At 71.8% G+C, this 55,390-nt stretch carries 54 protein-coding genes, 1 tRNA gene and 1 pseudogene (1 of these 56 cut by a window edge); 31 read left to right on the forward strand and 25 right to left on the reverse strand.

Features of this window, described 5'->3' with window-relative positions:
* A partial coding sequence (locus tag AB0F04_RS32860; RefSeq protein WP_362048415.1) for a homocysteine S-methyltransferase family protein occupies window positions 1-714 on the reverse strand: 714 nt, incomplete at its 3' end.
* A gap of 304 nt (window positions 715-1,018) precedes the next feature.
* On the opposite strand from AB0F04_RS32860, the gene AB0F04_RS32865 reads away from it, so the two are divergent.
* The 6 genes from AB0F04_RS32865 (at window position 1,019) to AB0F04_RS32890 (ending at window position 8,037) form a co-directional block, all read left to right on the forward strand.
* Window positions 1,019-1,792 (forward strand): IclR family transcriptional regulator, encoded by a 774-nt coding sequence (locus AB0F04_RS32865; protein WP_362048418.1) that lies wholly within the window; start codon window positions 1,019-1,021, stop codon window positions 1,790-1,792.
* 263 nt (window positions 1,793-2,055) lie between these two features.
* Window positions 2,056-2,850 (forward strand): MIP/aquaporin family protein, encoded by a 795-nt coding sequence (locus tag AB0F04_RS32870; RefSeq protein ID WP_362048421.1) that lies wholly within the window; start codon window positions 2,056-2,058, stop codon window positions 2,848-2,850.
* Between the two features lie 83 nt (window positions 2,851-2,933).
* Window positions 2,934-4,472, forward strand: a complete 1,539-nt coding sequence (gene glpK, locus AB0F04_RS32875; RefSeq protein WP_362048424.1) for a glycerol kinase GlpK — start codon at window positions 2,934-2,936, stop codon at window positions 4,470-4,472.
* Window positions 4,473-4,480: 8 nt separating this feature from the next.
* Window positions 4,481-6,097 carry a glycerol-3-phosphate dehydrogenase/oxidase gene (locus AB0F04_RS32880; protein WP_362048427.1) on the forward strand — a complete coding sequence of 539 codons (1,617 nt, stop codon included), beginning with the start codon at window positions 4,481-4,483 and terminating at the stop codon, window positions 6,095-6,097.
* A 126-nt stretch (window positions 6,098-6,223) separates the two neighbouring features.
* The gene (locus AB0F04_RS32885) at window positions 6,224-6,895 is read left to right on the forward strand and encodes a FadR/GntR family transcriptional regulator (RefSeq protein ID WP_362048430.1); all 672 of its coding nucleotides are present in this window, start codon (window positions 6,224-6,226) and stop codon (window positions 6,893-6,895) included.
* Window positions 6,896-7,053: 158 nt separating this feature from the next.
* The gene (locus tag AB0F04_RS32890; protein ID WP_053673933.1) at window positions 7,054-8,037 is read left to right on the forward strand and encodes a PAC2 family protein; all 984 of its coding nucleotides are present in this window, start codon (window positions 7,054-7,056) and stop codon (window positions 8,035-8,037) included.
* Between the two features lie 92 nt (window positions 8,038-8,129).
* On the opposite strand, the gene mshC is transcribed toward AB0F04_RS32890, so the two are convergent.
* The 4 genes from mshC to AB0F04_RS32910 form a co-directional block, all read right to left on the reverse strand.
* Entirely contained in the window at window positions 8,130-9,359 is a 1,230-nt protein-coding gene (mshC, locus tag AB0F04_RS32895; protein ID WP_362048433.1) for a cysteine--1-D-myo-inosityl 2-amino-2-deoxy-alpha-D-glucopyranoside ligase, read from the reverse strand.
* A 94-nt stretch (window positions 9,360-9,453) separates the two neighbouring features.
* The gene (locus AB0F04_RS32900; protein WP_362048436.1) at window positions 9,454-10,284 is read right to left on the reverse strand and encodes an SCO1664 family protein; all 831 of its coding nucleotides are present in this window, start codon (window positions 10,282-10,284) and stop codon (window positions 9,454-9,456) included.
* The gene (locus AB0F04_RS32905; RefSeq protein WP_248507471.1) at window positions 10,248-10,835 is read right to left on the reverse strand and encodes a DUF3090 domain-containing protein; all 588 of its coding nucleotides are present in this window, start codon (window positions 10,833-10,835) and stop codon (window positions 10,248-10,250) included. Before AB0F04_RS32905 ends, AB0F04_RS32900 begins: the two co-directional genes overlap by 37 nt.
* Before the next feature lie 78 nt (window positions 10,836-10,913).
* A complete protein-coding gene (locus AB0F04_RS32910) occupies window positions 10,914-11,600 on the reverse strand; it encodes a histidine phosphatase family protein (RefSeq protein WP_362048439.1) in 687 nt (228 codons plus the stop codon).
* 61 nt (window positions 11,601-11,661) lie between these two features.
* Between AB0F04_RS32910 and AB0F04_RS32915 the strand changes: the two genes are divergently transcribed.
* Complete coding sequence (locus AB0F04_RS32915; protein WP_362048442.1) at window positions 11,662-12,657, forward strand: magnesium and cobalt transport protein CorA; 996 nt, start codon at window positions 11,662-11,664, stop codon at window positions 12,655-12,657.
* Between the two features lie 11 nt (window positions 12,658-12,668).
* On the opposite strand, the gene AB0F04_RS32920 is transcribed toward AB0F04_RS32915, so the two are convergent.
* A complete protein-coding gene (locus tag AB0F04_RS32920; RefSeq protein ID WP_362048445.1) occupies window positions 12,669-13,457 on the reverse strand; it encodes a ferritin-like domain-containing protein in 789 nt (262 codons plus the stop codon).
* A gap of 266 nt (window positions 13,458-13,723) precedes the next feature.
* Entirely contained in the window at window positions 13,724-14,779 is a 1,056-nt protein-coding gene (locus AB0F04_RS32925; RefSeq protein WP_362048448.1) for an LLM class F420-dependent oxidoreductase, read from the reverse strand.
* 208 nt (window positions 14,780-14,987) lie between these two features.
* Between AB0F04_RS32925 and AB0F04_RS32930 the strand changes: the two are divergent.
* The 3 genes and pseudogenes from AB0F04_RS32930 to AB0F04_RS32940 form a co-directional block, all read left to right on the forward strand.
* Window positions 14,988-16,085, forward strand: a pseudogene (locus AB0F04_RS32930) (pectate lyase); the annotation flags it as partial.
* 112 nt (window positions 16,086-16,197) lie between these two features.
* Window positions 16,198-17,184, forward strand: a complete 987-nt coding sequence (locus tag AB0F04_RS32935) for an aldo/keto reductase (RefSeq protein ID WP_362048451.1) — start codon at window positions 16,198-16,200, stop codon at window positions 17,182-17,184.
* Window positions 17,181-19,760, forward strand: coding sequence for an ATP-binding domain-containing protein (locus AB0F04_RS32940; protein WP_362048454.1), 2,580 nt, complete (start codon window positions 17,181-17,183; stop codon window positions 19,758-19,760). The genes AB0F04_RS32935 and AB0F04_RS32940 overlap by 4 nt, the downstream gene beginning before the upstream one ends.
* A gap of 63 nt (window positions 19,761-19,823) precedes the next feature.
* Here AB0F04_RS32940 and AB0F04_RS32945 read toward each other — a convergent pair whose 3' ends face one another.
* Window positions 19,824-20,519 (reverse strand): hypothetical protein, encoded by a 696-nt coding sequence (locus AB0F04_RS32945; protein ID WP_362048457.1) that lies wholly within the window; start codon window positions 20,517-20,519, stop codon window positions 19,824-19,826.
* A gap of 47 nt (window positions 20,520-20,566) precedes the next feature.
* Between AB0F04_RS32945 and AB0F04_RS32950 the strand changes: the two genes are divergently transcribed.
* Window positions 20,567-20,755: a DUF5703 family protein gene (locus tag AB0F04_RS32950; protein ID WP_003989151.1), complete on the forward strand. Its 189-nt coding sequence runs from the start codon at window positions 20,567-20,569 to the stop codon at window positions 20,753-20,755.
* Window positions 20,756-20,833: 78 nt separating this feature from the next.
* Here the strand turns inward: AB0F04_RS32950 and AB0F04_RS32955 are convergent, their stop codons facing one another.
* From AB0F04_RS32955 to AB0F04_RS32965, 3 genes are all read right to left on the reverse strand, one after another.
* Window positions 20,834-21,694 (reverse strand): chaplin, encoded by an 861-nt coding sequence (locus AB0F04_RS32955; RefSeq protein ID WP_362048460.1) that lies wholly within the window; start codon window positions 21,692-21,694, stop codon window positions 20,834-20,836.
* A 131-nt stretch (window positions 21,695-21,825) separates the two neighbouring features.
* Window positions 21,826-22,059, reverse strand: a complete 234-nt coding sequence (gene chpH, locus AB0F04_RS32960) for a chaplin ChpH (protein WP_030608446.1) — start codon at window positions 22,057-22,059, stop codon at window positions 21,826-21,828.
* Window positions 22,060-22,208: 149 nt separating this feature from the next.
* Window positions 22,209-23,534, reverse strand: a complete 1,326-nt coding sequence (locus AB0F04_RS32965) for a M20/M25/M40 family metallo-hydrolase (RefSeq protein WP_362048463.1) — start codon at window positions 23,532-23,534, stop codon at window positions 22,209-22,211.
* A gap of 196 nt (window positions 23,535-23,730) precedes the next feature.
* Here AB0F04_RS32965 and AB0F04_RS32970 point away from each other — a divergent pair.
* Window positions 23,731-23,815 (forward strand) — tRNA-Leu (locus AB0F04_RS32970).
* Window positions 23,816-23,879: 64 nt separating this feature from the next.
* The gene (locus AB0F04_RS32975; RefSeq protein WP_362048466.1) at window positions 23,880-24,254 is read left to right on the forward strand and encodes a YchJ family metal-binding protein; all 375 of its coding nucleotides are present in this window, start codon (window positions 23,880-23,882) and stop codon (window positions 24,252-24,254) included.
* 6 nt (window positions 24,255-24,260) lie between these two features.
* On the opposite strand, the gene AB0F04_RS32980 is transcribed toward AB0F04_RS32975, so the two are convergent.
* Complete coding sequence (locus tag AB0F04_RS32980; protein WP_362048469.1) at window positions 24,261-24,962, reverse strand: FadR/GntR family transcriptional regulator; 702 nt, start codon at window positions 24,960-24,962, stop codon at window positions 24,261-24,263.
* Between the two features lie 138 nt (window positions 24,963-25,100).
* On the opposite strand from AB0F04_RS32980, the gene AB0F04_RS32985 reads away from it, so the two are divergent.
* Genes AB0F04_RS32985 through AB0F04_RS33000 form a run of 4 tightly spaced genes read left to right on the forward strand, consistent with a single transcriptional unit; the run spans window position 25,101 to window position 28,894 of the window.
* Window positions 25,101-25,619 carry a gluconokinase gene (locus tag AB0F04_RS32985; protein WP_362048472.1) on the forward strand — a complete coding sequence of 173 codons (519 nt, stop codon included), beginning with the start codon at window positions 25,101-25,103 and terminating at the stop codon, window positions 25,617-25,619.
* 53 nt (window positions 25,620-25,672) lie between these two features.
* Window positions 25,673-27,070, forward strand: coding sequence for a gluconate:H+ symporter (locus AB0F04_RS32990; protein ID WP_362048475.1), 1,398 nt, complete (start codon window positions 25,673-25,675; stop codon window positions 27,068-27,070).
* A gap of 10 nt (window positions 27,071-27,080) precedes the next feature.
* Complete coding sequence (locus AB0F04_RS32995; protein ID WP_362048478.1) at window positions 27,081-27,845, forward strand: SDR family oxidoreductase; 765 nt, start codon at window positions 27,081-27,083, stop codon at window positions 27,843-27,845.
* 17 nt (window positions 27,846-27,862) lie between these two features.
* Window positions 27,863-28,894: an L-idonate 5-dehydrogenase gene (locus tag AB0F04_RS33000; RefSeq protein WP_362048481.1), complete on the forward strand. Its 1,032-nt coding sequence runs from the start codon at window positions 27,863-27,865 to the stop codon at window positions 28,892-28,894.
* A 213-nt stretch (window positions 28,895-29,107) separates the two neighbouring features.
* On the opposite strand, the gene AB0F04_RS33005 is transcribed toward AB0F04_RS33000, so the two are convergent.
* The 4 genes from AB0F04_RS33005 to AB0F04_RS33020 form a co-directional block, all read right to left on the reverse strand.
* Window positions 29,108-29,731 carry a cytochrome b/b6 domain-containing protein gene (locus AB0F04_RS33005; RefSeq protein WP_362048484.1) on the reverse strand — a complete coding sequence of 208 codons (624 nt, stop codon included), beginning with the start codon at window positions 29,729-29,731 and terminating at the stop codon, window positions 29,108-29,110.
* Window positions 29,715-30,440 carry a molybdopterin-dependent oxidoreductase gene (locus tag AB0F04_RS33010; protein ID WP_362048729.1) on the reverse strand — a complete coding sequence of 242 codons (726 nt, stop codon included), beginning with the start codon at window positions 30,438-30,440 and terminating at the stop codon, window positions 29,715-29,717. Before AB0F04_RS33010 ends, AB0F04_RS33005 begins: the two co-directional genes overlap by 17 nt.
* A 111-nt stretch (window positions 30,441-30,551) precedes the next feature.
* Window positions 30,552-32,087, reverse strand: a complete 1,536-nt coding sequence (locus AB0F04_RS33015; protein ID WP_362048487.1) for an APC family permease — start codon at window positions 32,085-32,087, stop codon at window positions 30,552-30,554.
* 35 nt (window positions 32,088-32,122) lie between these two features.
* Complete coding sequence (locus tag AB0F04_RS33020; protein ID WP_362048490.1) at window positions 32,123-33,073, reverse strand: hypothetical protein; 951 nt, start codon at window positions 33,071-33,073, stop codon at window positions 32,123-32,125.
* A gap of 366 nt (window positions 33,074-33,439) precedes the next feature.
* Between AB0F04_RS33020 and AB0F04_RS33025 the strand changes: the two genes are divergently transcribed.
* The 4 genes from AB0F04_RS33025 (at window position 33,440) to AB0F04_RS33040 (ending at window position 35,733) form a co-directional block, all read left to right on the forward strand.
* Complete coding sequence (locus AB0F04_RS33025; protein WP_362048492.1) at window positions 33,440-34,345, forward strand: DMT family transporter; 906 nt, start codon at window positions 33,440-33,442, stop codon at window positions 34,343-34,345.
* A 110-nt stretch (window positions 34,346-34,455) separates the two neighbouring features.
* Entirely contained in the window at window positions 34,456-34,974 is a 519-nt protein-coding gene (locus AB0F04_RS33030) for an NUDIX domain-containing protein (RefSeq protein ID WP_362048495.1), read from the forward strand.
* Window positions 34,975-35,008: 34 nt separating this feature from the next.
* A complete protein-coding gene (locus AB0F04_RS33035) occupies window positions 35,009-35,401 on the forward strand; it encodes a DUF202 domain-containing protein (RefSeq protein WP_362048498.1) in 393 nt (130 codons plus the stop codon).
* Window positions 35,389-35,733, forward strand: coding sequence for a DUF202 domain-containing protein (locus AB0F04_RS33040; protein ID WP_362048501.1), 345 nt, complete (start codon window positions 35,389-35,391; stop codon window positions 35,731-35,733). The genes AB0F04_RS33035 and AB0F04_RS33040 overlap by 13 nt, the downstream gene beginning before the upstream one ends.
* Before the next feature lie 31 nt (window positions 35,734-35,764).
* Here AB0F04_RS33040 and AB0F04_RS33045 read toward each other — a convergent pair whose 3' ends face one another.
* A complete protein-coding gene (locus AB0F04_RS33045; RefSeq protein ID WP_362048504.1) occupies window positions 35,765-36,250 on the reverse strand; it encodes a hypothetical protein in 486 nt (161 codons plus the stop codon).
* A gap of 39 nt (window positions 36,251-36,289) precedes the next feature.
* Entirely contained in the window at window positions 36,290-37,243 is a 954-nt protein-coding gene (locus AB0F04_RS33050; RefSeq protein ID WP_362048507.1) for an NADP-dependent oxidoreductase, read from the reverse strand.
* 199 nt (window positions 37,244-37,442) lie between these two features.
* On the opposite strand from AB0F04_RS33050, the gene AB0F04_RS33055 reads away from it, so the two are divergent.
* The 5 genes from AB0F04_RS33055 to AB0F04_RS33075 all read left to right on the forward strand — a co-directional run bounded on the left by AB0F04_RS33055 (window position 37,443) and on the right by AB0F04_RS33075 (window position 43,055).
* Window positions 37,443-38,477, forward strand: coding sequence for a phosphotransferase family protein (locus AB0F04_RS33055; RefSeq protein WP_362048510.1), 1,035 nt, complete (start codon window positions 37,443-37,445; stop codon window positions 38,475-38,477).
* Window positions 38,478-38,482: 5 nt separating this feature from the next.
* The gene (locus AB0F04_RS33060; RefSeq protein WP_362048513.1) at window positions 38,483-39,697 is read left to right on the forward strand and encodes an acyl-CoA dehydrogenase; all 1,215 of its coding nucleotides are present in this window, start codon (window positions 38,483-38,485) and stop codon (window positions 39,695-39,697) included.
* Between the two features lie 277 nt (window positions 39,698-39,974).
* The gene (locus tag AB0F04_RS33065) at window positions 39,975-41,582 is read left to right on the forward strand and encodes a PP2C family protein-serine/threonine phosphatase (protein ID WP_362048516.1); all 1,608 of its coding nucleotides are present in this window, start codon (window positions 39,975-39,977) and stop codon (window positions 41,580-41,582) included.
* On the forward strand, window positions 41,579-42,682 hold the full coding sequence (locus AB0F04_RS33070; protein WP_362048519.1) for a cobalamin-dependent protein: 1,104 nt from the start codon (window positions 41,579-41,581) through the stop codon (window positions 42,680-42,682). The genes AB0F04_RS33065 and AB0F04_RS33070 overlap by 4 nt, the downstream gene beginning before the upstream one ends.
* Before the next feature lie 22 nt (window positions 42,683-42,704).
* Window positions 42,705-43,055 carry an STAS domain-containing protein gene (locus AB0F04_RS33075; RefSeq protein ID WP_362048522.1) on the forward strand — a complete coding sequence of 117 codons (351 nt, stop codon included), beginning with the start codon at window positions 42,705-42,707 and terminating at the stop codon, window positions 43,053-43,055.
* A gap of 15 nt (window positions 43,056-43,070) precedes the next feature.
* Here AB0F04_RS33075 and AB0F04_RS33080 read toward each other — a convergent pair whose 3' ends face one another.
* The 3 genes from AB0F04_RS33080 to AB0F04_RS33090 are packed head-to-tail and all read right to left on the reverse strand — an operon-like array spanning window position 43,071 to window position 46,127.
* Window positions 43,071-43,664, reverse strand: a complete 594-nt coding sequence (locus tag AB0F04_RS33080; protein WP_053673962.1) for a TetR/AcrR family transcriptional regulator — start codon at window positions 43,662-43,664, stop codon at window positions 43,071-43,073.
* A 28-nt stretch (window positions 43,665-43,692) separates the two neighbouring features.
* Window positions 43,693-45,357, reverse strand: a complete 1,665-nt coding sequence (locus AB0F04_RS33085) for an AMP-binding protein (protein WP_362048525.1) — start codon at window positions 45,355-45,357, stop codon at window positions 43,693-43,695.
* Window positions 45,354-46,127 (reverse strand): SDR family oxidoreductase, encoded by a 774-nt coding sequence (locus AB0F04_RS33090; protein WP_362048528.1) that lies wholly within the window; start codon window positions 46,125-46,127, stop codon window positions 45,354-45,356. Before AB0F04_RS33090 ends, AB0F04_RS33085 begins: the two co-directional genes overlap by 4 nt.
* Before the next feature lie 211 nt (window positions 46,128-46,338).
* Here AB0F04_RS33090 and AB0F04_RS33095 point away from each other — a divergent pair, with 211 nt between their 5' ends.
* Together AB0F04_RS33095 and AB0F04_RS33100 are read left to right on the forward strand one after the other, a co-directional pair.
* Entirely contained in the window at window positions 46,339-47,586 is a 1,248-nt protein-coding gene (locus AB0F04_RS33095) for a DUF1343 domain-containing protein (RefSeq protein WP_362048531.1), read from the forward strand.
* 91 nt (window positions 47,587-47,677) lie between these two features.
* Window positions 47,678-48,994 carry a serine-threonine protein kinase gene (locus AB0F04_RS33100; protein ID WP_362048534.1) on the forward strand — a complete coding sequence of 439 codons (1,317 nt, stop codon included), beginning with the start codon at window positions 47,678-47,680 and terminating at the stop codon, window positions 48,992-48,994.
* 20 nt (window positions 48,995-49,014) lie between these two features.
* On the opposite strand, the gene AB0F04_RS33105 is transcribed toward AB0F04_RS33100, so the two are convergent.
* The gene (locus AB0F04_RS33105; RefSeq protein WP_362048537.1) at window positions 49,015-51,813 is read right to left on the reverse strand and encodes a penicillin acylase family protein; all 2,799 of its coding nucleotides are present in this window, start codon (window positions 51,811-51,813) and stop codon (window positions 49,015-49,017) included.
* A gap of 261 nt (window positions 51,814-52,074) precedes the next feature.
* Here AB0F04_RS33105 and AB0F04_RS33110 point away from each other — a divergent pair, with 261 nt between their 5' ends.
* Both AB0F04_RS33110 and AB0F04_RS33115 read left to right on the forward strand, forming a co-directional pair.
* A complete protein-coding gene (locus tag AB0F04_RS33110; RefSeq protein WP_362048540.1) occupies window positions 52,075-52,677 on the forward strand; it encodes a hypothetical protein in 603 nt (200 codons plus the stop codon).
* Window positions 52,678-52,753: 76 nt separating this feature from the next.
* Window positions 52,754-53,470, forward strand: coding sequence for a 3-keto-5-aminohexanoate cleavage protein (locus AB0F04_RS33115; protein WP_362048733.1), 717 nt, complete (start codon window positions 52,754-52,756; stop codon window positions 53,468-53,470).
* A 33-nt stretch (window positions 53,471-53,503) separates the two neighbouring features.
* Here AB0F04_RS33115 and soxR read toward each other — a convergent pair whose 3' ends face one another.
* On the reverse strand, window positions 53,504-53,977 hold the full coding sequence (gene soxR, locus AB0F04_RS33120) for a redox-sensitive transcriptional activator SoxR (protein ID WP_362048543.1): 474 nt from the start codon (window positions 53,975-53,977) through the stop codon (window positions 53,504-53,506).
* A 109-nt stretch (window positions 53,978-54,086) separates the two neighbouring features.
* Between soxR and AB0F04_RS33125 the strand changes: the two genes are divergently transcribed.
* On the forward strand, window positions 54,087-54,548 hold the full coding sequence (locus AB0F04_RS33125; RefSeq protein ID WP_362048546.1) for a MaoC family dehydratase: 462 nt from the start codon (window positions 54,087-54,089) through the stop codon (window positions 54,546-54,548).
* A gap of 37 nt (window positions 54,549-54,585) precedes the next feature.
* Here the strand turns inward: AB0F04_RS33125 and AB0F04_RS33130 are convergent, their stop codons facing one another.
* Together AB0F04_RS33130 and AB0F04_RS33135 are read right to left on the reverse strand one after the other, a co-directional pair.
* Window positions 54,586-55,221, reverse strand: coding sequence for a TetR/AcrR family transcriptional regulator (locus tag AB0F04_RS33130; protein WP_362048549.1), 636 nt, complete (start codon window positions 55,219-55,221; stop codon window positions 54,586-54,588).
* A gap of 70 nt (window positions 55,222-55,291) precedes the next feature.
* Window positions 55,292-55,390 carry the end of a YiaA/YiaB family inner membrane protein gene (locus tag AB0F04_RS33135; RefSeq protein ID WP_362048551.1) on the reverse strand. It continues 153 nt past the right edge of the window, so 99 of the gene's 252 nt are visible here — the last part of the coding sequence; the start codon falls outside the window, past its right edge — the gene reads right to left on this strand; it ends in the stop codon at window positions 55,292-55,294.

The raw sequence follows: 55,390 nt of genomic DNA on the forward strand, positions 1-55,390 counted from the left end.
GCAGTTCAGGCCGATCATGTCGATGCCGAGGGGCTCCAGCGCGGTCAGGGCCGCGCCGATCTCGGAGCCGAGCAGCATGGTGCCGGTCGTCTCGACGGTCACCGAGACGATCAGCGGTACGGAGTGGCCGGTGGCCTCCATGGCCCGGCGGGCGGCGATGACGGAGGCCTTGGTCTGGAGCAGGTCCTGCGTGGTCTCCACGAGCAGCGCGTCGGCGCCGCCGGCGAGCAGGCCCTCGGCGTTCTGCTGGTAGGCGTCCCGGATGGCGCCGAAGGTGGTGTGGCCGAGGGTGGGCAGCTTGGTGCCGGGTCCCATCGAGCCGAGCACCCAGCGCTGCTGCCCGGTGCTGCGGGTGAACTCGTCGGCCACCTCGCGGGCGATCCGGGCACCTGCCTCGGACAGCTCGGTGACGCGCTCGGGGATGTCGTACTCGCCGAGGGCGGTGAGGTTGGCGCCGAAGGTGTTGGTCTCCACGCAGTCCACACCGGCGTCGAAGTACTCGGCGTGGACCGAACGGACGATGTCCGGCCGCGTCAGGTTGAGGATCTCGTTGCAGCCCTCGAGGTTCTCGAAGTCCTCGAGCGTGGGGTCCTGCGCCTGGAGCATGGTGCCCATGGCTCCGTCGGCCACGACCACTCGGGTGGCCAGGGCTTCTCGGAGCGCGGACACGCGGGCCCGGCTGTCGGTGGAAGGGGTCGGCGGCAACGCGGCCATGAAAGGGGCTCCCTCGGATGCGACGGCTGTCGGCTTTGCGGCTTCCCGGACAGCCAGGGGGCATCCGGGGAAGGGCGCACCGCGCCAGCGTAACCGGGAGTGGGCTTGGATGGGCAGCGCGTCCACGGGGCGGACTCCGGTGGCATCGAAAGGCCCACTTGGGTGACATGTCGGTCGACCGGGCGCAACAAATGGCGGCCAGCCATTAGCGAGAGGTCGACATCGACCGGTAGTGTTCGACATTGCCGAACGAGGGCTGTGGTGACGCTCGTCGGCGGTCGAAGGGGACGGAGGCAGTACGGCGATGGCACGGAACATCCAGTCGCTCGAACGGGCGGCCGCGATGCTGCGGCTGCTCGCGGGCGGCGAGCGGCGGCTCGGCCTGTCGGACATCGCCTCGTCGCTGGGCCTGGCCAAAGGCACCGCCCACGGCATCCTGCGCACCCTCCAGCAGGAGGGCTTCGTGGAGCAGGACGACGCCTCCGGGCGCTACCAGCTGGGCGCGGAGCTTTTGCGCCTGGGCACCACCTACCTCGATGTGCACGAGCTGCGGGCGCGCGCCCTGGTGTGGGCCGACGACCTGGCCCGCTCCAGTGGCGAGAGCGTCTACCTGGGCGTCCTGCACCAGCAGGGCGTGCTGATCGTGCACCACGTCTTCCGGCCCGACGACAGCCGGCAGGTCCTGGAGATCGGGGCCATGCAACCGCTGCACTCCACGGCCCTGGGCAAGGTGCTGTCCGCCTACGACCCGGTGGCGCACAGCGAGGCGCTGGAGGCCGACCGCAAGGCGTTCACCGACCGTACGGTGTGCGAGCCGGAGGGCTTCGAGCACATCCTCGACGTCACGCGTGCGCGTGGGTACGCGGCGGACGTGGAGGAGACCTGGGAGGGCGTGGCCTCCATCGCTGCTCCCATCCACGACCGGCGGCGCATGCCGGTCGGCTCGGTGGGCATCACGGGCGCCGTGGAACGGCTGTGCCGGCCCGACGACGAGGGAACGCTGCGGCCCGAGCTCATCGCGGCGGTACGGGACTGCGCCCGCGCGGTCTCGCGAGACCTGGGCGCCGGGCGGTTCTGAGGGCACACGAGCGAAACCGGGGCGCCGCGGGGCGTTCCGGTCCTCGGCATGTCCGCGCTCACCTGCGGCAAAGATCACCTGGGCGGCGGCGATCAGTAACGATCAGATTTTCGAGTCCACAGCCCTTGACGTGCTCGTAACGCCGAAGCAAGACTCCCGTCCATCGGTCGACATTGTCGAACAGCTACCGGCAATACGCGCTAGAGTGTGACAACGCCAGGCCGGTATCGAACTTCCCTGGACGTAGGACAAAGGAGTCGCGGGTGTCCAGCTCCGACATCTTCATCGGCGAGACCATCGGTACCGCCATACTCATCCTCCTCGGCGGCGGCGTCTGTGCCGCCGTCACGCTGAAGGCCTCCAAGGCACGCAACGCCGGCTGGCTCGCCATCACCTTCGGGTGGGGCTTCGCGGTGCTCACGGCCGTCTACACCTCGGCGCCGCTGTCCGGCGCCCATCTGAACCCGGCCGTGACGCTGGCCATCGCCATCAAGGACGGCGACTGGAAGAACGTCCCGGTCTACTGGGCCGGCCAGCTCCTCGGTGCCATGATCGGTGCCGCTCTGGTCTGGATCGCTTACTACGGTCAGTTCCACGCCCACCTCACCGACCGCGAGATAGTCGGCGGCCCGGGTGCGCAGGACACCACGGCCAAGGCCGTCGAGGCCCAGGAGAAGGGCGCCGGCCCCGTGCTGGGCGTCTTCTCCACCGGTCCCGAGGTCCGGATCGCCTGGCAGAACGTCGCCACGGAGGTCATCGGCACCGTCGTGCTGGTGCTCGCCGTGCTCACCCAGGGCCTGAACGACAAGGGCAACGGCCTGGGCAACCTGGGCGCCCTGATCACCGCGCTCGTCGTGGTCTCGATCGGCCTGTCTCTCGGCGGCCCGACGGGGTATGCGATCAACCCGGCCCGTGACCTCGGTCCGCGCATCGTGCACGCCCTGCTGCCACTGCCCAACAAGGGCGGCTCCGACTGGGGCTACGCCTGGGTCCCCGTGGTGGCTCCGCTGATCGGCGGCGCCATCGCGGCGGGCATCTACAACGTCGCATTCGCCTAGGAGCGATTCCCCGCCCTGACGGGAAACTTCCAGCACGCGCCGTACGTAAAGCCCCATAAACCCGGAATGACCAGGAGCACACAGTGACCGACGCGCACACCGCCGGCCCGTTCATCGCCGCCATCGACCAGGGCACGACCTCCAGCCGCTGCATCGTCTTCGACCGCGACGGCCGGATCGTCTCCGTCGACCAGAAGGAGCACGAGCAGATCTTCCCGAAGCCGGGCTGGGTGGAGCACAACGCCACCGAGATCTGGACCAACGTCCAGGAGGTCGTCGCCGGGGCCATCGAGAAGGCCGGCATCACCCGCGACGACATCAAGGCCATCGGCATCACCAACCAGCGCGAGACGACCGTGCTGTGGGACAAGAACACCGGTGAGCCCGTCCACAACGCCATCGTCTGGCAGGACACCCGCACCGACGCCCTCTGCCGCGAGCTCGGCCGCAACGTCGGCCAGGACCGCTTCCGCCGCGAGACGGGCCTGCCGCTCGCCTCCTACTTCGCCGGCCCCAAGGCCCGCTGGCTGCTCGACAACGTCGACGGCCTGAAGGAGCGCGCCGAGGCGGGCGACATCCTCTTCGGCACCATGGACACCTGGGTCATCTGGAACCTGACCGGTGGTACCGACGGCGGCAAGCACGTCACGGACGTCACCAACGCCTCGCGCACGATGCTCATGAACCTGCACACCATGCAGTGGGACGAGAAGATCTGCGAGTCCATCGGCGTCCCGCAGCAGATCCTGCCCGAGATCCGCTCCTCCGCCGAGGTCTACGGCGAGATCACCGGCGGCAAGCTGGGCGACCTGCTCGGCGGCATCCCGGTCGCCTCCGCGCTCGGCGACCAGCAGGCGGCCCTGTTCGGCCAGACGTGTTTCGCCGAGGGCGAGACGAAGTCGACCTACGGCACCGGCACCTTCATGGTGATGAACACCGGTGACAAGATCATCAACTCGTACAGCGGCCTGCTGACCACGGTCGGCTACAAGATCGGCGACCAGAAGACGGTCTACGCCCTGGAGGGCTCGATCGCCGTCACCGGTTCGCTGGTGCAGTGGATGCGCGACCAGATGGGCCTGATCTCCACCGCCGCCGAGATCGAGACCCTCGCCCTGTCGGTCGAGGACAACGGCGGCGCCTACTTCGTGCCGGCCTTCTCCGGCCTGTTCGCCCCGTACTGGCGCTCCGACGCCCGCGGTGTGATCGCCGGCCTCACCCGGTACGTCACCAAGGCGCACCTCGCGCGCGCCGTCCTGGAGGCCACCGCCTGGCAGACGCGGGAGATCGCCGACGCCATGACGAAGGACTCCGGCGTGGAGCTGACCGCCCTCAAGGTCGACGGCGGCATGACCTCCAACAACCTGCTGATGCAGACCCTCGCCGACTTCGTGGACGCCCCCGTGGTGCGCCCGATGGTCGCCGAGACCACCTGCCTCGGTGCCGCCTACGCCGCCGGTCTCGCCGTCGGCTTCTGGAACAGCACCGACGACCTGCGCGCCAACTGGCGCCGGGCCGCCGAGTGGACCCCCCGCATGGACGCGGAGACCCGCGCCCGTGAGTACAAGAACTGGCTCAAGGCCGTCGAGCGGACCATGGGCTGGCTCGAGGACGAGGAGTAAGAAACAGCATGACCACCAAGTCCACCCTGCAGTCCGTGCCTGCCCTGGGGACGCACCCGGCCTCCGGCTCGAACCCGAGCCGAGCCGAGACCAGGGAGCAGCTCTCCAAGGCGTCGTACGACCTTCTTGTGATCGGCGGCGGCATTCTGGGCATCTCCACCGCCTGGCACGCCGCGCAGTCCGGCCTCAGGGTGGCTCTGGTGGACGCCGGCGACTTCGCCGGCGCCACGTCCTCCGCCTCCTCCAAGCTGCTCCACGGCGGTCTGCGCTACCTGCAGACCGGCGCGGTGAAGCTGGTCGCGGAGAACCACTTCGAGCGCCGTGCGGTCTCCCGTCAGGTGGCCCCCCACCTGGCGAACCCGCTCACGTTCTACCTCCCCGTGTACAAGGGCGGGCCGCACGGCGCGGCGAAGCTCGGCGCGGGCGTCTTCGCCTACTCCGCGCTCTCCGCGTTCGGTGACGGCGTCGGCCACCTCCTGTCCCCCGCCAAGGCGGCGCAGGACGTGCCGGAGCTGCGCACCGAGAACCTCAAGGCCGTGGCCGTCTACGGCGACGACCAGATGAACGACGCCCGCATGGCGCTGATGACGGTCCGCGGGGCCGTCGAGGCGGGCGCGGTCGTCCTCAACCACGCCGAGGTGACGGGCCTGCGCTTCACGCAGGGCCGGGTCACCGGCGCCGAGCTGAAGGACCGCCTGTCCGGCGACGAGTTCGGCGTCGACGCCCGGCTGGTGCTGAACGCGACCGGCCCGTGGGTCGACCACCTGCGCAGGATGGAGAACCCGAACGCGGCGCCGTCCATCCGCCTGTCGAAGGGCGCGCACCTGGTCCTCAAGCGCACCTCCCCCTGGAAGGCGGCGCTCGCGACCCCGATCGACAAGTACCGCATCACCTTCGCCCTCCCCTGGGAGGACATGCTGCTGCTCGGCACCACCGACGAGGTGTTCGAGGGCGACCCGGCGGACGTCTCGGTCACCGAGCGGGACATATCCCAGATCCTCGACGAGGCCGCCTTCTCGGTCCGCGACCAGCAGCTGAGCCGCGACCTCATCACGTACTCCTTCGCCGGCCTGCGCGTGCTGCCGGGCGGCCCCGGCGACACCGCCAAGGCCAAGCGCGAGACGGTCGTGACCGAGGGCCGGGGCGGCATGCTGTCCGTGGCGGGTGGCAAGTGGACCACCTTCCGCCACATCGGCCGGACGATCATGAAGAAGCTGGAGGCGCTGCCGGGCCACCCGCTGGGCGACGACTTCGAGCCGATCAGCGCGCTGCCGAAGAAGCTGCCGCTGCCCGGCATCGCCAACCCGCGCGCGGTCGCCCACCGGCTGCTCACCGACCGCCCGGCGCCGGGCCCGCGCATGGCGGCGGACACGGCCAGGCACCTGGCCACGCACTACGGCTCGCTGGCCTTCGACATCGCCCGCCTGGCCAACGAGAGCCCCGAGCTCGCCGAGCGCGTCCACCCGGACGCCCCGGAGATCTGGGCGCAGGTCGTCTGGGCCCGGGACCACGAGTGGGCCGAGACGCAGGACGACGTGCTGCGCCGCCGCACGACGCTGACGATCCGCGGCCTCGCCACGGACGACGTCCGCGCCAAGGTGCAGGACCTGCTCGACAAGAAGTAGGTACGGGCACGGGGGACCCCATCCCGGCAGGGGCGGCTCCACGCCGACGGAGCCGCCCCTGCCGCGTTTCCGTGGCCGCATAATGACCTGATACGTCGGAGGTCTTAAACGCACAGGGAGGCCGCCATGGCAGTCACCGACGAGGCGATCGAGAAGATCAAGGGGATGATCGTCTCGGGCGCGCTGCGCCCGGGCGACCGTCTGCCCAAGGAGAGCGAACTCGCCGCCGAGCTGGGCTTGTCGCGCAACTCCCTGCGGGAGGCCGTGCGCGCCCTGTCGCTGATCCGGATCCTCGACGTGCGGCAGGGCGACGGCACCTACGTCACCAGTCTCGACCCTCAACTGCTGCTGGAGGCGATGAGCTTCGTCGTCGACTTCCACCGCGACGACACGGTCCTGGAGTTCCTGGCCGTACGCCGCATCCTGGAACCGGCGGCGACCGCCATGGCGGCGCTGCGGATCAGCGAGCAGCAGCTGGACGCGCTCGGCGCCCAACTGGACAAGCTCGGCGACACCCCGTCCGTGGAGGATCTCGTCGCCTGCGACCTGGAGTTCCACCGGGGCATCGTGCAGAGCTCGGGCAACTCCGTGCTGTGCTCGCTGCTCGACGGTCTGTCGGGCCCCACGACCCGGGCCCGGATCTGGCGCGGCCTCACCCAGGAGGACGCCGTCGCCGGCACCCTGCGCGAGCACCGCGCGATCCTGGCCGCCCTGCGCGACCGGGACCCCGAGGCGGCGCGCTCGTGGGCGACCGTCCACGTCGCGAGCGTGGAGCAGTGGCTGCGCTCCACCCTGTGACCAGGGCCCCGCGGACTGCCCGGAGGCGTCCGGGGTGTTCAGGAGCGGATCACGGGGCAGTGATGGGGTCACTCCCCCTGTAAGGGGGCTGCGGGCGCCCCCGCGGCACGCCGTAAGGTTGGGTGGTCAAGCGAGGGCACGTCGGAAGGAGGCGCTGGGTGATCGAGCTCGAGGGGGTTCCCGAGCTGGTCGACCCGGTCATGGTGGCCGCGTTCGAGGGCTGGAACGATGCCGGCGACGCCGCCTCCACCGCGGTCGCGCATCTGAACCGGGAATGGAAGGGCGAGGTCTTCGCGGCGCTGGACGCCGAGGACTACTACGACTTCCAGGTCAACCGCCCCACGGTGTTCATGGAAGCGGGCGTCCGCAAGATCACCTGGCCCACGACCAGGCTGTCGGTGGTCCGGGTCGGCGGCGAGAAGCCGCGCGACCTCGTCCTCGTCCGGGGCATCGAACCGTCCATGCGGTGGCGTTCGTTCTGCAACGAACTGCTGGGCTTCGCGCACGAACTGGGGGTGGAACTGGTGGTCGTCCTGGGCGCCCTGCTCGGCGACACCCCGCACACCCGTCCGGTTCCGATCAGCGGCACGACGTCCGACCCGGACCTGGCCCGGCGCATGGACCTGGAGGAGACCAAGTACGAGGGCCCCACGGGCATCGTCGGCGTCCTCCAGGAGGCGTGCACGCACGCGGGTGTCCCGGCCGTCTCGCTGTGGGCCGCGGTGCCGCACTACGTGTCGCAGCCGCCGAATCCGAAGGCCACCCTGGCCCTGCTGAACCGTCTCGAGGACCTGATCGACGTGCGCATCCCGCTGGGCGAGCTGCCCGAGGACGCGCGCGCCTGGCAGGTCGGCGTGGACCAGCTGGCCGCCGAGGACAGCGAGGTCGCCGAGTACGTCCAGTCGCTGGAGGAGGCCCGGGACACCGCCGAGCTGCCGGAGGCGTCCGGGGAGGCCATCGCCCGGGAGTTCGAGCGCTACCTGCGGCGCCACGACGGCGGCGGGCCGTCCGCGCCCGGCGGTCACGCCACGGCGGACGGCAGCGACAGCACGTCGTACCTGCGGGACAACCCCAGCGGCCGCACCCGCCCGCCGAAGCCGCCGAAGCCGGGCAAGGACGACGACGAGTCGTCGGAGGACTGAGGCGAAGCACCGCACGGTGCCGCACCGCACGTCACAGGGGCGTCTCCCGGCCGGGAGACGCCCCTGTTGTTTCTGTTCCGTGGGCTGCAGCGCTACAGCGCTACGCCCAGCAGCGCGTCCACCGCCCGGGAGACCACCCCGGGCGCGCCGATGTCCGTGCCGCCGTCGCGCTCCTGGAGGGCGACCCAGCGGTCGACCGCGGCGAGCGCGGCCGGGGCGTCCAGGTCGTTCGCGAGGGCCTCGCGGATCTCGTCGACGAGCGCCTCCGCCGGCGGCCCGTCGGGCCGGGAGACGGCGGCCCGCCAGCGGCCGAGCCGTGCGACGGCGTCCTGGAGGACCTGGTCGGTGTACTCCCAGTCGGCGCGGTAGTGGTGCGCGAGCAGGGTGAGCCGGATGGCGGCCGGGTCGACGCCGTCGTGCCGGAGCCTGGAGACGAACACCAGGTTGCCCTTGGACTTGGACATCTTCTCGCCGTCCAGGGCGACCATGCCGGCGTGCACGTACGCCTTGGCCATGGGGAACTCGCCGGTGAGGGCCTGGGCGTGCGAGGCGCCCATCTCGTGGTGCGGGAAGGCCAGGTCGGAGCCGCCGCCCTGGATGTCGAAGCCCATGCCGAGGTGGTCGAGGGCGATGGCCACGCACTCGATGTGCCAGCCGGGGCGTCCGCGCCCGAGGGATCCGCCGTCCCAGCTGGGCTCGCCCTCGCGGGCCGCCATCCACAGCATCGGGTCGAGCGGGTTCTTCTTGCCGGGGCGGTCCGGGTCGCCGCCGCGCTCGGCGGACAGCAGCCGCATCGCCGCGGCGTCGAGGTTCGAGACCTTGCCGAAGTGCGGGTCGGACTCGACGGAGAAGTAGACGTCCCCGTCCAGGTCGTAGGCCGCGCCGGCGTCCCGGAGCCGTTCGACGAGCGGGACGATGCCGGGTATGGCCTCGACCGCGCCTATGTACTGGCGCGGCGGGAGCATCCGCAGGGCCGTCATGTCCTCGCGGAAGAGGGCCGTCTCCTTCTCGGCGAGCGCGGCCCAGTCGACGCCGTCACGCTGCGCCCGTTCCAGGAGCGGATCGTCGACGTCGGTGACGTTCTGGACGTAGTGAACCTGCCGCTTGGTGTCGAGCCACACGCGCTGCACGAGGTCGAACGCGTTGTAGGTCGCCGCGTGTCCCAGGTGTGTGGCGTCGTAGGGGGTGATGCCACAGACGTAGATACGGGCGACGGGACCGGGGTCGAGGGTGACGAGGCCGCCGGTCGCGGTGTCGTGGATCCTCAGGTCGCGGCCCTGACCAGGCAGGGCGGGGACCTCGGAAGCGGGCCAGGCATGCATGCCTTGAGCCTAACCGGACTGAAGTTCCAGATACGAATGGGAGCGGGCCACACGACCGAGAAGGCGCTCTTGCGGTGGCCCTGCGACTGTGCTGCTACACGGGTGGCCAGGGGATCGCCGGCCACTCACCGTTCGGCTCCGGGTGGGTCCCCGAGGCGAGCAGGGCAGCGACGCGTGCGCGGGTGGCCGTTATCTCGGCGCCGGTGATCAGCGGTTCGAGCCGCGCGGCGAGCGTCCCGCCCTGCGCCAGGTCCTTCCTGAGCCCTTCGAGGACGCCGATGGCCTCCTGGGTGAGGGGCTCCCCCGCCCAGCCCCACAGCAGGGTCCGCAGTTTGTTCTCGGCGTTGAAGGTGACGCCGTGGTCGATGCCGTAGAGCCGCCCCTCACCGGTGGGCAGCAGGTGCCCGCCCTTGCGGTCCGCGTTGTTGATGACCGCGTCGAGGACCGCGAGCCGCCGCAGCCGCTCGTCGTCGGCGTGCACGAGCAGCGCGGTGCGTCCCTCACCGACCTCGGCGAAGCCGATCGCCTTCCAGCCCGGTTCCGGTTCCTCCCCGTCGAGCAGGGCGAGCAGTTCCGCCTCGGGGCTCACCTCGACCCACAGCTGGCACATGCCCTCGCCATAGGGGCCGTCGCGCAGCACGGTGGGCGGCACGAGGCTCCAGCCGGTCGCCTCGGAGACCTCGTACGCGGCGACCTCGCGCTGGGCCAGCGTCCCGTCGGGGAAGTCCCACAGGGGCCGCTCCCCCGCGACCGGCTTGTAGACGCAGGCCGCGTCCTCGCCGTCGTAGGACACCGTGCAGTACAGGGCCGCGTTGGAGGCCTCGCGGATGCGTCCGCGTACGGTCAGTTCGCCGCGGGCGAGGAGCTCGGCGGCGTTCGCGGGAGGCGTCACGCTCCGCGGCGGTATCCGTTCTGGCGCGGACATACGTGTCCTTCCGGGTCGAGCGGGAGGCTGCACAGCGGGCACGGCGGCCGTCCGGCGTTGACGACGTCGAGGGCGCGCTTGGCGAAGGCCCTGGCCTGTGTGCCGGTGAGCCGGACGCGCAGCATCGGCGGCCCGTTCTCCTCGTCCTGGAGCAGCCGCTCCTCGGCCTCGGCGAGGTCCTCCTCGGATTCCGCGTCCAGCTCCACGAGCGCCTGCGCCTCGACGATCATGAGCTGCTCGTCGCCGTCCCAGGCGAGCGCCATGGTGCCGACCCGGAACTCCTCCTCGATGGGGGTGTCCAGCGGGGCGGTGTCGGTGTCCGAGGGGGCGACGGCGGGGACGTGGGCGCTGCCGCCACTACGGCGTACGACCTCGTCGAGCAGTTCGTCCATGCGCTCGGCGAGGGCGGCGACCTGGGTCTTCTCCAGGGCCACGCTGGTCACCCGGGAGCCGGCGGAGGCCTGGAGGAAGAACGAACGGCGCCCGGGCAGTCCGACCGTACCGGCCACGAAGCGCTCCGGATGGTCGTAGAGGAACACCTGACGGGACACGTCCTGTCTCCATTGGGATCGTGGGGACCGTGTGACCACGGCACTGCTGCGACCGCTTCACCCTACTGCGGTGAACGATCACGGTGCGCCCGCACCACCCCCGACTTCGGCCTCGCCGCCCGGCGCTTCCTCGCGCGGCACGAGGGACGTGAAGTCACCGGTGTCGCCGAGCCGGACGAGAAAGGGCCGCAGCCGGGTGTAGCGGATCGCTGTGATGGAACACGGTTCGACGGAAATCCGCTGGAAGAGGTCCAGGTGAAGCCCGAGGGCGTCCGCCACGAGCGACTTGATGATGTCGCCGTGCGAGCACATCAGGTAGACGGCGTCGGCGCCGTGGTCGCGCTCCACGCGCGCGTTCCACTCGCGTACGGCCTCGGCGGCGCGGGTCTGCATGGACCGCATCGACTCCCCGCCGGGGAAGGCCGCCGCGGAGGGGTGCGCCTGCACGACCTCCATCAGCGGCTCGTCCTTGAGTTCGGCGAGCTTGCGCCCCGACCAGTCGCCGTAGTGGCACTCGCCGATGCGTTCGTCGGTGTGCGGGCTCAGTTGCGGCCGGGCGTCGAGGAGGGGCTGGATGGTCTCCTGGCAGCGCTGGAGCGGACTGGTGACGATTTCGGCGAGGGGCAGTTCGGCCAGCCGCCCGGGGAGCGCGGCGGCCTGTGCGGCGCCGCGCTCGTCGAGGGCGACGCCGGGCGTCCAGCCGGCGAGGAGTCCCTCGGTGTTGGCGGTGGAGCGTCCGTGCCTGACCAGGATCAGCGTGGGCATGCGGTCCAGCGTAGGCGCACGCGCGCGTGCGGTGTCGTTCGAGTGACGGGAGAGTTCCTTCGTGATCGTCGACTGTGCCATCTACCGCGAAGGACAGCGGGCGGAAGGGCCCGAGGACCTTTCCGACGCCCTGGGTGAGGCCCGCACGGCGGGCGGGTTCGTGTGGATCGGGCTGCACGAGCCGACGGAGGACGAGTTCGACCATGTGACCCGGGAGTTCGGGCTGCACCCGCTGGCCGTCGAGGACGCCCTCAAGGCCCATCAGCGGCCCAAGCTTGAGGTGTACGACGACTCACTCTTCGTCGTGCTCAAGCCCGTGGCGTACGAGCCGCAGAGCGACACCGTGTCCTCCGGCGAGATCATGATCTTCCTGGGCGACTCGTTCGTGGTGACCGTCCGGCACGGCGAGGGCTCCCCGCTCAAGGCCGTGCGTCACCGGCTGGAGCAGGAGCCGGAGCTGCTGGGCAAGGGCCCCACGGCCGTGCTGTACGCGGTCGCCGACGCCACCGTCGACCACTACCTGGACGTGGCCACCGAGTTGCAGACCGACCTGGAGGGGCTGGAGGCGGAGGTCTTCTCGCCGGACGGCGGTGGCTCCCGGAACACCGCGTCGCGGATCTACGACTTCAAGCGGCAGGTCCTGGAGTTCCGCCGGGCGACCGGGCCGCTGGCCCCGCCGATGAGCCGGCTGGCGGGCACGGCGACGTCCGGGGTGGCCGTGCCGTTCGTCGACGACCGGGCCCGGCCGTTCTTCCGCGACGTCAGCGACCACCTCACGCGCGTGAACGAGTCCGTGGAGAACCTGGACCGGCTGGTGTCGGACATCCTCTCGGCGCACCTGGCGCAGATGAGCGTCCGGCAGAACGACGACATGCGCAAGATCTCCGCGTGGGCTGCCATGGCCGCGATCCCCACGATGTTCGCGGGGATCTACGGCATGAACTTCGAGCACATGCCCGAACTGCGGTACGTCTGGTCCTATCCGGCGCTGATGGCCCTGATGGCCGTCCTGGAGGTCATGGTCTTCCGGCTGTTCAAGCGCCGGGGCTGGCTGTAAGCCGGACCGGCTCAGGCGAATTCGGGCTCCGGGGTCGCGGGGCCGCCCAGGGCGTTGCGGCGCTCGGGCGGCGTCAGTGACACCATCCGGCGCCAGCCGCCCACGCGTTCGTAGGCGTACATCGCGTGGATGCCCGCCGCGAGCACGGCCGACTTGGCCTTGGACCAGCCGAGGATGCGGCCCATGTGCGCCATCACGGCGAGGCTGACGTCGCGGTAGATCCGGATCTCGGCGAGCGCGCACTCGCGCAGGGTGCGCTGGATGACCCGGCCGTGGCCCGCGTAGGCGAAGCGCAGCAGTTCCTCGTGGCAGTAGGCGAGGTGGTTGTCCTCGTCGTGGGAGATCTGCTTGACCGCGCGGCCGATGTCCGGGTGGTCGGCGAAGTGCTTGCGGAGCAGGTCCATCTGCTCGGAGGCGCGCTGCTCGGTGACCCTGCTGTGCGAGAGGTAGGTGACGATGTCCCGGACCGTGAGCCGCTCGTCTCGCCTCAACTGCTCGTGCGCGAGGCCGATGCCGTTCTTCTCCAGGAGCATGGTGTAGTCGGTCTCGGGCGGGACCGGGACGGAGTCGAGGCCGCGCTTCTTCAACAGGGCGTTGAAGATCCGGCCGTGCTTGTCCTCGTCGGCGCCGTGCCGGCTGATCTTGGGGGCGAGTTCCCGCTCGGCCTCGGGCACGAGCGCGGCGATACGGGCGTTCTCCCAGCCGCCCTGGGACTCGCCGCTCGCGGCGATGGAGCAGAACAGGGCGAAGGACTCGTCGTTGTCGAGGATCTCCTGGAACAGACTCTTGGCCGAAAGCATCGTGGGCACCTCTCCCGCGCGCGTGGGCGTACTGCGGCATTCCGCAGGGTTCCGCGAACAACGAGTCAAGTGCGGGGTGGAGGACGCTGCAACAGGTGTGAGGGACAACTCCGCCGAATGGAGGACGCGCGGGGCCGGACGGCCGGGCCGGAGAAGAGGCGGCGGTGCCGTAACCGCGGGCGGCCCCGGCGCGTTGTTCCGCGTGACGGCCGTGGCGGGGAAGACCCCCGAGCCCCCACCACGGCCGCTGAAACCTCCCGTCGGGTTCAGGCGAGTCCGGCGCGCTCCAGGGCCTCCGTGCCGGCCCTGAGGGACGCGAGCCGCTCGTCGAGCGTGAAGCCCGCCGGCGCGAGGGACAGGGTGGTGACGCCGGCGGCGGCGTAGGCCTTCATCCGGTCCGCGATCCGGTCGACGGAGCCGAGCAGGGTCGTCTTGTCGATCAGGTCGTGCGGCACGGCGGCCGCGGCGCCCTGCTTGTCGCCGGAGAGGTACTTGCTCTGGATCTCGGCGGCCTCCTGCTCATAGCCCATGCGCCGGGCGAGCTGGTTGTAGAAGTTCTGCTTGGGGCTGCCCATGCCGCCGACGTACAGCGCGGTGTAGGGGCGGAAGGTGTCGGCGAGCGCGGCCACGTCCTTGTCGTCCCCGACGGCGAGCGGCAGGGTCGGGCAGACGTCGAACCCGTCGAGGGTCTTGCCGGCCTTCTCGCGCCCGGCGCGCAGGTGCGTGATCGTGGTGTCCTCGAGGTGCTCGGCGGACGGGAAGATCAGCAGGGCGCCGTCGGCGATCTCGCCGGTCTGCTCGAGGTTCTTCGGGCCGATCGCGGCGATGTACAGCGGGATGTGCTCGCGCTGCGGGTGCACGGTCAGCTTGATCGGCTTGCCGGGGCCGCCGGGCAGGGGCAGCGTCCAGTGCTGTCCCTCGTAGGACAGCCGTTCGCGGGTCATGGCCTTGCGGACGATCTCGACGTACTCGCGGGTGCGCGCGAGCGGCTTGTCGAACTTGACGCCGTACCAGCCCTCGGAGACCTGCGGGCCCGAGACGCCGAGACCGAGGCGGAAACGGCCGCCGGAGAGGGAGTCGAGGGTGGCGGCGGTCATGGCCGTCATCGCGGGCTGACGGGCCGGGATCTGGAAGATGGCGGAGCCCACGTCGATGCGTTCGGTCTGCGCGGCGACCCAGCTCAGTACGGTGGCGGCGTCGGAGCCGTAGGCCTCGGCGGCCCAGCAGACGGCGTACCCGAGCCGGTCGGCCTCCTGGGCGACGGCCAGGTTGTCCGCGTCCATTCCGGCACCCCAGTAGCCGAGGTTGATACCGAGCTGCATGCCACTTCCCCTTACCGATCAGTAACGTGCCTGTGCGGGCACCTTAGCGCGCGGGCCGTGGGAGGTACACGGCCACCACCGGCCCCTTGTCCACGTGAGTGAACAGGAATCATGGTCGCGACCATTGACGCGCCCCGGGCAAGTCCCTACCTTCACCGCAGAAAGCGCTTTCCCCACCCATCTTCCGACGACGGACGGAGAGGCAAGGATGAAGCGAGCACTCCCCTCGAGACTCCCGGCGGTGCTGGCCACACTGGCCCTGGCGGCGACGGGCACGCTCGCACCGGCGGCCGAGGTCTCGGCCGCGACCGGCAGCGCCACCGGCTACGCGACCCAGAACGGCGGGACCACCGGCGGCGCCGGAGGCCGGACGGTGCGGGCGACCACGGGAACGGCGATCCACCAGGCGCTGTGCGGCCGGGCGAGCACGAGCACCCCCCTCACCATCGAGGTCACCGGGACCATCAACCATGCCAACACCAAGAAGGTGTCGGGAGGCAGCTGCGACACCGCGGACGGCGTGATCGAGCTCAAGAAGGTCAGCAACGTGACCCTCGTCGGAGTCGGCAGCGGCGCCGTCTTCGACCAAGTGGGCATCCACGTCCGCGAATCGACGAACATCGTCGTCCAGAACGTGACCGTCCGGAACGTCAGGAAGTCGGGCTCCCCCACGTCCAACGGCGGAGACGCCATCGGCATCGAGCGCAACGTCCGCAACGTCTGGATCGACCACACGACCCTGGAGGCGTCGGGCGGCGAGGCGCAGGGCTTCGACGGCCTGCTCGACCTCAAGGACAACACCCAGTACGTGACCCTGTCCTACAGCGTCCTGCGCAACTCCGGCCGGGGCGGCCTCGTCGGGAACAGCGAGAGCGACCGCTCCAACGGCTTCATCACGTACCACCACAACCGGTACGAGAACATCGACTCGCGTGCCCCGCTGCTGCGCGGCGGCATCGCCCACCTCTACAACAACCACTACGTGCGTCTCAACGAGTCCGGCATCAACTCCCGGGCCGGCGCCCGCGCCAAGGTGGACAGCAACTACTTCGAGGACTCCAAGGACGTCCTCGGCACCTTCTACACCGACGAGGCCGGCTACTGGCAGGTCGGCGGCAACGTCTTCGACAACGTGACCTGGTCCCGCCCCGGCAGCGAGAACCATCCGGCCGGTCCCGACCCGAAGTCCACCACCACGGTCGCGATCCCGTATTCCTACCGTCTCGACGCGGCGGGCTGCGTGCCGGCCGTCGTGAGCCGGACGGCGGGCGCGAACAAGGGGCTTCAGGTGTCGGACGGGTCGTGCTGACCGAGGACGACGGGCTGCGGCCGGCCCCGGCGCGGCCGACCGGCCGCCCGGGGAAATCCGCCCCCCGCGACCACCCACACGTAGGTTCTGGCCAGTAATCTCGGCGTTCATGGAGCAGAGGCATCTCGGCCGCACCGGCCTTCGTGTGTCCCGCATCGGGCTCGGCACCCTGACCTGGGGGCGGGACACCGACGAGCACGACGCCGCGGACCTGATGAAGACGTTCTGGGAAGCGGGCGGGACCCTCGTCGACACCGCGGACGTGTACGGGGACGGTGAGGCCGAGTACCTGCTCGGCAGGCTCATGGAAGGGCTGGTGCCTCGCCGGGACCTGGTCATCTCCACCAAGGCCGGCAGCGTGCCGGACCCGGAGCGTCGCTTCGACGGCTCCCGCGGTCATCTGCTCTCCGCGCTGGACGCCTCGCTCGCCCGGCTCGGCACGGACCACGTCGACCTGTGGCACGTGCACGCCTTCGACCCGGACACCCCGCTGGAAGAGACCCTCCAGGCCCTCGACCTGGCGGTCTCCAGCGGGCGTGCCCGGTATGCCGCCGTCTCCAACTTCTGCGGCTGGCAGCTGGCCAAGGCCGCGACCTGGCAGCTGGCGGCGCCCGGCACCCGGACCCGCTTGGCCGGTACGCAACTGGAGTACTCCCTCCTCCAGCGCGGTGTGGAGCGGGAGGTGCTGCCGGCCGCGCTGGACCTGGGCATCGGCCTGCTGCCCTCCTCGCCGCTCGGGCGCGGCGTGCTGACGGGCAAGTACCGGGGCGACACGGTGCCGCCGGACTCGCGTGGCGCCTCGGAACACCTCGCGCCCTTCGTCGCGCCGTACCTCGACGACACGGCGAGCCGCATCGTGGACGCCGTCGCGACCGCGGCCGACGGGCTGGCGGTGACGCCGCTCCAGGTGGCCCTGGCGTGGGTGCGCGACCGGCCCGGCGTGGCCGCCCCGATCGTCGGCGCGCGCAACGCGCAGCAGCTCACGGCGGCATTGTCAGTGGAGACCCTTAGTCTTCCTGACGAGATCTGCCGGGCGCTCGACGATGTGTCGGTTCCCGTGCACCGCTATCCCGATCACGACTGGAGCACGCTGTGAGCACGGAGCCCGAGACCACGGAGAACGCCGAGCCGGGGACGCCGGGCGCCGAGGTCACACCGGCCGAGGGGGCCGGCGGTGGTGAGGCGGCCGATGCCGGTCCTGCGCCCCGCACCGCGGGCGGTGACGCGGGCTCCGGGGAAACGCCCGGGGCGAAGAGCGGCGACGCGGGCATTGAAAGCGGTGACGGGGACGCGGGGCGGGGGCCCGAGGCCGACAGCGGCGCGGCGGGCGCCGGGGCCGACACCGGGGGCGGTGACGGGGACGCGGGGCAGGGGACCGAGGCCGAGAGCGGCGCGGCGGGCGCCGAGGCCGACAGCGGCGCGGCGGGCGCCGGGGCCGACACCGGGGGCGGTGACGGGGACGCGGGGCAGGGGACCGAGGCCGAGAGCGGGGACGCGGGCGCCGGGGGCGACACCGAGGGTGCGGGGCAGGCGTCCGAGGCGGACAGCGGTGACGCGGGCGGTGCCGGGCAGATGTCCGAGGCGGAGGCCGAGCTTCGGGCGCAGCAGGTCGAGCGGGAGCGTATCGAGCAGCGCAAGGCAGAGAAGAAGGCGCCGATCGAGAGCGGCACCAAGCTGAGCGGCACGGCCGCCGATCTGCTCGCGGCCGTACGGGCCGTCGAGAGCGGCGAGAAGCCGGTGGCCACGGTGTTCGAGGAACCCCCGCCCGCCCCGCGGCGCCAGGCACCCGAGCCGGAACGGCGGCCGCAGCCGGTGGCTCCCGAGCCCGTCGCCGCCCCGGCCGCTCCGGCGCCGGAGGCGGTTCAGGCCGTCCGGCGGGTGCTCGGCGAAGGCGGTGCGCCGGAGGTGCTCGCCCCGCAGGTCGCCGCGGTTCTCGGTGAGGACGCCCCCGGACACCTGCGCGCCGACCCCTGGCAGCTGCTGCGGATCGCCGGCGTGCGTCCCGAGCAGGCCGACGGTTTCGCGCGGGCCCTGCTCGGCGCCGAGTGCGGCCCGGACGACGAGCGGCGCGGCCGGGCCCTGACCGGCTGGCTCCTGGAGCAGGCGGCCCTGGCCGGGCACACCGCCCTGGAGATGCCCGCGCTCCTCGCGGCCCTGGCGCAGCGGGGTGTGCCGGACCCCGACGGCGCCGTGCAGGGCGCGATCGCGGAGGGCGAGGCCCTGGTCTTCCAGGACGCCCTGGAGGAGGAGGCCGGTACTCCCCCCCGGGCCGCCGAGGACGGCACGGAGGAGGACGAGGAGCGTCCGGTCCGTGTCCTGGTCGGGCTGGAGCGGTACGCGCTGGCGGAGGAGAGCCTGGCCGACGGCCTGGCCCGGCTGGTCAACTCGGCTCCGAAGCAGGACGGTTCGGCCGCGGACTGGGAGCGGGCCGCCGCCGCGGCCCAGGGCTCCACCGCGGAGCTGATCCGCGCGGTGGCCGGTCAGGGCCTGGTGCTGCACACCGGCGGAGAGGCGTCCCTGGCCGAGCCCGCGGCCCTGCTGAACGCCGCCCGGTCGCTCGGGCTGCGGGCCTGGGCGGCCACGCACGGACCGATCGGCCGCGACCGTTTCGCGGCTCTGCTGCGGAGCGCCGACGGGTCGGCGGGCGAAGCGGCCGACGCCGCCCGGCATCCGGGTGCGGCCGCCGGGGACGCGCCCGGCGCTGCCCCGAGCACCGGTCTCCCCGTCGCCACCGTCGCCGGACTGCTCGCCGGCCTCGAAGGGCCCGGCCGGGACGCGGACGGGGCCCTCGATCTCGATCTGCTCGTCGTGCTCGACGCGCCTCAGCTGGATGTCGAGACGGCGGCTCTGCTGACCGAGTCGATGCCGGACGGGGCACGGCTGGTCCTGGCGGGAGACCCGGCGGTGCTGTGGTCCGTGGGCCCGGGCCGGGTGTTCGCGGACCTGCTCGCGGCGCGGATCTGCCCCCAGGTGGCCTCGCGACGGCCGGACCCGGGGCCGCTGGGCGAGCTGGTCTCCGGTGTCGGCATCGGCGAGCTGAACAAGGTCGAGGCTCCCGGCAAGGAGCTCGTGATCGTGCCGGTGCGCGATGCGGGCGAGGCCGTGCACCGGGCGGTCCAGCTCGTCGTGGACTCGGTGCCGCGGGCGATCGGTGTGCCGGCGGAGGAGACCCAGGTGATCACCCCCGGGCACGGCGGGGCCGTCGGGACGCGGGTGCTCAACGCCGCGCTGAAGGAGCGGCTCAATCCGGGCCCGGGCCGCTTCGGCGGGTTCGACCCGGGTGACCGGATCGTCCACTCCCCCGTGCCGGGGCGTGCGCTGCCGGGACGGGTGGTGACGGCGGACGCCGAGGGGCTGCATCTGTCGTGCGGGGGCGAGACCGTCGTCGTCCCGAAGGAGCGGGTGGAGCAGTCGGTGCGGCACGGGTGGGCGCTGACCGCGCACCAGGCCGTGGGGAGCCGGTGGCCCGCGGTGGTCGTCGTGCTTCCCGGCGATGCGGCCCAGGCACTGAGCCGGCCATGGGTGTACACGGCGTTCAGCCGGGCCGACCGGCATCTGTCCGTGGTGCACGGGGTGGAGCAGGCACTGCCCCGTGCCGTGGCCGAGGTTCCGGCGAAGCCGCGCACGACCCGGCTTCCGGTGCTGCTCGCGCCACAGGTCAGCGGCGCGTGACGGGGGTGGTGGTCAGGGGCCCGCGCCCCCGGCCACCACCCCCGTGGTCGTCGGCGTGTGCGCTCAGCGGCGGTCCGCGTCCAGCGGCTCCAGGTCCTCGTCCAGGTCGCCGTCGAGCTCGTCCTCCAGGGCGTCGCCGTCCTCGTCATCGTCGTCGATCTCGTCGTCGAAGACGGCGCTGACGTCGAAGCGGCAGACCACCTGCTGCGGGTCGACCTGCTCGAAGGGCGCCTCCAGCCACTCGCCGGGATCGGCCGGTTCGTCCGCCGCCGTCACCCAGAGCGTGGAGTCGCCCTCCTCCAGCCCGAACTCCTTGTGCCGGGAGGCGATTTCGTCGGGCTCGAACTCGCCGAACAGCAGCCCGAGCGCGCCGTGCACCGTCCCCGAGGCCGGAGAGCCGTCATCGCCCTCCGCGGCCTCGATCCGCTCTGCCTGCGCCAGCAGACGCTGCGGTTCGGAGACGGCGTAGTCACGACGGATCAGTACGCTCAGCGCGTTGGGTTCCTCGGGGCCCGTGTACGGGGGCAGTGCGTCCTCCGCACCGGGGATCTCGAAGGGCGTGACCTCGTCGTAGCGGTCGTAGAGCAGTTCGTCGTACACCTCTGCGGCCGCGGCCAGCTGGTTGAACGCCTCGAACACGGCCGGGTCGTCCTCCCCCGACCTGCGTTCGACCGCGGCCAGGTGACGGTCGAGCGCGGTCTTGACCGCCTCGGCGGCGGCGCGTACCTCGGCAGCGGTGGGCTGCGCAGCATCAGACATAGTGCAGACGCTATCCGTACCGGGGCCCAGCCCGCACAATAGATGCGATGCCGGAATACGAATTTGTCGACGTGTACGTACCGCGCGGGGTCTCCCGCAAGGAGACGGCACGTCTGCTGACCGACCACGCGGAGTACGGACACTGGGAGTTGTACCGTCTGAGCCTGCTGCGCGACGGCAGCCGCAAGGTGCGGTTGCGCCGGCGGATCATCCGCCAGGTGCGGGCCACGTGGTGAGCGAGGACGGGGCACGGGAAGAAGGCACATCACGGAAGGGGCCCCGCGGCTGCGGGGCCCCTTCCGTTCGCGGGGGTGTCAGGCCGAGGCCCGCGCCTTGCGGTAGAGGACCGCGCCCGCGAGCAGCGCGCCGGCGCCGGCCGGCAGGACCAGGCCGAGCGGCAGGTCACTGCCGGTGCTGGCGAGCTGGGACGCGCCGTGGGGCTGGATGACGAACCGGCCGCTCGGCTTGTCGCCGTGCGAGGAGCCGCCCGGGGTCTCGCCGCTCGTGGAAGGCGGGGTGCCCGGAGTGCCGGGGTGACCGGGTTCGCCCGGGTTGCCGGGGTTCCCAGGAGTGCCGGGTTCGCCCGGGTTGCCAGGGTTACCGGGCTCACCCGGGTTGCCGGGGTTCCCAGGGTTGCCGGGCTCTCCCGGGTTACCGGGATTACCCGGGTTACCGGGATTACCGGGGTGACCCGGATTGCCGGGGTCGCCCGGCTGACCAGGGGTTTCGTGGCCGCCGCCACCGTTGGAGCAGTCGTTGCCCGTGCTGGGGTTGGCGACGCCGATGACGTCGACACTGTTGCCGCAGACGTTCACCGGCACGTGGACCGGCGCCTGGATGTGGTTGCCCGAACCCACACCGGGCGAGTCGGTGGCGTGCCCGCTCGCGTGGGAGCCGCTGTGGCCGGCGTGGCCGCCCGACGACTTTCCACCACCCTTGTTGGCACACTTGTTGCCCACCGACGGGTTGAGCACACCGACGACGTTGACGGTGTTCCCGCACACGTTGACCGGCGCGTACACCGGCGCCTGCACGGAGTTCCCGGAGAGCACGCCGGGCGAGCCCGACGCCGAACCCTGGGCGCCCGAGTCGGCGTGCGCGGAGCCGCCCGCGGCGGCGATCACGCCGGTCGCGGCCGCCACGGTCATCAGACCCTTGCGGGTGACCTGTCGCATTTACTGAATACCTGCCTTCGACCCTGTCTCGAATTCTTCTCGAATTCCCCGAAAGAAGCGTTCGGTCCCGGAGCGCATGGCATGCGCTCCGGGACCGATGGCTTGGGGCTCCCCTCAGCGAGGGGAAAGCATCACTTGTTGATGCAGGTGTTGCCGAAGGCGGGGTTCAGCAGCCCGATCACGGAGACCGTGTTGCCGCAGACGTTCACCGGGACGTGAACGGGCACCTGGACAACGTTGCCGGACAGGACGCCCGGGGAGTGCACGGCGGCACCCTGAGCACCCGAGTCGGCGACGGCCAGGCCCGCGCCCGCGAGAACCAGCCCACCGGTGGCAGCCGCAGCAGCGACGACCTTCTTGATCATTATTCCTCCTAGTTGGCAAAGCGACCCATCTTGCGATCGCATTACCTGTAACGAGGAGGGAGTAATCAGGCTACGAGCTTATCGTCGCATTCACTCTTCCCAGTCGAGTCCGTACGCGCGAGCGAATATCGGCGTTTCACAGGAGTGGTTCAGGACAGGTCGATGAAGCGGTCGAGCACCCGGACGCCGAACTGCAGGCCCTCCACCGGCACCCGCTCGTCCACGCCGTGGAACATGCCGGCGAAGTCCAGCTCCGGCGGCAGCTTCAGCGGCACGAAGCCGAAGCCCCGGATGCCCAGGTCGTCGAAGGACTTGGCGTCCGTCCCGCCCGAGAGCATGTAGGGGATCGCCTTGGCGGTCGGGTCCTCGGCCAGCAGCGCGGACTGCATCGCCCCCACGAGCGCCCCGTCGAAGGTGGTCTCCACGGCCTTGTCGGCGTGCACGTCCTCGCGGCGCACGTTCGGGCCGAGGATGCGGTCGAGGTCGGCGAGGAACTCCTCCTCGTGGCCGGGGAGGAACCGCCCGTCGACGTGGGCGGTCGCCTCGCCCGGGATGACGTTGACCTTGTAACCGGCGCCGAGCTGCGTCGGGTTGGCCGTGTTGCTCAGGGTCGCGCCGATGAACTTGGCGATGCCGCCGAGCCTGGCGAGCGTCGACTCCATGTCCTCCGGGTCGAGTTCGGTGCCGAGCGCGTCACCGAGCTCGTCGAGGAAGGCCCGGGTGGTCTTGGTGACCCGCACCGGGAACTTGTGCCGCCCGAGCCGCGCGACGGCCTCCGACAGCTCGGTAATCGCGTTGTCCCGGTGGATCATCGATCCGTGTCCGGCGGTGCCGGCCACGGTGAGCTTCATCCAGTGCATGCCCTTCTCGGCCGTCTGGATCATGTAGAGCCGCCGCTGCTCGCTGACGGTGAACGAGAATCCGCCCACCTCGCTGATCGCCTCGGTGACGCCCTCGAACAGCTCCGGGTGCTTGCGCACGAGGTGCTTGGCGCCGTAGGTGCCGCCCGCCTCCTCGTCGGCGAGGAACGCGAGGACGATGTCGCGCGGGGGCTTGCGCCCGCTGCGCAGCCGGTCACGGACGACCGCCAGGGTCATCGCGTCCATGTCCTTCATGTCGACGGCCCCGCGGCCCCACACGCAGCCGTCGGCGACCTCGCCGGAGAAGGGGTGGTGGGTCCAGTCGTCGGCGTTGGCCGGTACGACGTCGGTGTGACCGTGGATGAGGAGCGCGGGCCGGGAGGGGTCCTCGCCCTCGATCCGGGCCACCGTGGAGGCCCGGCCCGGGTGGGACTCGAAGATCTGCGGTTCGAGTCCCACCTCGGCGAGCTTCTCGGCGACGTACTCCGCCGCCTTCCGCTCGCCCGGACCCGAGTGGTCGCCGTAGTTGCTGGTGTCGATCTGGATCAGCTCGCGGCAGAGGTCCACGACCTCGTCCTCGCGGGTGACGCTCCTGGCCGTGTCCGTCTCGCTCACGTGCTTCCTCCCGGTGTCACTGCTGGTGGGTCCCCCTCATCCTCTCTCTCCCCGGCCCGCGCCCCAAGAGCGCTCCCGGCCCGTCACACCCCGTTCACGCCTCACCGGGGCGCGGACGGGGGGTGATCGGCCACCCCGGAAAGCCTGGTAATGTTTACGTCGTCGCCGCGGGGAGAACCCACGCGACAGACACCTTGTCCGGGTGGCGGAATGGCAGACGCGCTAGCTTGAGGTGCTAGTGCCCTTTATCGGGCGTGGGGGTTCAAGTCCCCCCTCGGACACTTGAGGCTGAGGGCCGTGACCGCGAGGTCACGGCCCTCAGGCGTTTGCGTGACAGAGGTGACCATGACCAAGCGTTCCTGCCCCTGCGGGCTCCCCGAGGCCTACGAGTCCTGCTGCGGCCGGTTCCACTCCGGGGCCGCCACCGCGCCGACCGCCGAGGCGTTGATGCGGTCGCGGTACTGCGCCTTCGTCAAGGGGGACGCGGCGTACCTGCTGCGGACCTGGCATCCGCGGACGCGGCCGGGCCGGCTGGAGCCGGATCCGGGGATGCGGTGGACCGGGCTGGAGATCCTGGGCGCGAGCGGCGGCTCGGCCTTCCACACCACCGGGACCGTGGAGTTCCGGGCGTCGTACCGGGGCGGGTCGCTGCACGAGCGGAGCCGGTTCGAGCGGGTCGACGGGGCCTGGGTGTACGTGGACGGGGAGTTCCCCGCGTAGCGAGTGCTACGGCGCCAGGATGTCGAGTTCCTGGAGGGCGCCGACCGTGATCTCGCGGGTCAGTTCTTCCGCGCGGGCGGCGTCGCCGGCGCGGACCGCCTCGGCGACCTGGACGTGCAGGGTGACGGCGGCCGGGTCGGGGTCCTCGAACATCACGTCGTGCTGCGTGCGGCCGGTCAGGACCTCGGCGACGACGTCGCCGAGGCGGGCGAACATCTCGTTGCCGGAGGCCTCGAGGACGACGCGGTGGAAGGCGACGTCGTGCAGGAGGTAGCCCTCGAGCTTGTGGCCGCGCGAGTGGGCGACCATGCCGAGGGCGCATTCGGTGAGTTCGGCGCACTGCTCGGCCGTGGCGTGCCGGGCGGCGAGGCCGGCCGCGACCGGTTCGATCGCCGAGCGCAGCACCGTGAGTGACCGCAACTGCCCGGGGCGGTCCGCGCCGGCCAGGCGCCAGCGGATGACCTGCGGGTCGTAGACGTTCCACTCGGACTTCGGGCGGACCGTGACGCCGACGCGGCGGCGGGACTCCACCAGGTACATGGACTCCAGGACCCGGACCGCCTCGCGCATCACGGAGCGCGACACGTCGAAACGCTGGGCGAGCTCGTCGGTGCGCAGGACACTGCCCGGCGGGTACTCACCCGCTGTGATCTCGGGGCCGAGGGTGTCCAGTACACGGCCGTGCAGCCCCCGGCCCGGTGTGGTCATGCACTCAGCGTACGGGGTAGATCACGGAGACAAAAAGTCAGACTTATTAGTGACGAGCTCTTGAATTCGTCGTACCTAATGGGTTTCAGTGGCGTCGACATCACGTGTCGACCTCGGACAGCAGACAGTGAGGCAGCGATGAAGACCCCCCACGTCGTCGTGGTCATGGGTGTAGCGGGCACCGGCAAGACCACCATCGGTCCCCTGCTCGCGGCCCGGATCGGCGTTCCCTACGCCGAGGGCGACGACTTCCACCCGCAGGCCAACATCGCCAAGATGTCGGCCGGTACCCCGCTCACCGACGAGGACCGCCTGCCGTGGCTCGACGCCATCGGCGCGTGGGCGCACGGGCGGGCGGGGCTCGGCGGGGTGGTCAGCTGCTCGGCGCTGAAGCGGTCGTACCGCGACCGGCTGCGGGCCGCCGCACCCGGCGTGGTCTTCGTGCACCTCGCGGGTGACCGCGCGCTGATCGAGGACCGGATGTCGCACCGGCAGGGGCACTTCATGCCCACGGCGCTGCTCGACTCCCAGTTCGCCACGCTCCAGCCCCTGGAGGCGGACGAGGCGGGGGTCGAGGTGAACGTCTCGGGCAGTCCGGAGGAGATCACCCAGCGGGCGGCGCTCGCCCTGGAGGACCTCCCCGAACCTGTCCGGTAGCCCCTGCCGGCCGCTTCCCCTCCCCCTACTCCCCAACGCAAGGGAACCCACCCGTGACCAGACTCAGCGTCGAGATGCTGGCAGCGGACGCACCCGAGCCGATCACCTCGGCCGGCCACGCTCAGCTGGGCATCGCCGTCCTGGCGGGCATCGCCGTCATCGTCCTGCTCATCACGAAGTTCAAGCTGCACGCCTTCCTGTCGCTGACCATCGGGTCACTGGCGCTCGGCGCGATCGCAGGGGCGCCGCTGGACAAGGTGCTCACCAGCTTCAGCACCGGCCTCGGCACCACGGTCGCCGGTGTCGGTGTGCTGATCGCCCTCGGGGCGATCCTCGGCAAGATGCTCGCCGACTCCGGAGGCGCCGACCAGATCGTCGACACGATCCTGGAGAAGGCCGGCGGGCGGTCGATGCCGTGGGCGATGGTGCTGATCGCCTCCGTGATCGGCTTGCCGCTGTTCTTCGAGGTCGGCATCGTGCTGCTGATCCCCGTCGTGCTGATGGTCGCCAAGCGCGGCAACTACTCGCTGATGCGCATCGGCATCCCGGCGCTCGCGGGCCTGTCCGTGATGCACGGCCTGGTGCCGCCGCACCCCGGTCCGCTGGTCGCGATCGACGCCGTCGGGGCGGACCTCGGTGTGACGCTCGCGCTGGGTGTCCTCGTCGCCATACCGACCGTGATCATCGCCGGCCCGGTGTTCTCGAAGTACGCGGCCCGCTGGGTCGACGTCCCGGTCCCCGAGAAGATGATCCCGCAGCGCCCCTCCGAGGAGCTCGACAGGCGTCCCGGCTTCGGTGCCACGCTCTTCACCGTGCTGCTCCCGGTGATCCTCATGCTCGCCAAGGCGCTGGTCGACATCGTGGTCGACGACCCCGAGAACCCGGCGCAGCGCGTCTTCGACGTCATCGGCGCCCCGCTGATCGCCCTGCTCGCCTCGGTGCTGGTCGGCATCTTCACGCTGCTGCGGCCCGCCGGGTTCTCCAAGGAGCGGCTCTCTCCGCTCGTCGAGAAGAGTCTCATGCCGATCGCGGGCATCCTGCTGATCGTCGGCGCGGGCGGCGGCTTCAAGCAGACGCTGATCGACACGGGTGTGGGCCGGATGGTCCTGGACGTCTCCAAGGACTGGGCCATCCCCGCGCTGCTGCTGGCCTGGCTGATCGCGGTGGTGATCCGCCTGGCGACGGGTTCGGCGACCGTGGCCACGGTCTCGGCGGCCGGTCTGGTCGCCCCGCTCGCGGCCGACATGTCGACGACGCACGCCGCCCTGCTCGTCCTCGCCATCGGCGCCGGCTCGCTCTTCTTCAGTCACGTCAACGACGCCGGGTTCTGGTTGGTGAAGGAGTACTTCGGGCTGAGCGTCGGCCAGAACATCAAGACCTGGTCCGTGATGGAGACGATCATCTCGGTGGTCGCCGGGGGTCTGGTCCTGCTGTTGTCCCTCGTGATCTAGGAGTACGGCGATGACGGCTCATCCCCTCTTCGACATCGGCGGCCGCACCGCCCTGGTCACCGGGTCCAGCCGGGGCATCGGACTCGCCCTCGCGCGCGGTCTGGCGGAGGCCGGCTGCACGGTCGTGCTGAACGGACGTGACAAGGACAGGCTGGCCGAGGCCGCCGCCGGGCTGCCCGGCGACCGGGTGCACACGGCCGCGTTCGACGTGACCGACGGACGCTCGGTGGCCTCGGGGGTCGCCGAGGTCGAGGAGCGGGTAGGCCCGCTCGACGTCCTCGTCAACAACGCGGGCATGCAACTGCGGGCCCCGCTGCTGGAGTTCGGTGAGTCCGACTGGCACCGGATCCTGGACACCAATCTGACCAGTGCCTTCCTGGTCGGCCGGGAGGCGGCGCGCCGGATGACGGAACGCGGCCACGGGAAGATCATCAACATCTGCTCGCTGCAGAGCGAGGTGGTACGGCCCGGGATCGCCCCGTACGCCGCCACCAAGGGTGCGCTGAAGATGCTCACCAAGGGCATGTGCGCGGACTGGGGGCCCAGCGGGGTGCAGGTCAACGGCCTGGGCCCGGGCTACATCGAGACCGAGCTGACCCGGCCGCTGGTGGAGGACGAGGAGTTCAGCTCCTGGGTGCGGCGGCGCACCCCTGCCGGGCGCTGGGGGCGTACGCAGGACCTGGTGGGCGGGGTGCTGTTCCTCGCCTCCCCCGCGGCGGACTTCGTCAACGGACAGGTGCTGTATGTCGACGGCGGTATGACGAGCGTGCTGTGACCTGCCGGGAGGCTTCCATGCTGGGGTGTGTGATCCACGGTCAGGGTGATCTGCGGGTGGCGGAACTGCCGGTGCCGGAGCCGGGGCCGGGGCAGGCGCTGATCGCCGTGCGGTACGGCGGGGTGTGCGGGTCCGATCTGCACTACTGGCGGCACGGCGGGGTCGGTGACTTCCGGCTGCGCGAGCCGATGGTGCTCGGGCACGAGGTCGTGGGGACGGTGGTGGCGTACGGCACCGGTGCCGCGGGGCCGGCTCCGGGTACCGCGGTCGCCGTGCATCCGGCCACGCCGTGCGGGGTGTGCCCGGAGTGTGCGGCCGGGCGGCGCAACGTCTGCCGGGACACCCGGTATCTCGGGAGTGCGGCGCGGTTTCCGCACGTGCAGGGGGGCTTCGCGGATCGGGTGGTCGTGCCGTCCGGGCAGGTGCGGGCGCTGCCCGACGGACTGGGGCTGCGGCGGGCGGCGCTGGCCGAGCCCTTGGCGGTCGCTCTGCACGCGGTGCGGCGGGCCGGGGGCGTGGCGGGGCGGCAGGTGCTGGTGACGGGCGCCGGGCCCATCGGGTGCCTGGTGGTCGCGGCGGCGAAGGCGGCGGGGGCCGCGCACGTGACGGTGTCGGACCTGTTGCCCGAGGCGTTGGAGTACGGGCGGATCGCCGGGGCCGGAAGTGCCGTACGGGCCGATGATCCTGATGACCGCGGGTGGCCGGACGAGGTCGATGTGGCCGTCGAGGCCTCGGGAGTGGCCGCGGGGCTGGACGCGTGCCTGCGGCGGGTGCGGCGAGGCGGGGTCGTCGTGCAGCTGGGGATGTTGCCGGCGGGGCACAGTCCGTTCGCCGGGAACCTGGTGGTGAGCCGGGAGGTCGAGCTGCGGGGGGCGTTCCGCTTCGATGGCGAGTTCGACGATGCGCTGGCTGTGCTCGCCGGGGAGCCTGCGTTCGACGGTCTGATCAGTGCGGTGGTTCCCGTGGGGGAGGCCGAGTCGGCGTTCGCGCTGGCCGCTGATCGGAGTCGGTCGTGCAAGGTGCTGTTGGATTTCGCGCCTTCGTCGTAGGGCTGTATGCCGTTCGGCGGGTGCGGGTGCGTCGTGGTTGTTCGCGCAGTTCCCCGCGCCCCTGGGGTGAGGGGCTGCGGGCGCCTTCTAGGGTGCTGGTGCGTTGTTGTTGATCGCGCAGTTCCCCGCGCCCCTGGGGTGAGGGGCTGCGGGCGTCCCAAGGGTGCGGGTGCGTCGTGGTTGTTCGCGCAGTTCCCCGCGCCCCTGAGACACCTACTCGCGCCAGAGAGAGTGCTCTCGGGATGCCCAGTCTCTGCTCACCGATCCCGTGCGCATGCCCCTGCGGGACTCCGGGTCCGCCAGCGCCATGCCGATGTGGCCGGCCAGGACGATGCCGATGGTGAGGGCCAGCCAGTCGTGGACGAAGGTGGCGCTGGTGCGCCAGAGGAGCGGGGTGACGTGGGTGAACCACATCATCAGGCCCGTGGCGAGCATGACCAGCGTGGCACCGGCGATCCAGGAGGCGTAGAGCTTCTGCCCGGCGTTGAACTTGGCCGCCGGGCGGGACGCGGGGCGCTTGTCGCGGTGCAGGGCGGCGCGCAGCCAGGTGCGGTCGTGCGGGCCGAAGCGGTTGAGGCGGCCGAGGTCGGCGCGGAAGGCCCGGGAGGCGAGGCCGGCCAGGACGGGGACGGGCAGGGCGAGGCCCGACCACTGGTGCAGGGTGACGACCAGGTCGCGGCGGCCGACGAGTTCGGCGAGCTGCGGGATGTAGAGGCAGGCCGCCGTGCCGACGCAGACGCCCATCAGCGCGGCGGTGGTGCGGTGGATCCAGCGCTGCAGCGGGGTGAAGCGGCGCACGCGGACCGTGGCCGGGGGCGTGTCAGCTCGTAGGGTCATCGTCGCGTCCGTTCGAGCGGCCCACCCAGGCGTCGACGTCGTAGCCGCGCTCCTCCCAGTAGCCCGGCCGGACCTCGTCGGTGACGGTGATGCCGGAGAGCCACTTGGCGGACTTGTAGAAGTACATGGGCGCCACGTAGAGGCGGACGGGGCCGCCGTGGGAGTGGCCGAGGTCCTTGTCCTGCATGCGCAGGGCGACCAGGACGTCCGCGCGGCGGGCCTGGGCGAGGGTGAGGCTCTCGGTGTACGTGCCGTCGAAGCAGGTGAAGCGGATGGCCTTCGCCGTGGGGCGGACCTGGGCGGCGTCCAGGAGCCGGGACAGGCGTACGCCCTCGAAGGGGGTGTCGGGGACGCGCCAGCCCGTGACGCACTGGACGTCGCGGACCATGCGGGTCTGGGGCAGGGCCTTGAGGTCGTCGAGGGTGTAGGTCGCGGGCCGGTCGACCAGGCCGTCCACGGTGAGGCGGTAGTCGCCGGCATTCTTGCGCGGGACGGACGAGGCGACCGAGTAGTAGCGGAAGCCGCCGCCGTTGGGGAGCAGGCCGGTCAGTCCGGTGGGGTCGTTGTCGGCCGCGCCGCCGAGGAAGCGCTCCAGGCCGCGTTGCAGCGGTGGGGCCGCGACCACGCCGGCGGCCCCCAGGGCGAGGGTGCCGAGGAAGACGCGGCGGCCGATCGGGGTGCCCCGTTCTTCGGGGTGTTCGTCGCTCACACCCCGGGGTACGTCCTCGTTCACGTACTCATTCGAACACCCGCGGCCCCGGTACGACAGGGCTCGCGGGTGCGCGTCAGACTTCCGTAACCACTTCTTACGCGGGCCGCCTCAGGAGGAGGCCGCCTTGTCCAGCTGGAACGCCTCGTTGCCGAGGCCGATCCTGGCGTGCCTCTCGGGGGCGCGGGCGCGCAGTACCAGGCCGAGGACCACGCCGGCGAGCGCGGCCAGGCCGATGATGCCGGGGAGCACCCAGCTCGGCGAGGAGTCGGGGCCGGCGCCGACCAGCACCTCGAAGTCCTTCACCGTGTAGCCGGCGATCACCAGCAGGGCGATGCCCGCCAGCGCGGACGTGACCAGCCGCCAGGCCTGGGCGCCCGCGGCGCCGCGGCGGACGAAGAAGACGACGACCGACAGGGACGCCGCCGCCATCAGCACGATCACGCCGAGGGCGCCGATGTTGCCGCACCAGGTGAACAGCTGCAGGACGGGCGCGGTCGGGTCGCCGGCCGGCTTGTCGTCGGCGATCGCGAAGGCGGCCACGACCACCACGGCCACGGCGGTCTGGAGCAGCGAGCCGGTGCCGGGGGCGCCGCTGCTGCCGCTGGTGCGGCCGAAGGCGGCGGGCAGCAGGCCCTCGCGGCCCATGGCGAAGGCGTAGCGGGCGACGACGTTGTGGAAGCTGAGCAGCGCGGCGAACATGCCGGTGACGAACAGGACGTGCAGGACGTCCGTGAAGGTGCCGCCGAGGCGGGACTCGGTGAGGAAGAACAGCAGCCCTGCGCTCTGCTTCTGGGCCGTGCCGACGATGGCGGCCGGGCCGGTGGCGACGGTGAGGGCCCAGCTGCTGAGGGCGAAGAAGACGGCGACGCCGCCGACGGCGAGGAACATCACGCGCGGCACCAGGACGTGCGGGCGGCTGGTCTCCTCTGCGTAGACCGGGGCCTGCTCGAAGCCGAGGAACGCGGCGATGCAGAAGCACAGCGCGGTGCCGACACCGGCGCCGGTGAGGGTGTCGGGGTTGAAGGCGTGCAGCGACAGGCCCTCCTTCCCGGGGTCGGCCAGGGCGGCCACGTCGAAGACGACGACCAGGAGCACCTCGATGACCAGCAGCACTCCGAGCACGCGGGCGTTGACGTCGATCTTGAGCCAGCCCAGCAGCCCGACGGCGAGCGCGGCCACGAGCGCCGGTATCCACCAGGCGATCTGCACGTCGGCGTAGGTGGCGAGGAGCCCGGAGACCTCGAAGCCGAAGATGCCGTAGATGCCGACCTGGAGGGCGTTGTAGGCGACGAGGGCCACCAGGGCGGCGCTCGCGCCCGCCGTGGCACCGAGGCCCCGGCGGATGTAGGCGTAGAAGGCGCCCGCGTTGTGGACGTGGCGGCTCATCTCGGCGTATCCGACGCTGAACAGGATCAGGACCACACCGAGGACGACGAAGAGCAGCGGCTGGCCGACGATTCCCATCACCGCGAATGTGGTGGGCATGACACCCGCGACGACCATGAGCGGGGCGGTCGCCGCGAGGACGGAGAGCAGCAGTCCCCCGGTGCCGAGCCGGTCGGCCCGCAGGGCGCGCTCCTGCCCTTTGAACGTACTGATGCCGCCGGGGGCGGATGGGCTCGTTCTCGAACTGTCCGTGGTCATCGGGGCAGCGTCCTCACTCTTCGGGGCGGGGGGTGTCAGGCCGTGCCCAGCGCGGCGGCGCGGGCGGCGGCGAAAGCGGCGTGCGGGTCGCGGTCCGGGTACGACCAGGGAGCCGGTGTGGCGTGCCGGCCGATCCGGTGGAAGAGGGCGGCGGCCTCGGCCCCCCGCCCCTCGCAGAACTTGGCGTGGGCGAGGAAGTTCAGGTCGATCAGCCGCCGCGGGTGCCCCTCCAGCTCCCATTCCAGCCACCAGTCGAAGGCGGCCTTCATGACCTGCCGGGCGCGGCGGCCCGTCCAGTGGCCGGAGGCGGCCGGGTCGGCGGGTTCGTGCCCGGCGGCGGCCAGCGCGCGGTAGCGCTCGGCGTGCGCGATGACGGGCAGGATCGCGAGCGGGGAGTCGGCGGGCGCCTGTTCGGCGGCCCAGTTGGCGAAGTCGTAGACCTCGTGCAGCGGGTCCGGGCCGGCCTCGGTGCGGCGGGTGGCGAGCCGGGCCACCATCAGGTGGTGGGCGTGGTGGTGGTCGGCGTACCGGCCGCGGACCGCCTCGAAGCTGCGGACGGCGTCCTCGTCGCCGCCGACCGCGCATTCCAGCATGAGCAGACCCAGCCAGGGGGTGGGGTCGGCGGGGACCCGGGCCGCGGCGGTCCGGCACCCCTCCCGGGCGCGGTCGGGTTCGGCCTTGCCGTGCAGCGCGCGCCGGACCTGGGCGAGGGCGAGCAGCACGGCGGCGTCGGCGGACTCGGGTTCGGCCAGGAGCCACTCCCGGGCCCAGGCGGCGCAGGATGACTCCTTGGCGAGAACGGTGACGCGGTGGGCGCGCCGGTCCCAGTCGTCCCCGGTGTGCACCAGCAGGGAACGGGTGTTCTGCCAGCGGCCCTGCGCCAGTGCGGCGCGCGCGGCCACGAGATCGGCGTCGTCGAGGGCCTCGTCGAAGGCCTGCGCCGCACGTCTGCGGCCACGGCCGAGGGGAGGCGGGGGTGGGGACACCGCGGGGACTTCCTCACGCGCTCTTCTGGTGTTTCGACTCACGGCGGCAGGAGGAGCGCGTATGTGCGCATCGCCATGGGCTGATCACGCACAGCCAACCCCCAGCCAATGGTCGCCGTCAAGGGTCGTCGGGGCGTTACACGCGTCAACTGCCCCCACTCGTGAGCCTTTTGTGATCCAGGAGACGGCAGAGACACGTGTGACCCGCATCCGATTTTTCCGTTACGCCCTTTGTGACGTACGCCATAGCGTGGGCTGTCGACGACCGCGACGATGGCAGGACGTACGGGCGCGCCGGGTGGAGCCGGCCGGTACAGTCGGCCCCTACGCAACCGTGAACCCGACCTGATGATCGAGGTACACCGCGTGTCGGTTCCAGTCCTGGCGCTCTCCCTGGGTGCCGCCTGCTGTCTCGGCTTCGGCTTCGTCCTCCAGCAGAACGCGGCTCAGCGGGCCCCGCTGAGCGATTTCCTCTCCTTCCGGCTGCTGCTCGACCTCGTGAAGGTGCCCCGCTGGCTCGGCGGCATCGCGCTGATGGTGGCCGGCATGGGCCTGGGCGCGGCCGCGCTGGGGCAGGGCGAGCTGTCCCTGGTGGAGCCGCTGCTGGCGACGAACCTGCTCTTCGCGCTGGCGCTCTCCCGCCGGCAGAGCCGGCAGCCGCTGGGCCGCCAGGGCTGGGCGGGCCTCTTCCTGCTGGCCGGCGGCGTGACCGCGTTCATCGCTGCGGGCCGGCCGGAGGGTGGCGCGGCGACGGCCGATCCGGTGCGGCAGTGGCTGATCATCGGGATCATGATCGGGCTCGCCCTGCTGCTCACGACCCGTGGCAAGCGGTCCCGGCTGAGTTCGGGTCCGGTGCTGCTGGCTCTGGCCGCCGGACTGCTCTACGGCGTGCAGGACGCGCTGACCAGGGTCAGCGGGCAGAAGGTCTCCGAAGGCGGCTTGGCCGAGCTGCTCACCGGCTGGGAACCGTACGCGGTGCTCGCGCTGGGCGTCACGGGGCTGGTGCTCGTGCAGAGCGCGTTCGAGACCGCGTCCCTGCGCAAGTCCCTGCCCGCCCTCACCGCGGCCCAGCCGCTCGCCGGGATCGTCTGCGGCGTCGGCTTCCTGGGCGACCGGCTGCGCACCGACGCGGTGGCCCTGAGCTGGGAGGCCGGTGGCCTGCTGGCCGTCGTCGCCGGGATCGTGCTGCTGGGCATGCACCCGGCGATGCCGCACGGCGCACCGGAACGGGCCCGTGTGAACACACCCGCGGTGAGCCCGGCCTCACCCTGAGGCGTCCGGGCCGTGGCCATTTCCGTCCCGCCCGGGCCCGCCCTCACCCCCCGGGGGCTCCCCAGGACCGGCCCGTCCGGCGGCCCTCACCGCCCTGCTTGGATGAGGACATGAGCGCTGCTGACGAGATCCTCGACATCGTCGACGAGAACGACCAGGTCATCGGGCAGTCCCCGCGCGGCGAGGCCTACGCCCTCGGGCTGCGCCACCGGTGCGTCTTCGTCCAGGCCCGGGACGCCGAGGGCCGGATCTTCGTGCACCGGCGCACCCCGGCCAAGCTGGTCTTCCCCTCCCTCCACGACATGTTCGTCGGCGGAGTCGTCGGCGCCGGCGAGTCCTATGACGCCGCCGCCCTGCGGGAGGCCGAGGAGGAACTCGGGGTGACCGGTCTGCCGCGGCCCCGGCACCTCTTCACGTTCCTGTACGACAACGGCTCCGGCCGGACCTGGTGGTCGGCGGTCTACGAGGTCCGCTGCGAACTCCCCGTGCGGCCGCAGACCGAGGAGGTGGCCTGGCACGACTTCCTGTCCGAGGCCGAGGTCGAGCGGCGCCTGACCGACTGGGCGTGGGTACCGGACGGGCTCGCGGCGTACGAGCGGCTCAGGGCGTTCCGGTCGACCGGCTCGTGAGGGCCGGACGGGGCTCCCGGGTAGGGTCGCGCACGTGATCGAGTTCGTACGGAACGTCCGGTTGTGGTTCGCGCCCGCGGAGGTCAGGGAGGACGGCGAGACACCCGACTACCGGTTCTCGCTGGCGAACGAACGCACCTTCCTCGCCTGGGTGCGCACCGCGCTCGCGCTGATCGGCGGCGGTTTCGCCGTGGACCAGTTCCTGCCGGACCTGCGGTGGGGCTGGCGGGTCGGACTGGCGTTCGCGCTGCTGGCCGCGGGCGTGCTGTGCTCGCTGCGGGCGGTCAACCACTGGGTGCGCTGCGAGCGGGCCATGCGCCGCGGCGAGGACCTGCCGGTGTCCCGGTTCCCGGCGCTGCTGAGCCTGGTCGTCGCGGTCGTGGCCGTGGCCATGGTCGTGGTGGTGCTGGTGGGATGGGAGGGGTGAGCGGGCCGGCCGTCCGGCAGCGGGACCCCGACCGCGATCCCGGACTGCAGCCGGAGCGGACCCGGCTCGCGTGGCGGCGTACGACGCTGTCGGGCACGGTCGTCGCCGTGCTCGCCGTGAAGACGGTGCTGCACGGTGGGGCCTCCGCCGCCGGGGTCGTCGCCTGCACCCTGTGCTGTGTCCTCTGGCTGGGCTTCCTGAGCGTCGCCCACCGGCGTATCCGCGCTCTCGCGATGGCAGCGACCCCCGTGGCGTTCGCGCCCCGGCACGCGGCGGCCGCGGTGCTGTGCACCGTGGCGATGGCGGTGTGCGGGGCGGCCCTCGTGCTCTGACCTGCGTCCGGCACCCGGCCCTGCAGGGACGTCAGTCCCACGCGTTGAACAGCACTCCGCCCAGTGTGGTGAGCCCGTGGAGACGCACCTGGCGCCACTCGTCCCGGGTCAGTACCGAGGTGTCGACATCGGCGAGTGGCAGGGTGAGCCGTGCGCGATCGAGCACCGTGAATCCCAGGCCGGCGAAGGCCCCGGCCCACGGTGGCGGCGAGAGGAACTCGTCGGTGTACCAGTCCCGGCGTTCCCCGGCGAAGGCGATCCAGGGGTGGTGTGCGTGGCAGAGGACGACGCGCTCGCCGGCGGCCTCGACGACCGTCGCGGTGTGGAACGAACGGGGGTATGCCTGTTCCTCCATCTCGCCCACCCGGCCCCCGGCCGCCCGGGCGGCCGCGTACAGGGCTGCCCGGAACGCCCGCGGGGCGGTTTCCGGCAACGGCCCGTCCTTCGGCCGGAAGAAGCCGGTGGCGCCTCGCGGCAGGGTGAACACTGCGTCCTTCTCCACGGCCACGGGGCCCATTCTGCCTCGGAGGTGCCCGGCCGTCCCGGGACAGCACACCTAAGCCTGTGCCTCGTCCTCGCTCGCCCAGTCCACCGTCACGACGATCTTGCCGCGGGTGCGGCCCTCCTGGCTCAGCCGGTGCGCGTCGGCGGCCCGCTCCAGGGGAAACGTCTCGTCGACGTGCACGCTGATCACGCCCTGCTCCGCCAGCTCGGCCAGGGTCCGCAGGTCCTGGGCGTCGGGGCGGACGAAGTAGTAGCGGCCGCCGTAGGTCACGACGTCGTTGTCGGCGATCGACGCCAGGCGGCCCTCGGGCGCCAGCAGGTTCGCCGACACCTTCAGGGCGTCCCCGCCGACGGTGTCGAACACCGCGTCCACGCCCTCCGGGGCCAGTCCGCGCACCCGCTCGCCCAGGCCCTCGCCGTACACCACCGGCTCCCCGCCCAGGCTCCGCACGAAGTCGTGGTTGGACTCGCTCGCCGTGCCGACCACCCGGGCGCCGAGGTGCACGCCGAGCTGGACGGCGATCGATCCGACCCCGCCGGCGGCGGCATGCACCAGCACGGTCTCGCCCCGCTTCACCTGGAGCACCTTGACCAGCATCTGGTAGGCGGTGAGACCGACCAGCGGCAACCCGGCCGCCTCCTCGAAGGAGAGGTTGCGCGGCTTGCGCGCGAGGGTGCGCAGGGGTGCGGCCACGTACTCGGCGAAGGTGCCACGGGAGAGGAAGTCCTCGCGCACGTACCCGATGACCTCGTCCCCGGCGCCGAACTCCGAGACGGCCACACCCGGCCGCACGACGACGCCCGAGACGTCCCAGCCGGGCACCACCGGGAAGACGGGGGCGAGGATCCCGTCGAGATACCCCTCCCGGCACTTCCAGTCGACGGGGTTCACGGACGCCGCCCGCACCTTGACCAGCACCGCGTCGGGGCCGACCTTCGGATCGCGCACCTCCCCGAACGCCAGCACCTCGGGACCGCCGTACCGTGAGTAGCTGATGGCCTTCATGGCTTTGACCTTCCGGGCTCGCCGGGCGACGCGCAAGCCGGATGACCTGAACGAACCGGCCGAAACCTGCCCGGCCGCCGTGCGGGAGGCGCCCTCGGCCTATCGTGGCTCCGATCACGTTTCGGTCCCGCTCTGGACGACATACCGACCGGTCGGCATCATGAGTCGGGAACTGTTCACCTGCCCGTAGGAGCGACGCATGAGCCCCGACCACCCGCCCGGACTGGATCTCGAACGGTTGCGCGACCTGCTCGACCGCGAGCGGCCCGGCCTGGTGAACGGCCCGCTGTCCGGCCGGCTGATCGAGGGCGGACGGTCGAACCTCACCTACGCGGTCTCCGACGGTGCCTCCCGGTGGGTCGTGAGACGGCCCCCGCTCGGCCACGTCCTGGCCACCGCGCACGACATGAAGCGCGAGCACCGGGTGATCAGCGCCCTGCACCCGACCGCCGTGCCGGTGCCGCGGCCGGTGCTGCTGTGCGAGGACGAGGAGGTGCTCGGGTCGCCGTTCTACGTCATGGAGTTCGTCGACGGCACCCCGTACCGCACCGCCGACCAGCTCGCCCCGATCGGCGCGGAGCGGACCCGGGGTGCGGTGCTGAACCTCGTGGACACGCTGGTGGAACTGCACGCCGTCGACCCGGGCGAGGTGGGCCTGGCGGACTTCGGCCGGCCCGAGGGCTTCCTGGACCGGCAGCTGCGGCGCTGGGGCAAGCAGCTGGACGCTTCCCGCAACCGGGACCTGGACGGCATCGACGAGCTGCACGCCGCCCTCGGACGCGAGCTGCCCCACTCCCCCGCCCCGGCCGTCGTGCACGGTGACTACCGGCTCGACAACGTCCTCATCGGCGAGGACGACCGGATCAAGGCCATCCTCGACTGGGAGATGTCGACGCTGGGCGATCCACTCACGGACCTCGGCCTGCTGGTGATGTACAGCATGCCGCTCGGCATGCCCGACTCGCCCGTCTCCACGACCGCCGAGGCCCCCGGGCATCCGGCGCCGTCGGAACTCATCGCCCGGTATGCCGCACGCTCGGGGCGTGACGTCTCCGCGGTGTCCTGGTACACGGCGTTCGCCTGGTTCAAGCTCGCCGTGATCCTCGAGGGCATCCACTACCGCTACACGCTGGGCCAGACGGTCGGACGCGGCTTCGACCGCATCGGCGACCTCGTCCCCGTCTTCGTCCGGCACGGACTGACCACGCTCCACGAAGGCCTCCAGGAGGGCTGATCCACATGGACTTCGCTTTCGACGCGCGCACCGAAGAGCTGCGCGCCAAGCTCCTCGCCTTCATGGACGAGTACGTCTACCCGGCCGAGGCCGTCGCGCACGAGCAGCGCGAGCGGCTCGCCTCGCCGTGGGAGACCGTTCCCGTGGTCGAGGAGCTCAAGGCCGAGGCCCGCAGGCAGGGCCTGTGGAACCTCTTCCTGCCGGAATCCGAATACGGAGCGGGGCTCACCAACCTCCAGTACGCGCCGCTCGCCGAGATCATGGGCCGCTCCCCGCAGCTGGCGCCGACCGTGACGAACTGCGCGGCGCCCGACACCGGGAACATGGAGGTGCTCACCCAGTTCGGCGACGAGCAGCAGCGCAAGCAGTGGCTGGAGCCGCTGCTGGCCGGTGAGATCCGCTCGGCGTTCGCGATGACCGAGCCGGACGTGGCCTCCTCTGACGCCACCAACATCACCACGCACATCGAGCGCGACGGCGACGAGTACGTCATCACCGGCCGCAAGTGGTACATCTCCGGCGCGATGCACCCCGACTGCAAGATCTTCATCGTGATGGGCAAGACCGACCCGGACGGGGAGGACATCCGCCGCCAGCAGTCGATGGTGCTGGTGCCGCGGGACACCCCGGGCGTCACGATCAAGCGGGCCATGCAGGTCTTCGGGTACGAGGACCACTACCACGGCGGCCATGCCGAGGTGATCTTCGACCAGGCGCGCGTGCCGGTCTCGAACCTGGTCGGCGAGGAGGGCGGCGGTTTCGCCATCGCGCAGGCGCGACTCGGTCCCGGGCGGATCCACCACTGCATGCGGCTGATCGGGATGGCGGAGCGGGCGATCGAGCTGATGTGCAGGCGGGCCGTGTCGCGCACCGCGTTCGGCAAGGCGCTGGCCCAGCAGGGCGTGGTGCACAACTGGATCGCGGACGCGCGCGTGACGGTGGAGCAGTTGCGGCTGCTGGTGCTGAAGACCGCGTGGCTGATGGACACGGTGGGCAACCGGGGTGCGCACACCGAGATCCAGTCGATCAAGATCGCCACGCCCCGGGCCGTGGTGGACATCCTCGACCGGGCCATCCAGTTGCACGGCGCCGGCGGCGTGAGCCAGGACTTCCCGCTGGCTGAGCTGTATGCGGGGGCGCGGACCCTGATGATCGCCGACGGGCCGGACGAGGTGCATCAGCGGTCACTGGCACGTCGGGAGCTGAAGCGATACATGTGACGTGCTGCGGGCGGCGGGGGTCCGCTCCTGCCGCCCGCCGCGGGCGGCAGGCCGCGCCGAGTTGTGCGCGGTGTGTGAAACATCGCACGGTCTCGTGAACGCCCGTCTGGGTAGGGAGGGCATTTTCCGGGGTTTCCCGCCGCGAACTCGTTTCCTCGCCGCGTCCCGGGCCGGTCCGGTGCTTGCACCACGCACCCGGACTGCGGGACTGTGCACCGAGACAGTCCTCGTCCGTCTTCGCAGAGTGAGGTGTGGGTCACGCGTAGGGGCCCCGTACATGACTTCTTCCCCGGCCAGGCCCCGCACCTGTGCGGTGAGCGCCGCCTCCGCCCCCTGCCCGGTGGTGGTCCTGGACACGGACGGGCACCTCGCGGAGCTCAATGACCCGGCCCGTGCTCTGCTGCCCGCGGCCCGGCTCGGACAGCCCCTGTCCTCCCCGGCCTGGCTCGTCGACGCCGACCGCGCTCGGCCGGCCCCGGTCGGCGGGGAGGTGGGCGAGCGGTTCTTCTCGGCGCACCCGTCCGTCCTGGCGGGCGGCGGCACGGCCTGGTGGCTGATGGAGGAGACCGCCCACCGCTCCGCCGTGGCGGAGCTGGCGGCCGAACGCGGACGCACCCGGTTCCTCACCGAGGCCTCGGCGGCCCTGCTGGCCTCGCTGAACCTCGAGCGGTGCATGGAGGTGACGGCCCGCCTCGCCACCGAGCATCTGGCCGACGCCGCGCTGGTCGTCGCGCCCACCTCGGCCCGGTCACTGCCGGTGGTCTCCTGTGACCACCGGGGCGAACTCACCCGCAGCACGGTGTCCGAACCGCCGGACAGCGTGCCGGGCCTCGCCGAAGCACTGCGGGGCTTCCCCCCGGTTCCCTCGCGGTGGATCGACCCCGCGACGGCCCCCGACTGGCTGATCCCGCCGGGGTTCGGCGAGGTCGGCTCGCTGGTGATCACACCGCTTCCGGGACTCGGCGTACCGGCCGGGGCGCTGGTCCTGCTGCGCCGGGCGCAGCAGCACGCGTTCACCGAGGCGGAGGAGTCGCTGGCCGGGCTGTTCGCCGCCCGGGCCGGCGCGGCGATGTCCGCCGCCCGCCTCTACGCGGAACAGAACTCGATCTCCGACACCCTCATGCGCGAGCTCCTGCCGCCCACCCTGCGGCAGACGCAAGGCGTGGAGTTCGCGGGCGGCTACCGGGCCAGCAAGGACACGGAGCGCATCGGCGGCGACTTCTACGACGTCCACCCGCCCGCCGAGGACTCCCCCGAGACCCTCGTGGTCCTGGGGGACGTGGCCGGCAAGGGGCTGGAAGCCGCGGTGCTCACCGGCAAGATCCGCAACGCCCTGCACGCTCTGCTGCCCATGGCCGACGACCACGCCCGGATGCTGCGTCTGGTGAACAACGCCCTGCGGACCAGCCATCACACCCGCTTCGCCACCCTGGTGATGGCCTCCGTCCGCAGGGAGGAGCGCGAGGTCGTGCTGCGGCTCACGTCGGCCGGGCATCCCGCGCCCCTGATCATCCGGCGGGACGGCAGCGTGGAGGAGGCCGACACGGGCGGCACTCTCATCGGCGTCCTGCCGGCCATCACCTCCCGCACCGCGCGGGTCCGTCTCGCGCCGGGGGAAACCTGCCTGCTGTTCACCGACGGCGTCACCGAGGCCAGGGGCGGCCCGCTGGGCGACACCATGTTCGGTGACCAGCGCCTCAGGCGCGCCGCGGCCGAGTGCGCCGGGCTGCCTGCGGAGGCGGTCGTGGAGCGCGTGCAGATGGTCACCTCGCAGTGGATCGGCGACGGGCGCCACGACGACATCGCCGTCCTGGCCATCACCGCTCCGCGCGGTGCCCACCTCAGTGCGGTGGACGGGGCCACCCGGGGCAGGTACACGGCATGACCGCACACCTCACCGGCCTCGACGAGGGGCCGGGCCGGCACGGCGTGGCCGCCCGTCGTTCCGCGGCGCACGGCGGCGGACCCGCTCCGTGGGCGGACAAGCTGTGGGCCGCCGTACGGGCGGCGGACGAGTACGCGGCCGTCGGCGTCGTCGCCGACGCCCTGGCCGACGGGCTGGAGCCCGAGACGGTGCTGCTGGACGTCATCGGCGCGGTCCAGCACAAGGTCGGCCTCGAATGGGCGGCCAACCGTATGAGCGTGGCCGACGAGCATGCCGCCACCGCCATCAACGACCGTGTCATCGCCGTCCTACCGGCCCGGCGTCCGGCGAACAGCCGGGGCAGGGTCACGGTGGCCTGCGTGGACCAGGAGTGGCACGCCCTGCCCGCTCGCCTGGTCTCCGAGACCCTGCGGCTGCGCGGCTGGCACGTGGACTACCTCGGGGCGCAGGTCCCCACCGCCCATCTGATCAGCCACATCCACCGCACCGGCCCGGACGCGGTGTGCCTGTCCGGCTCGCTGCCCACCCGGCTGCCGGGCGCGCACAGCGCCATCACCGCCGTCCAGGCGGCCGGCACCCCGGTCATGGCCGGCGGCCCCGCCTTCGGTGCCGACGGCCGCTACGCCCGCCTGCTGGGCGCCGATGCCTGGGCACCCGACGCACGTGCGGCCGCGGACCGGCTCGCGGCCGGTCCGTTGAGCCGCCCGTCGCCCGCCCACCAGGCGAGCGACGACCTGCCGCATCTGCGGGACCAGGAGTACACGCTGGTCGCCAAGTCCTCCACCCGCCTGGTGCGCGACACCTTCCGGTCTCTGGAAGAACGCTTCCCCGCGATGCGGGACTACAGCGACGAGCAGCGCGAGCACACCGCCGAGGACATCGCCCACATCGTCGGCTTCCTGACGGCCGCCCTGTACGTGGACGCCGACGACGTGTTCAGCGGCTTCCTCGGCTGGACCGCCGAGGTGCTCACCGCCCGCGGCGTCCCGGCCCGTTCGCTGCTGCCGTGCCTGGACCTGCTCCAGGAGCAGCTGCACGACTTCCCCCGCGCCTGCCGGCTGCTCGAGGCCGGGCGCGGCGCGCTCACCCCCCGCCCCTGACCCCGAGACGCTGGACGAACCCGTGACCCCCTCTTTCGGCACCGGCCCGCACTCCGTGCGGCTGGCTCTCACCGGCGATCTGGACTACGACTCCTGCGCGGAGCTGCTCGAGCGGGTGCGGACGGCCCTCGACGGCGGCGGAGACGTCCGGGAGCTGCACCTGGACTGCCGGGAGCTGCGTCTGGTCGACTCCATGGGCCTGTCGACGCTGCTGCAGATCCACCGTTCCGCCGGCCGGGACGGCATCGCCTTCCATCTGGACGACGTGGGCCCGGCGCTGCGCCGCCTGCTCGAACTCACCGGCACCTACGAGTATCTGACGACGCCCCAGCAGTGCGAACCCCCGGCGGAGAGCGGCCACGGCCGCTCCTGAACGAAGAGGCGGCTGCTACGGACGCAGGGCGCGCAGCAGCAGGTCGGCCAGGTGGTCGGCGACCTGCTGGGGTGTGAGGGGGCCGTCGGGGCGGTACCACGTCGACAGGTGGTGGACCGAGCCGAAGTGGTAGTCGACCACCAGGTCCGCCGGGGTCACGTCGGAGAAGACTCCGGACTTCTGGCCCTCCTCGACGAGCGCACGGAAGCGCTCGTGGTAGCGGCGCCGCTCGGAGCGGACCTGCTTGTCCTTCTCGGGGCTGAGGTGGTGCATCGACCGCCAGAAGATCATCGCGTCGTCGAGGTTCTCGATGGTCGTCACCACGACGTCCGCCGCGGCGTGCCGCAGCCGCTTCTCGACCGGCTCGTCGGCACCGGCCACGGCGTCCAGCCGCTCCTGCTGGATGCGCAGCACGCGCGCGTACACCTCGTGCAGCAGGTCGTCCTTGGAGCCGAAGTAGTGGTACAGCGCTCCCTTGGTGACACCGGCCGCCTCGACGATCTCCTGCACCGAGGTGCGGTCGTAGCCCTGCTCGGCGAAGAGCCGGGTGGCGGCGGCCAGGAGCCGCTGAGGCACGGGCGTGCCGTCCGAGTCCGTGGTCCTGGGCACTGCCGCCACCTGCCTTTCCGTTCTGCTGTCAATTGCCTTGCGTACGGGAACGCAGTTCCCGACGGAGGATCTTCCCACTGGCCGTTTTCGGCAAGTCCGGCAGGATCTCCACCTGGCGCGGATATTTGTAGGCGGCCAGTCTCTCCTTGCAGTAGGCGGCGAGCGCATCCGGGTCCGTGTCGGCGTCCGGACGCAGGCTGATGTAGGCCTTGACGGTCTCCCCGCGATAGCCGTCGGGCACCCCGACGACGGCGGCCTCGCGCACCGCCGGGTGCGTGTAGAGGACGTCCTCGACCTCACGCGGCCACACCTTGAAGCCGGACGCGTTGATCATGTCCTTCTTGCGGTCGACGACGTACAGCCAGCCCTGCTCGTCCATGAAGCCGATGTCTCCGGTGCGCAGTTCACCACCGGGGAAGGTGGCGGCGGTGGCGTCGGGGCGGCGCCAGTAGCCGGGCACGACCTGCGGGCCGCTGACGACGATCTCGCCCTGCTCGCCGAAGGGCACCTCCTCGCCGGCGTCGTCGACGATCCGCACGACAGTGTCGGGGCCGGGCAGTCCCACGGCGAGGGTCCCGGAGACCGGGTCGACCGGCGCCTGAAGACCCGGCGGCACGGAGGCGCAGGGCGCGGTGCACTCGGTGAGCCCGTAGCCGTTGCGGATGTAGGGCCCGAAGCCGGTCCGGAACTTCTCCACCAGCGCGGGCGGCAGCGGGGCGCCGCCGGAGGAGATCACCCGGAAGGAGGAGAAGTGGTCGCGGGTGACGGAGGGGTGGGCGGCCAGCGCCATGAAGGCCGTGGACGGCCCCACCGTGTAGTGCGGACGGTGCTCGGCGAACGCGTCGAGCACCACGCCCGGCTCGAAGCGGTAGGCCAGCACGAGCGTGCCCCCGCTGGTCAGACACGCGCCGAACTGGCACACCATGCCGGTGATGTGGAACAGCGGCGCCAGCGCGAAGTAGACGGGCCGCTCCGGCAGCCCGAGGCCGGTGCGCTGCCGCTCGGCGTTGTACATGATGTTGCCGTGCGTGTTGGTGGCGCCCTTGGGCGTGCCGCTGGTGCCCGACGTGTAGCTGATCAGCGCGATGTCCGAGGGACCCGGATCACGGTCCTCGGGCGCCTTGTGGCCGGCGCGGGCCACGGTCGCCAGGTCGTCGGCGTCCGGGGCCTGCGGCAGGCGCTCGAAGGTCAGCACACGTGCGTCGCCGCGGCTCTGGAAGTCCAGCTCGCATCCGGTGAGCACGATCCGCACGGGCGAGTCCGACGCCGTCTCGCGCAGATACGACTCCCAGGCCCGGTCCGAGCAGATCAGCGCGGCGATCTCGCCGTCCCGCAGGACATGCGCGACCTCGCCCGACTTGTACATCGGGTTGACCGGTACGACGACCGCGCCCGCCTTCCAGGCGCCCAGCAGGGCGATCACGAAGTGCGGGGAGTTCTGCAGCAGCACCGCGACGCGGTCGCCGCGCCGCAGGCCCCGCGCCGCGAGGTGCCCGGCGACGGAGTCGCTGAGCTCGTCGACGTCCCGGTAGGTGAGCCGGCCGTCGAAGTAGGCCAGGAAGTCGCTTCCGGGAGTCTCGGCCACGGCCCGGCGCAGGGCGTGCACGAGAGAGTCCGGAGGGCTGATCGCACCCTTCTGGGCGTCGCTGAGCAGGGCGAGCCAGGGCTTGGCGGCGTAACGGGACCCGGTCACCGGTCGGCCTCCCACTGCTGCTGGATGCGGTTCATGCCGGACAGCCACCGGTCGGGGTCGCCGGCCCGTGCCTGATGGTAGGCGGCGACCTCGGGGTGCGGCAGGATCAGGAACCTGTCCTCCCCGATGCCCTTCAGCAGGGCGTCCGCCACGGTCTCCGGCTCGATCGCGGTCGGCTGGAGCACGAGGTCGCCCGCGCTGCCGGTGGCGGCGAGCATGTCGGTGCGCACGCCCTGGGGGCAGATGGCGTGGACCTTCACCCCCCGGTGCCGGTACGTCAGCGACAGCCACTCGGCGAAGGCGAGCGCGCCGTGCTTGGTGACGGCGTAGGGCGCGGCCCCGATCATGGTGAGCAGCCCGGCGGCGGACACGGTGGAGACGAACCGCCCGCTGCCACGCTCCAGCCAGCCGGGCAGCAGCGCGTGGGCGGCCCGGACGTGCGCCATCACGTTCACGTCCCAGGAAGCGGCCCAGGCCATCTCGTCCAGCGGCCCGTCGGCGGCCCCGCCCTCGAAGGCGACACCGGCGTTGGCGCAGTAGACGTCGACGGTGCCGCCGAGCGCGTCCCGGGCGTCCTCGACGATCGCCGAGGCGTCACCGGGCACGGCGATGCCGCCGACCTGGTCCGCGACCCGCTCGGCGCGCTCGCCGTCCAGGTCGTTGACCACGACCCGGGCTCCTTCGGCGGCGAACCGCAGGGCCAGCGCGGCCCCGATTCCGCCGCCGCCCCCCGTGACAACGACTCCGGCGTCTTGAAAGGCTCCCACCATCGGTCTCCTCGGTCGCGGCTCTGCAATGACGTCAGACTAACCGGTCGGTATGTACCAGGGAAGGGGCGCCAGCAACGCCCCTGAAGCGGGCACGCCCCAAAGGGGCGCGGGGAACGGCGCGACCGGCCACACACGGCCCGCACCCTCCCCACGGCCCGCGGCAGCGCATACCGTGCCCATGCCGACCGTCCCCGCTCAAGGAGGTCACCGCATGCGCCCTTCCAGACGAGCCGTACTCACCACCGCCACGGCGGCAGCCGTATCAGCCACATCCACCGCATCCGCATCCGCATCCGCCGCCCAGCGCCGCAGGCACCTCCGCACCGGCTTCGAACGCCTCGCCCACGACGGCTACGCCCTGCTCGACGGCCAGAAGGTCGGCATCGTCACCAACCCCACCGGCATCACCCGCGAGGTCCGGCACATCGTCGACGTCATGCACGCGGACACCCGAGTGGACCTCAGGGCCGTCTTCGGCCCTGAACACGGCTTCCGCGGCACCGCCCAGGCCGGCGGTTCCGAGGGCCGCCATGACGACCCGGCGACCGGCCTGCCCGTCTACGACACGTACCTCAAGAGCGGCCGGCCGCTCGCCGACGTCTTCACCGCGTCCGGCGTCGACACGGTCGTCTTCGACATCCAGGACGTCGGCGCCCGCTTCTACACGTACATCTGGACGCTGTACGACTGCATGGAGGCGGCCCGGCTCGCCGGCAAGCGGTTCGTCGTGCTGGACCGGCCGAACCCGGTGACCGGCCGGGCGGCCCTCGGCCCGGTCCTGCACAAGGAGTTCGCCACGTTCGTCGGGCGGCAGCCCATCGCCCAGGCCCACGGGATGACCGTCGCCGAGCTGGCGCGGCTGTTCAACGGGGAGTTCCTGACCGAGCCCGTGCCACTGGAGACCGTGGCGATGTCGGGCTGGAAGCGGTCGGACTTCTACGACGCCTCCGGGCTGCCCTGGGTGCCGCCCAGCCCGAACATGCCGACCCCCGAGACGGCCCTGGTGTACTCGGGAACGTGCCTGTTCGAGGGCACGAACCTGTCGGAGGGACGTGGCACGACCCGGCCGTTCGAGCTGCTGGGCGCGGAGGGCGTCGACCGGCGCTGGGCGGCGGCCGCGAACGAACTCGCCCTGCCCGGCGTGCGGTTCAGGGAGGCCTACTTCGCGCCCACCTTCTCGAAGTTCCAGGGGAAGACGATCGGCGGTGTGCAGGTCCATGTGCACGACCGGGCCGCCTTCGATCCGGTCCGCACGGGGATCGCCCTGCTCGTGACCGCGAAGAAGGCCTGGAGCGGCTTCGCCTGGCGCCCGGACCACTGGATCGACAAGCTCACCGGCTCGGCGCGCGTGCGGACGATGATCGAGGCGGGTGCGGACACCGACGAGGTGGCGGCCGGGTGGCAGGAGGACCTGGCGGCGTTCCGCAGGACCCGGCGGGAGTACCTCCTCTACCGCTGAGCGGAATGCGCCCGTGACGTATGGCCAAGCTCCCCCGTTGGCAGGACGATGCGCCCACACGTGACGTCACACGGGGGCTAGGGGGCCTGTCATGGCGGATCCGGCGATGAGTATGACTCCCTACTGGGAGCTGGTCTTCGACGCGGACGGGGACCCGGAGAGCCGCCTTCGCGACCGGCTCCTCGCGGGGGTGGCCGAGCGGGGCGTGCGCGATCTGATCGTCTTCGCTCACGGCTGGAACAACGACCGCTCCGGGGCGACCCGCCTCTACGACCGCTTCTTCGCGCCCGTGCCGCGACTGGCCCCGGCGGCGCGGATCGGGTACGTCGGGGTGCTGTGGCCGGCGATGCGGTTCGCCGACGAGCCGATCCCGGACTTCCCGCGGGCCGTGGCGGCCGATTTGCCGGGACGTCCCGTGCTGGACAAGGACACCCGGCACGCGCTGCTGGAAACCTTCCCGGGCCGGGCGATCCTGGTCGACCAGATCGCCCGGCTGCTGGAGCAGCAGCCGCCGGAGGAGGCGGAGCTGGAGGAGTTCGGGCGGCTGGTGCGGACCCTGGTGGAGGTGGTCGCGCCGGGACCGCAGGCGCTGTTCGCGGCGGACACGGTGGCGGAGGGCGTGCCGCAGAGCGAGCCGGAGATGTTCGCCGGACCGTCGGCGGCGGCCTGCGAGGAGTTCGCGCGGGCGCTGGCGGAGTTCGAGGCGCCCGGGCCGCCGCAGGGGTTCAGGATCCCCAACCCGTGGGACGGTGCGCACGAACTGCTGAGGCAGGCGACCTACTACGCGATGAAGCGGCGCGCCGGGACCGTCGGCGAGCGGGGGCTCGGCCGGGTCGTCGGGCAGCTCGCGAAGGCGGCCCCGGGGGTGCGGGTGCATCTGGTCGGGCACAGCTTCGGCGCGCGGCTGGTGTCGTTCGCGCTGCGGGGACTCCCCGAGGGCGTGCGCTCGGTGAAGTCGGTGACGCTGCTCCAAGGGGCCTTCTCGCACTACGCGTTCGCGGCCCGGCTGCCGCACGACGCCCGGGCCGGAGGGGTTCTCCAGGGGCAGCAGAACCGTGTCGACGGGCCCTTGGTGTGCTGCCACTCCCGGCATGACGCCGCCCTGGGCACGATCTACCCGCTGGCCTCGCGGATGGCGGGTGACAGCCGGTCGGCCGCGGAGCCGGTCCTGGGGCGGGTGCTGGGCGCCAAGTGGGGCGCGCTGGGCCACGACGGGGTGCAGGCGGTGCCGGGCACGCGCGCGTACACCCTCGCCGAAGCCCTGAAGGCGCGGCTGCCGGCCACGGGGTGCGTGAACGTCGACGCGGCGGCCGTGGTCAGACGGGGCGGCCCGCCGGCCGGTGCGCACAGCGACATCCTGCACGCGGAGCTGGCCCGGCTGGTCCTGGCGGCGGGCCGCGTTCGCTGACCCGCCGCCAGGACGGTGCCTCACCGGTGTGAGGTGAACTCCACGACCTGCTGGTAGGTCGGCCGGTTCTGCCAGCTGATCTTGCCGTGCTTGATGCCGCCGAGGGTGCGGTGGTTGATCGAGTCGGCGCACCACTGGTCGCCCGCCGCGCACACGTCGTCGCCGGGGTAGACCTGGGCCGCGGTCCTGCCGGCCGCCTCCTTCAGGGTGCCGAGGAGGGTGTCCCGGCAGGCGCCGAGGCTGCCGTCACCGCAGTACTTCCGGGCGAGCGGCCCCTTCACCTGCTCACCGAGGACCGCGCGGACGTCCTTGTCGACGTAGCTCCACCAGCCGTACTGGAAGGAGCTCCCCGCGTGCGAACCGGTCGGGCCGTGCCCGGCCGACGGGGACTCGTCGACGGGGAGGTTGGCCGTGACGGCTCCGTACAGCTCGCTGCCGAGGCCCGGTTCGAACTCGGCCCTGACCAGGAGCGGCCACCAGGCGTCCAGGATGCGGATCGCGTCGGCGTCGGCGTACTTCTTGGAGCCGGCCGTGGTCTCCGTGCGTTTGCCGCCCGCGGCGACCCACGCCTGGAGTTTGCTCACGGCGGCCGCGGCGGCCGGGTCGGTGACGGGTGAGCTGGTGACGACCTTCAGGAGCCTGGGCAGGACGTCCTCGGCCCGCAGGTCCGCCAGCCCCGCGTCCGCCATGGCCTTCACCAGGGCGGCGCGGGTCACCCCGCCCTGCTGGACCAGTTTCCTCACCCGGTCCTCCAGCAGGTTGCCGCGGTGCACCGAGCCGTTGCCCCAGGGCGCGGCCGTGTAGTCCCTGGCCTGCTTGTTGTTCCAGGAGACGTAGTAGTCCTGGTCGATGGAGCTGGGGTGGGCGGAGGGCGGGGTGTAGTCGGCCGTGTTGGTCGCCGGGTTCCAGCCGCGCCATTCGTAGGCCGGCCGGGCCCACGCCGGGAACTCGGAGTCGACGCCGGCGGCGCGTACCGGGTTGTCGCCGCTGTTGTAGTAGGCGGTGTGCTCGGAGTCGGCGTAGAACCAGTTGAAGGTGTAGTTGATGTGCTGGACGGCCTTCTGGAAGGTGTCCGGGCCCTTGACGTAGTCCGGGTCGTTCAGCATCTGGAAGCCGATGATGGAGTCGGCCTCGTGCAGGAAGGACGAGCGCAGGGTGGTGTAGGCGACCTTCTTTCCGCCGACCGTCGCGCGGTACTCGACGGGCCCGTACTTCGTGCGCCAGACGCGCATGGTGTACGAGCCGGCCGCGGTGCCGTCGGCGGTGGTGGGCTTCCAGGCGTTCTTCTGCTCGATCTTCTCCATCGGCGTGCAGGTGCCGCGGTACAGGTAGTGGTAGTCGTCCTGGCACAGCTCGACCGCGTAGGAGTCGATGATGTCCTGGCCGGAGGTCGTGGCGCTCCAGGCGTAGTCCTGGCCGCGGCCGAGTTCGACGTACATGCTCAGTCCGGCGAAGGAGGCGCCGCGGGCGCTGATGCCCGGGCCCTGGATCTCCTGGAGCAGGAGCAGCTGGGGGGCGAAGTAGCCGGTCTGCGGGCCGAACACGGCGACGGGGTGGCCACTGGCCGTGTGCTTGCCGCTGACCACCAGGGCGTTGGACATGCCGCGCTTGGCGGACGACGTGGCGGCTTTCGCGGCCTGGCCGGACGCGCCGGTCGCACCGGCCGTCGCGGCGCTGCCGGTGCGGTCGTACACGAGCGGCTCGGGCTCCACCGAACCGGCGTCGGGCAGGGCCGTGCCCTGCGGGTCGGCCGGCTTGGCGCCGTAGGGGAAGCTGCCGTCGTGCTGGGTGAGGACGGCCTCCGGGTCGTTGCGCATCCGGAAGGACTCCCAGACCTTGGTGCCCTCGGTGACGCCGTACTTCTCCTGGGCGGCCATGAGCGAAAGGGCGTTGTTGACCTCGCCGCCGCCGCCCGAGCCGAACAGCGCGCCGATCACGGAGGCCAGCGCGACCAGGTCGGTGATCTTGAAGTGTTCGATGGTGCCGGCGTTGGTGACTGAGTCCTTGTGCCCGGTGAGTACGTATTCACCGGGGAAGGTGCGCCCCTTGTCGGAGGCGTCGATGTAGGCGTTGATGCCGTCGAGGTAGGCCTTGACGTCGGCGAGGGCCTGCTTGCCGCGCTCGCCGTTGGCGGCGACGGCGTTGTCGATCTGCGCCTGCAGATCGGCCTCGCTGTACGGGGCATGCCGCCAGAACTGCTGCTCCAGGCCCTGGTTGGAGGGCGCCCCGCCCGCGAAGGAGGTCAGCTGACCGCGCCCGACGTGCCGGAAGACGTCCATCAGCCACAGCCGGTCCTGGGCTGCCGCGTATCCGGCGCCGAACTCCGTGCCGTACCGGGTGGTGCCGGTGATGTGCGGCACACCGGTCTTCTTGTCCCTCACGATCGTCACGTCACCGCGTCCGGCGGGCTTGAGGCTGGAGGCGACCTGGTCGGCGGGGACTCCGAAGGAGGCGTCGTTGAAGAAGGTGTTGATCTTGTCGTTGGTGAGGGCGGGGTAGCCCTTGGCGAGGTTGGCGTAGGGGCCGAGCTGGTCCTCGGCGTGCTCGGGCTGGGTGCCGAAGGCCTGGTTGAGGAGGATTTGGGCGAGGGTGGCGTTGCCGTTCTGGCCGGGCGGGAGGATGTCCGAACACTGATTGCCGCAGTGGTCGTTCGCCGCGGCGGTGGACCGCGCGGCCGCTGTTTCCGATGCGGCAGCCGGGGCAAGCGGCGACAAGAGACCTGCGATCAGGGTGCATACGGATGCTGTCTTCAGGAACCCGGGGATTCCGCTGGGAGTTCTCATTCTGTCGAGAACGGTGCGTGGGGCACGCCGTGGCATGGGGGCTCCTCCCGAGGGGGTGGGCCGGATGTTACCGCCGGTATCCCCCGGCTTGAAGATGAACAAGCGTCACTTTTTGAAGTCGGCACAACAGACACACGGATCACGGCAGTCGACCGGCGGCCTCTTCGGGCCGCTTATGGAGGCCATTTGAAATCGGATGGAGCCGATTCGCTTGTCGATACGTCTATTCGGCGACGTCCTTACGACGACGCCGAAGTGACCGGATTACAGGTGCAGGTGTGACGGAGGTGCAGGACGATGGCCGGTTTCCGGAGTCTGGCGAGACAGGTCCGCGACCCGCGGTGCGATCTGGCCCTGCGGCGCTATTCGCTGCGTAAGTGCCTTGAGAGATTCGCCCCTTACGGGCACAGGGCGACCTGGGACCATCTGTGCTCCCGGGCGGGGTTCGGTCCCGAGGACCGCTCCCCCGATCCGGTGCGGCTCGTGGCCGCACTGGAGGAACTGGAGGAGGCGCGGGCGGTCTGGCTGGCCTACGAGGTCGAGTTCGCCGAGCGCCGCAAGAAGGAGAAGCACGACGGACTGCGCAGGCCGGGCAGTGTGGACGACTGGCACCGGCTGACCTGGGGCGGTTTCGGCGTGGCATGGTGCGACGACCCGGCGGTCCACCCCCGTGAACCGCTGGCCGAGGTGCTGCGCCGGCTGATCGCCGCGCTGGAACGCGAGCCGGGCTCGGCGTGCCCGGTGTGCGGCGGCGGGCAGCTCGTCTGGAGGTACGACCTGGACCACGAACCCTCGTCCGGTCCGGTCTGCGCGGACTGCGGAATCCTGGTGCCGCGTCCCGTGCTCACGCCCGAGGCCCTGGCCTACGCCAGGCGGACCAGGTTGCTGGTGTCGGCTTGACGGATGCGGGTGCGCGGGGGGTGCGCCGGGGATGCCGCACCCCCACTGTTCGGTGATGACCGGCACCATCGACGCCATGATGCAGGTGTGTCTGAACGGTTCGCGGACGGCCGCCGACGGCGTGGCCGTGCCGCTGACACCCGAGTCCATGGCCGCATCGGCCGCCGGGGCCGTGGCCGCGGGGGCGACGGACATCCACGTCCACCCCAAGACGCCCTGTGGACGGGACACGTTGTCGCCGACCGTGCTCGCCGTGACGCTGGCGGCGATCCGGGCACGGGTGGCGGTGCCGGTGGGTGTGACCACGGGCGCGTGGGCCGAGCCCGACCCGGCCGCCCGGCTGGAGCGGATTCGCGGCTGGACCGTGCTGCCCGACCACGCCTCGGTCAACTGGCACGAACCGGGGGCGGAGGAGACGGCCGCGCTGCTCATGGAGCGCGGGATCGGCGTGGAGGCCGGCGTCTGGTCCGGCACGGACGGAGCGGAGCGGTTCGCGGCGTCGGCACTGGGGCCGAGGGTGCTGCGGGTTCTGGCCGAGGTGACGGACCCGGACCCGGTGAGCGCGGTCGCTTCGGCACGGGAACTGCTGTCCGGCCTGGGGCCGGCGCACGGCCGTCCCGTGCTGCTGCACGGGGAGGACGGGGGTGCGTGGCCGGTGCTGCGGCTCGCGGGGCGGTTGGGGCTGGCGACCAGGGTCGGGCTGGAGGATGTGCTGGTGCGGCCCGACGGGGTGCGGGCGGGGTCCAACGCGGAGTTGGTGGCGGTGGGGTTGGCGGAGCACGGCCGCTCGTGAGGCGATCGGCGCGCCCGCGGCCGGGCGCCCCCCTCAGCCCCGACCCCGACGGTCCCGTTCCACCAGCAGGCGGGAGCCGGCGAGCCGTTCGCCGAAGACGTCGTCCGGGTTGGACAGGACGCAGGTGTCGAGGGAGAGGCAGCCGCAGCCGATGCAGTCGGCGAGGTGATCACGCAGGCGGTTCAGCTGCTTGATGCGTTCTTCCAGCTCGGTGCGCCACACTTCGGAGAGGTGCGCCCAGTCCTCCCGGGTGGGCGTGCGCTCCTCGGGGAGCTCGGCGAGCGCCTCCCGAATCGTCGCCAGGGGGATGCCCACCCGCTGCGCGGCCCTGATGAACGCGACCCGGCGCAGCGTGTCGCGGGAGTAGCGGCGCTGGTTGCCCGCGGTCCGGCGGCTGCTGATCAGGCCCTTGGACTCGTAGAAGTGCAGGGCCGAGACGGCGGCGCCGCTGCGCGCGGCGAGCTGGCCGACCGTGAGCTCGTGGATCTTCTCTGGAATCCGGTGCACCCCGCGAACCCTACCGATTCCGTTGACAGAGCCACTGCGGCCGACCATGCTAAGCAGTCGCTTAGAGATATGAGCGCGCAGACTCCCGCACACGAGAGGCCTGGAAGACATGGCAGAGCCGAGGATCTTCACGTCCGTCGACGACCTGAAGTCGGCGGTGGGCGAACAACTGGGGTACACCGACTGGCTCGACATCGACCAGAAGCGGATCGACCTCTTCGCGGAGGCCACCGGCGACCACCAGTGGATCCACGTCGACCCGGAGAAGGCCGCCGCGGGCCCGTTCGGCACCACCATCGCGCACGGTTACCTGACCCTGTCCCTGCTGCCCCTCTTCGGGCCGCAGCTGATCGCCGTCGAGGGCGTGAAGATGGGCGTCAACTACGGCACGAACAAGGTGCGTTTCCCCGCTCCGGTCCCCGTGGGCTCCCGGCTGCGCGCCACCGCGACGATCAGCGGCGTCGACGAGGTGCCCGGCGGCGTCCAGGTGGCCGTCGCCTTCAGCGTGGAGCGCGAGGGCGGCGACAAGCCGGTCTGCGTCGCCGAGTCGGTGGCGCGCTACTACTTCTGAGGCGGGGGCCCGTTGTGAGGCCGGGGCCCACGGCCCCTCAGGCCGTCGGGCCCTGGGCTCCGACCATCCGCAGCACGAGGTCGGCATACAGCTCGCCGACCTCCTCCGGCGTCCGGGGCCCGCCGACGTTGAACCACCGCGCCACGTCGATGCAGAGGGACAGTACGGCCAGCGTCGTGCCGTGCACGTCGACGACGTCGAACTCGCCCGACCGCACGCCCTCCTCGATGATCCCGCGCACCTCGCCGTCGACCTCGCGGCGCAGCGCGAGGATCTCCGCGCGGGCGTCGGGACCCAGCGATTCGAGTTCGTACTGCACGACCCGGGCGGTGGTGCGGCCGCCCGCGTGCCAGCGCACGAAGGAGCTGACCGCGTCGGCGAGCCGCTCGGTGGGGCTGCCCTCACGCCGGGACGCCGTCCGCAGGATCTCCAGGGCCTTCTCGTGCCCGATCCTGCTGATGCGGTGCAGCAGCTCTTCCTTGGTCTTGTAGTGGATGTAGAGCGCGGCCGGGCTCATTCCGGCGCGGCCCGCGATGTCGCGGGTCGTCGTGGCGTGGTAGCCGCGCTCGGCGAAGGCCTCTACCGCGGCGATCAGCAGCCGCCGCGCCGCGTCGGGCGTGACCTCGCCCCACGCCTGCGCCTCGCCGCCGGCCGTCTCCTCCGCCGTACTCATCGCTCGCCCCTCTCCACTGGCAGGAGGAACACCATACCGCCGAAGGTGAGCGAGCGCTTAGTGTGGCCGCTCAGTGCTTCTCGTAGGGCGCGTACGAGGAGGCCACGCCCGTCCCCTCCTGCCGGTCCCGGATCACCTTGGAGAGGGTGAAGGCCGAGGTGACCAGGTA

This window comes from Streptomyces sp. NPDC029041, from assembly GCF_040637515.1.
Lineage (GTDB): Bacteria > Actinomycetota > Actinomycetes > Streptomycetales > Streptomycetaceae > Streptomyces.

Bases quoted from the DNA above. Each gene is read 5' to 3' on its own strand.
- AB0F04_RS33060 (WP_362048513.1), top strand. From the start codon at position 38,483: ATGGACTTCGCTTTCGACGCGCGCACCGAAGAGCTGCGCGCCAAGCTC.
- AB0F04_RS33040 (WP_362048501.1), top strand. From the start codon at position 35,389: ATGGGAGGGGTGAGCGGGCCGGCCGTCCGGCAGCGGGACCCCGACCGC.
- AB0F04_RS32945 (WP_362048457.1), bottom strand. From the start codon at position 20,519: ATGTCTGATGCTGCGCAGCCCACCGCTGCCGAGGTACGCGCCGCCGCC.
- AB0F04_RS33115 (WP_362048733.1), top strand. From the start codon at position 52,754: ATGATGCAGGTGTGTCTGAACGGTTCGCGGACGGCCGCCGACGGCGTG.
- AB0F04_RS32935 (WP_362048451.1), top strand. From the start codon at position 16,198: ATGGAGCAGAGGCATCTCGGCCGCACCGGCCTTCGTGTGTCCCGCATC.
- AB0F04_RS32975 (WP_362048466.1), top strand. From the start codon at position 23,880: ATGACCAAGCGTTCCTGCCCCTGCGGGCTCCCCGAGGCCTACGAGTCC.
- AB0F04_RS33005 (WP_362048484.1), bottom strand. From the start codon at position 29,731: ATGACCCTACGAGCTGACACGCCCCCGGCCACGGTCCGCGTGCGCCGC.
- AB0F04_RS32865 (WP_362048418.1), top strand. From the start codon at position 1,019: ATGGCACGGAACATCCAGTCGCTCGAACGGGCGGCCGCGATGCTGCGG.
- AB0F04_RS33130 (WP_362048549.1), bottom strand. From the start codon at position 55,221: ATGAGTACGGCGGAGGAGACGGCCGGCGGCGAGGCGCAGGCGTGGGGC.
- AB0F04_RS32880 (WP_362048427.1), top strand. From the start codon at position 4,481: ATGACCACCAAGTCCACCCTGCAGTCCGTGCCTGCCCTGGGGACGCAC.
- AB0F04_RS33055 (WP_362048510.1), top strand. From the start codon at position 37,443: ATGAGCCCCGACCACCCGCCCGGACTGGATCTCGAACGGTTGCGCGAC.
- AB0F04_RS32995 (WP_362048478.1), top strand. From the start codon at position 27,081: ATGACGGCTCATCCCCTCTTCGACATCGGCGGCCGCACCGCCCTGGTC.
- AB0F04_RS33110 (WP_362048540.1), top strand. From the start codon at position 52,075: ATGGCCGGTTTCCGGAGTCTGGCGAGACAGGTCCGCGACCCGCGGTGC.
- AB0F04_RS33050 (WP_362048507.1), bottom strand. From the start codon at position 37,243: ATGAAGGCCATCAGCTACTCACGGTACGGCGGTCCCGAGGTGCTGGCG.
- AB0F04_RS33015 (WP_362048487.1), bottom strand. From the start codon at position 32,087: ATGACCACGGACAGTTCGAGAACGAGCCCATCCGCCCCCGGCGGCATC.
- AB0F04_RS32900 (WP_362048436.1), bottom strand. From the start codon at position 10,284: ATGTCCGCGCCAGAACGGATACCGCCGCGGAGCGTGACGCCTCCCGCG.
- AB0F04_RS33045 (WP_362048504.1), bottom strand. From the start codon at position 36,250: ATGGGCCCCGTGGCCGTGGAGAAGGACGCAGTGTTCACCCTGCCGCGA.
- AB0F04_RS32950 (WP_003989151.1), top strand. From the start codon at position 20,567: ATGCCGGAATACGAATTTGTCGACGTGTACGTACCGCGCGGGGTCTCC.
- AB0F04_RS33100 (WP_362048534.1), top strand. From the start codon at position 47,678: ATGGCGGATCCGGCGATGAGTATGACTCCCTACTGGGAGCTGGTCTTC.
- AB0F04_RS33095 (WP_362048531.1), top strand. From the start codon at position 46,339: ATGCGCCCTTCCAGACGAGCCGTACTCACCACCGCCACGGCGGCAGCC.
- AB0F04_RS33030 (WP_362048495.1), top strand. From the start codon at position 34,456: ATGAGCGCTGCTGACGAGATCCTCGACATCGTCGACGAGAACGACCAG.
- AB0F04_RS33090 (WP_362048528.1), bottom strand. From the start codon at position 46,127: ATGGTGGGAGCCTTTCAAGACGCCGGAGTCGTTGTCACGGGGGGCGGC.
- chpH (WP_030608446.1), bottom strand. From the start codon at position 22,059: ATGATCAAGAAGGTCGTCGCTGCTGCGGCTGCCACCGGTGGGCTGGTT.
- AB0F04_RS33070 (WP_362048519.1), top strand. From the start codon at position 41,579: ATGACCGCACACCTCACCGGCCTCGACGAGGGGCCGGGCCGGCACGGC.
- AB0F04_RS32925 (WP_362048448.1), bottom strand. From the start codon at position 14,779: ATGCAGCTCGGTATCAACCTCGGCTACTGGGGTGCCGGAATGGACGCG.
- AB0F04_RS32985 (WP_362048472.1), top strand. From the start codon at position 25,101: ATGAAGACCCCCCACGTCGTCGTGGTCATGGGTGTAGCGGGCACCGGC.
- AB0F04_RS32885 (WP_362048430.1), top strand. From the start codon at position 6,224: ATGGCAGTCACCGACGAGGCGATCGAGAAGATCAAGGGGATGATCGTC.
- mshC (WP_362048433.1), bottom strand. From the start codon at position 9,359: ATGCATGCCTGGCCCGCTTCCGAGGTCCCCGCCCTGCCTGGTCAGGGC.
- AB0F04_RS33000 (WP_362048481.1), top strand. From the start codon at position 27,863: ATGCTGGGGTGTGTGATCCACGGTCAGGGTGATCTGCGGGTGGCGGAA.
- AB0F04_RS33065 (WP_362048516.1), top strand. From the start codon at position 39,975: ATGACTTCTTCCCCGGCCAGGCCCCGCACCTGTGCGGTGAGCGCCGCC.
- AB0F04_RS32980 (WP_362048469.1), bottom strand. From the start codon at position 24,962: ATGACCACACCGGGCCGGGGGCTGCACGGCCGTGTACTGGACACCCTC.
- AB0F04_RS32955 (WP_362048460.1), bottom strand. From the start codon at position 21,694: ATGCGACAGGTCACCCGCAAGGGTCTGATGACCGTGGCGGCCGCGACC.
- AB0F04_RS32910 (WP_362048439.1), bottom strand. From the start codon at position 11,600: ATGCCCACGCTGATCCTGGTCAGGCACGGACGCTCCACCGCCAACACC.
- AB0F04_RS32920 (WP_362048445.1), bottom strand. From the start codon at position 13,457: ATGCTTTCGGCCAAGAGTCTGTTCCAGGAGATCCTCGACAACGACGAG.
- AB0F04_RS33105 (WP_362048537.1), bottom strand. From the start codon at position 51,813: ATGCCACGGCGTGCCCCACGCACCGTTCTCGACAGAATGAGAACTCCC.
- AB0F04_RS33125 (WP_362048546.1), top strand. From the start codon at position 54,087: ATGGCAGAGCCGAGGATCTTCACGTCCGTCGACGACCTGAAGTCGGCG.